At 42.3% G+C, this 57,671-nt stretch carries 40 protein-coding genes and 1 tRNA gene (2 of these 41 cut by a window edge); 35 read left to right on the forward strand and 6 right to left on the reverse strand.

What is annotated here, in order from left to right; all coding sequences use genetic code 11:
• The 7 genes from J4N25_RS19845 to J4N25_RS19875 all read left to right on the forward strand — a co-directional run.
• Nucleotides 1-127 carry the 3' end of a glycoside hydrolase family 2 TIM barrel-domain containing protein gene (locus J4N25_RS19845; RefSeq protein ID WP_242695955.1) on the forward strand. 2,561 nt of this gene lie to the left of the window's left edge, so the window shows 127 of its 2,688 coding nt (coding positions 2,562-2,688); its start codon lies off the left edge, out of view; it ends in the stop codon at nucleotides 125-127.
• A gap of 29 nt (nucleotides 128-156) precedes the next feature.
• A complete protein-coding gene (locus J4N25_RS19850; RefSeq protein WP_439648770.1) occupies nucleotides 157-2,655 on the forward strand; it encodes a glycoside hydrolase family 2 TIM barrel-domain containing protein in 2,499 nt (832 codons plus the stop codon).
• A gap of 60 nt (nucleotides 2,656-2,715) precedes the next feature.
• Nucleotides 2,716-3,882: a glycoside hydrolase family 88 protein gene (locus J4N25_RS19855; RefSeq protein WP_207423551.1), complete on the forward strand. Its 1,167-nt coding sequence runs from the start codon at nucleotides 2,716-2,718 to the stop codon at nucleotides 3,880-3,882.
• 8 nt (nucleotides 3,883-3,890) lie between these two features.
• Nucleotides 3,891-5,006, forward strand: coding sequence for an alginate lyase family protein (locus J4N25_RS19860; protein WP_242695956.1), 1,116 nt, complete (start codon nucleotides 3,891-3,893; stop codon nucleotides 5,004-5,006).
• A gap of 151 nt (nucleotides 5,007-5,157) precedes the next feature.
• On the forward strand, nucleotides 5,158-5,586 hold the full coding sequence (locus tag J4N25_RS19865; protein ID WP_207423552.1) for an HIT family protein: 429 nt from the start codon (nucleotides 5,158-5,160) through the stop codon (nucleotides 5,584-5,586).
• Nucleotides 5,587-5,852: 266 nt separating this feature from the next.
• Nucleotides 5,853-7,469: a glycoside hydrolase family 28 protein gene (locus tag J4N25_RS19870; protein WP_207423553.1), complete on the forward strand. Its 1,617-nt coding sequence runs from the start codon at nucleotides 5,853-5,855 to the stop codon at nucleotides 7,467-7,469.
• A 337-nt stretch (nucleotides 7,470-7,806) separates the two neighbouring features.
• Complete coding sequence (locus tag J4N25_RS19875; protein WP_242695957.1) at nucleotides 7,807-10,722, forward strand: glycoside hydrolase family 2 protein; 2,916 nt, start codon at nucleotides 7,807-7,809, stop codon at nucleotides 10,720-10,722.
• 66 nt (nucleotides 10,723-10,788) lie between these two features.
• Here J4N25_RS19875 and J4N25_RS19880 read toward each other — a convergent pair whose 3' ends face one another.
• Entirely contained in the window at nucleotides 10,789-11,661 is an 873-nt protein-coding gene (locus J4N25_RS19880) for an AraC family transcriptional regulator (protein WP_207423555.1), read from the reverse strand.
• A gap of 141 nt (nucleotides 11,662-11,802) precedes the next feature.
• On the opposite strand from J4N25_RS19880, the gene J4N25_RS19885 reads away from it, so the two are divergent.
• The 6 genes from J4N25_RS19885 (at nucleotide 11,803) to J4N25_RS19910 (ending at nucleotide 20,322) form a co-directional block, all read left to right on the forward strand.
• The gene (locus tag J4N25_RS19885) at nucleotides 11,803-12,645 is read left to right on the forward strand and encodes an SDR family oxidoreductase (protein WP_207423556.1); all 843 of its coding nucleotides are present in this window, start codon (nucleotides 11,803-11,805) and stop codon (nucleotides 12,643-12,645) included.
• Nucleotides 12,646-12,681: 36 nt separating this feature from the next.
• Entirely contained in the window at nucleotides 12,682-13,866 is a 1,185-nt protein-coding gene (uxuA, locus tag J4N25_RS19890) for a mannonate dehydratase (RefSeq protein WP_207423557.1), read from the forward strand.
• A gap of 261 nt (nucleotides 13,867-14,127) precedes the next feature.
• Complete coding sequence (locus tag J4N25_RS19895) at nucleotides 14,128-16,002, forward strand: PAS domain-containing sensor histidine kinase (protein WP_207423558.1); 1,875 nt, start codon at nucleotides 14,128-14,130, stop codon at nucleotides 16,000-16,002.
• Nucleotides 16,003-16,146: 144 nt separating this feature from the next.
• A complete protein-coding gene (locus J4N25_RS19900) occupies nucleotides 16,147-17,619 on the forward strand; it encodes an ankyrin repeat domain-containing protein (protein ID WP_207423559.1) in 1,473 nt (490 codons plus the stop codon).
• Between the two features lie 3 nt (nucleotides 17,620-17,622).
• Nucleotides 17,623-18,117, forward strand: coding sequence for a DUF2271 domain-containing protein (locus J4N25_RS19905; protein WP_242695958.1), 495 nt, complete (start codon nucleotides 17,623-17,625; stop codon nucleotides 18,115-18,117).
• Between the two features lie 12 nt (nucleotides 18,118-18,129).
• Nucleotides 18,130-20,322, forward strand: coding sequence for a PepSY domain-containing protein (locus tag J4N25_RS19910; protein WP_207423560.1), 2,193 nt, complete (start codon nucleotides 18,130-18,132; stop codon nucleotides 20,320-20,322).
• Here J4N25_RS19910 and J4N25_RS19915 read toward each other — a convergent pair.
• The 3 genes from J4N25_RS19915 to J4N25_RS19925 form a co-directional block, all read right to left on the reverse strand.
• Nucleotides 20,319-21,314: an FAD:protein FMN transferase gene (locus J4N25_RS19915; protein WP_207423561.1), complete on the reverse strand. Its 996-nt coding sequence runs from the start codon at nucleotides 21,312-21,314 to the stop codon at nucleotides 20,319-20,321. The genes J4N25_RS19910 and J4N25_RS19915 overlap by 4 nt on opposite strands.
• Nucleotides 21,315-21,459: 145 nt before the next feature.
• The gene (locus J4N25_RS19920; RefSeq protein WP_207423562.1) at nucleotides 21,460-22,428 is read right to left on the reverse strand and encodes a helix-turn-helix domain-containing protein; all 969 of its coding nucleotides are present in this window, start codon (nucleotides 22,426-22,428) and stop codon (nucleotides 21,460-21,462) included.
• A 55-nt stretch (nucleotides 22,429-22,483) separates the two neighbouring features.
• Nucleotides 22,484-22,936 carry a nuclear transport factor 2 family protein gene (locus tag J4N25_RS19925; RefSeq protein ID WP_207423563.1) on the reverse strand — a complete coding sequence of 151 codons (453 nt, stop codon included), beginning with the start codon at nucleotides 22,934-22,936 and terminating at the stop codon, nucleotides 22,484-22,486.
• 354 nt (nucleotides 22,937-23,290) lie between these two features.
• Between J4N25_RS19925 and J4N25_RS19930 the strand changes: the two genes are divergently transcribed.
• From J4N25_RS19930 to J4N25_RS19985, 12 genes are all read left to right on the forward strand, one after another.
• Nucleotides 23,291-24,481, forward strand: coding sequence for a hypothetical protein (locus tag J4N25_RS19930; RefSeq protein ID WP_207423564.1), 1,191 nt, complete (start codon nucleotides 23,291-23,293; stop codon nucleotides 24,479-24,481).
• An 874-nt stretch (nucleotides 24,482-25,355) separates the two neighbouring features.
• A complete protein-coding gene (locus tag J4N25_RS19935) occupies nucleotides 25,356-26,003 on the forward strand; it encodes a hypothetical protein (RefSeq protein WP_207423565.1) in 648 nt (215 codons plus the stop codon).
• Nucleotides 26,004-26,204: 201 nt separating this feature from the next.
• A tRNA-Arg gene (locus J4N25_RS19940) sits at nucleotides 26,205-26,276 on the forward strand.
• A 355-nt stretch (nucleotides 26,277-26,631) separates the two neighbouring features.
• Nucleotides 26,632-28,140 (forward strand): ThuA domain-containing protein, encoded by a 1,509-nt coding sequence (locus J4N25_RS19945; protein ID WP_207423566.1) that lies wholly within the window; start codon nucleotides 26,632-26,634, stop codon nucleotides 28,138-28,140.
• A gap of 120 nt (nucleotides 28,141-28,260) precedes the next feature.
• The gene (locus J4N25_RS19950) at nucleotides 28,261-29,349 is read left to right on the forward strand and encodes a glycoside hydrolase family 5 protein (protein WP_207423567.1); all 1,089 of its coding nucleotides are present in this window, start codon (nucleotides 28,261-28,263) and stop codon (nucleotides 29,347-29,349) included.
• A gap of 283 nt (nucleotides 29,350-29,632) precedes the next feature.
• Nucleotides 29,633-30,499, forward strand: coding sequence for a sugar phosphate isomerase/epimerase family protein (locus tag J4N25_RS19955; protein WP_207423568.1), 867 nt, complete (start codon nucleotides 29,633-29,635; stop codon nucleotides 30,497-30,499).
• The gene (locus J4N25_RS19960) at nucleotides 30,492-31,670 is read left to right on the forward strand and encodes a Gfo/Idh/MocA family protein (protein ID WP_207423569.1); all 1,179 of its coding nucleotides are present in this window, start codon (nucleotides 30,492-30,494) and stop codon (nucleotides 31,668-31,670) included. The genes J4N25_RS19955 and J4N25_RS19960 overlap by 8 nt, the downstream gene beginning before the upstream one ends.
• A complete protein-coding gene (locus J4N25_RS19965; protein WP_207423570.1) occupies nucleotides 31,660-32,550 on the forward strand; it encodes a phytanoyl-CoA dioxygenase family protein in 891 nt (296 codons plus the stop codon). Before J4N25_RS19960 ends, J4N25_RS19965 begins: the two co-directional genes overlap by 11 nt.
• A gap of 152 nt (nucleotides 32,551-32,702) precedes the next feature.
• Nucleotides 32,703-33,995 (forward strand): MFS transporter, encoded by a 1,293-nt coding sequence (locus J4N25_RS19970; protein ID WP_207423571.1) that lies wholly within the window; start codon nucleotides 32,703-32,705, stop codon nucleotides 33,993-33,995.
• 145 nt (nucleotides 33,996-34,140) lie between these two features.
• Nucleotides 34,141-36,273, forward strand: a complete 2,133-nt coding sequence (locus J4N25_RS19975; protein WP_207423572.1) for an outer membrane protein assembly factor BamB family protein — start codon at nucleotides 34,141-34,143, stop codon at nucleotides 36,271-36,273.
• Nucleotides 36,274-36,299: 26 nt separating this feature from the next.
• Nucleotides 36,300-37,211, forward strand: a complete 912-nt coding sequence (locus tag J4N25_RS19980) for a sugar phosphate isomerase/epimerase family protein (RefSeq protein ID WP_207423573.1) — start codon at nucleotides 36,300-36,302, stop codon at nucleotides 37,209-37,211.
• A 91-nt stretch (nucleotides 37,212-37,302) separates the two neighbouring features.
• Nucleotides 37,303-38,628, forward strand: coding sequence for a DUF3863 domain-containing protein (locus J4N25_RS19985; RefSeq protein WP_207423574.1), 1,326 nt, complete (start codon nucleotides 37,303-37,305; stop codon nucleotides 38,626-38,628).
• Between the two features lie 9 nt (nucleotides 38,629-38,637).
• Here J4N25_RS19985 and J4N25_RS19990 read toward each other — a convergent pair whose 3' ends face one another.
• The gene (locus J4N25_RS19990) at nucleotides 38,638-40,041 is read right to left on the reverse strand and encodes a glycoside hydrolase family 140 protein (RefSeq protein ID WP_207423575.1); all 1,404 of its coding nucleotides are present in this window, start codon (nucleotides 40,039-40,041) and stop codon (nucleotides 38,638-38,640) included.
• A gap of 197 nt (nucleotides 40,042-40,238) precedes the next feature.
• Between J4N25_RS19990 and J4N25_RS19995 the strand changes: the two genes are divergently transcribed.
• The 9 genes from J4N25_RS19995 (at nucleotide 40,239) to J4N25_RS20035 (ending at nucleotide 56,389) form a co-directional block, all read left to right on the forward strand.
• A complete protein-coding gene (locus J4N25_RS19995; RefSeq protein ID WP_207423576.1) occupies nucleotides 40,239-41,255 on the forward strand; it encodes a glycoside hydrolase family 5 protein in 1,017 nt (338 codons plus the stop codon).
• Nucleotides 41,256-41,289: 34 nt separating this feature from the next.
• A complete protein-coding gene (dctA, locus tag J4N25_RS20000; RefSeq protein ID WP_207423577.1) occupies nucleotides 41,290-42,615 on the forward strand; it encodes a C4-dicarboxylate transporter DctA in 1,326 nt (441 codons plus the stop codon).
• Between the two features lie 767 nt (nucleotides 42,616-43,382).
• Complete coding sequence (locus J4N25_RS20005) at nucleotides 43,383-46,688, forward strand: SusC/RagA family TonB-linked outer membrane protein (protein WP_255537134.1); 3,306 nt, start codon at nucleotides 43,383-43,385, stop codon at nucleotides 46,686-46,688.
• Between the two features lie 17 nt (nucleotides 46,689-46,705).
• Nucleotides 46,706-48,394, forward strand: coding sequence for a RagB/SusD family nutrient uptake outer membrane protein (locus J4N25_RS20010; protein WP_207423579.1), 1,689 nt, complete (start codon nucleotides 46,706-46,708; stop codon nucleotides 48,392-48,394).
• Nucleotides 48,395-48,417: 23 nt separating this feature from the next.
• Nucleotides 48,418-49,545, forward strand: a complete 1,128-nt coding sequence (locus J4N25_RS20015; RefSeq protein ID WP_207423580.1) for a glycan-binding surface protein — start codon at nucleotides 48,418-48,420, stop codon at nucleotides 49,543-49,545.
• A gap of 83 nt (nucleotides 49,546-49,628) precedes the next feature.
• On the forward strand, nucleotides 49,629-50,318 hold the full coding sequence (locus tag J4N25_RS20020) for a GDSL-type esterase/lipase family protein (protein WP_207423581.1): 690 nt from the start codon (nucleotides 49,629-49,631) through the stop codon (nucleotides 50,316-50,318).
• A gap of 205 nt (nucleotides 50,319-50,523) precedes the next feature.
• A complete protein-coding gene (locus J4N25_RS20025; RefSeq protein WP_207423582.1) occupies nucleotides 50,524-51,600 on the forward strand; it encodes a glycoside hydrolase family 5 protein in 1,077 nt (358 codons plus the stop codon).
• Nucleotides 51,601-51,641: 41 nt separating this feature from the next.
• The gene (locus J4N25_RS20030) at nucleotides 51,642-53,684 is read left to right on the forward strand and encodes a sialate O-acetylesterase (RefSeq protein WP_207423583.1); all 2,043 of its coding nucleotides are present in this window, start codon (nucleotides 51,642-51,644) and stop codon (nucleotides 53,682-53,684) included.
• Nucleotides 53,685-53,695: 11 nt separating this feature from the next.
• The gene (locus tag J4N25_RS20035; protein ID WP_242695959.1) at nucleotides 53,696-56,389 is read left to right on the forward strand and encodes an alpha-L-rhamnosidase; all 2,694 of its coding nucleotides are present in this window, start codon (nucleotides 53,696-53,698) and stop codon (nucleotides 56,387-56,389) included.
• Between the two features lie 3 nt (nucleotides 56,390-56,392).
• Here the strand turns inward: J4N25_RS20035 and J4N25_RS20040 are convergent, their stop codons facing one another.
• Nucleotides 56,393-57,268, reverse strand: a complete 876-nt coding sequence (locus tag J4N25_RS20040; protein ID WP_207423584.1) for an AraC family transcriptional regulator — start codon at nucleotides 57,266-57,268, stop codon at nucleotides 56,393-56,395.
• A 198-nt stretch (nucleotides 57,269-57,466) separates the two neighbouring features.
• Between J4N25_RS20040 and J4N25_RS20045 the strand changes: the two genes are divergently transcribed.
• Nucleotides 57,467-57,671 carry the 5' end (the start) of a sodium:solute symporter family protein gene (locus J4N25_RS20045; protein ID WP_207423585.1) on the forward strand. Its footprint extends 1,622 nt past the window's final position, so the window shows 205 of its 1,827 coding nt (coding positions 1-205); it begins with the start codon at nucleotides 57,467-57,469; its stop codon lies off the right edge, out of view.

The following is a 57,671-nucleotide window of genomic DNA, read 5'->3' on the forward strand; positions in this document are numbered from 1 at the left end:
TCCTCTTACAGCGGGTTTTGAAACGATAAAAGTGACAGCAGAAAACGGGAAGGGAATAGAGATCTCTTTCGACGCCTTAGTGGGCCAGCCGGTATTAAATGCTTTGCAGTTAACTAAAATTAATTAGAAGAAGCAGACCTTAAAAATCAAAGATCAATCGTGAGAAAAGTTTATACTTTAATTCTTAGCCTTCTGGTAATCACTCTCAACTGTTTTAGTCAAAAAACGAAGCGTTTGAACGAGGGATGGCAATACCTTCGACAGGATTTAGGAAGCGTATGGCAAGCTGTCAGGCCAGTAGCAAAGGGAAGTTCAGAAAGTGTACCCTTATGGCAAAGTGTTAGCTTGCCCCATTGCTTTAACGCTCAGGACGGGGTAGATCCAGATGTTAACTATTACCAGGGGCCGGGCTGGTATAGAACAAACATTCAAGTCGATAATCCATACAAACAAGGCCGTACCTTATTGCAATTCGAAGGGGCTGGTCAGAAAACTTCTGTTTATATATATACTACAAAAGTTGCCGAACATGTGGGTGGCTATGATGAATGGACAGCCGACATAACGGAAGCGGTTGAGGCCTTTAAGAAAACCGAAGTATTTCAAAAGCAGTTTAAAGGGTTTGTTCCTGTATCAATTCGTTGCGATAATTCGCGTGATACGGAAATGATTCCCTCTAGCCTAAGTGACTTTAATATCTATGGAGGTATTTACCGTTACCTTAATCTTGTTTATGTCCCTTCTCTAAGTTTTGATAAGATCTTTGCTGAAGCTGTTTTGAATGAAGATATGAAGACCGGTACTATCCAGGTAAGAGGACGTTTTTATAACCCTCATAATCTTGCCGGTGGAAATGTTGTTCTTAAACTTAAAGATTCCAAAGGCAAGGAGATCCGGACAATAACAAGCACTTTAAGATCCCTTAGTGGAGATTCTAAACTGGGAACTTTTGAAGTCAAAGGCCCTAAGCAATGGCATCCGGAGAACGCCGTGTTGTACACAATTGAAGCATCCGTAGTTACCCCTGAAGGAATATTTCGCCAGGCAGAAAAAGTTGGCTTTCGCAGATTTGAATTTCAGGAGAAGGGTCCTTTTATTCTTAACGGAAAAAGGTTGCTTCTTAGGGGAACACACCGGCATGAAGATCATGCAGGTGTGGCGGCGGCAATGACTGAAGATCAAATAAGGAAGGAAATGCAGCTTATCAAAGATATGGGTGCAAACTTTATTCGTCTGGGACACTACCAACAATCCCGCATAGTACTCAATCTTTGTGATAGCCTCGGTATTCTGGTATGGGAAGAGATCCCTTGGTGCCGTGGAGGCCTCGGTGGTGTAATATATCAGAACCAGGCAAAAGGAATGCTGACTAATATGATTGAGCAGCATTATAACCATCCATCAGTTATCATTTGGGGATTGGGGAATGAAAACGACTGGCCTGGAGATTTTCCTACTTTCGATCAGCAGCAGATCCGTGCTTTTATGAAAGAGCTCAACGATCTGTCTCACCGTCTTGATCCAGTACGAAAAACAGCTATACGCCGCTGTGATTTTTGCAAAGATATTGTTGATGTTTATTCACCTTCAATTTGGGCGGGCTGGTATCGTGGAATTTACACAGAATACAAAAAGGTGTCTGAAGAAGAGAATCAGAGGGTAAAACATTTTTTCCATGCGGAGTGGGGAGGGGATAGTCATGCCCGTCGTCATTCGGAAAGCCCCGACAATGCCTTGATCCAGGTGAAGGAAGGTGAGGGTGCAGACGAGCGAGCAGGAGATGCATCACTTTTCGGTGGACCTGCACGGGTCTCTAAGGACGGCGATTGGAGCGAATCGTATATCTGTAATTTGATGGATTGGCATCTTAAAGAACAGGAAACGATGCCCTGGTTAAGCGGCTCCGCATTCTGGACGTTTAAAGATTTTTCTACACCGGTCAGACCAGATAATCCAGTACCTTATGTGAATCAGAAGGGAGTTGTTGAACGCGACCTTACTAAAAAAGAGGCCTATTATGTATTTCAGTCTTACTGGACAACAAAGCCAATGGTGCACATCTACGGCCATAGCTGGCCTGTAAGATGGGGGGATGCCGGTCAATCAAAAATGGTGAAGGTCTATTCAAATTGTGATAAAGCCGAACTTTTCCTGAACAACAAGAGCTATGGTGTTAAAACAAGAAACAGCCAAGACTTTCCTGCAGCTGGCCTGCGTTGGAGTCTACCTTTTGAGGGCGGAAAAAATACAATCAGGGTGGTTGCCACCAAAGGGCGAAGGGTTATCTCAGATACCCTGAGCTTTGACTATGAAACGCGAAAATGGACCAAGCCTGCTAAACTTGAAATTCGAAAGCTGGGAGAGCAGGATGGCGTCACGACAGTAGAAGCTAAATTGTTTGATGCAGCAGGGGTACAGTGTCTGGATGCGGCAAATGTCGTAAAGTTTAGTCTCACAGGAGATGGCAAATTGATTGATAACCAGGGAACGTCAACAGGGTCAAGAGTTGTTCAGTTATATAACGGAAGAGCTATTATCAAAGTGAATACTCAGCAAGGCAGCAGCGTTATAGGCGCATCTGTAGACGGAATCAAAACAGCTTTTTTAAATTTAGGAGAGGCTGGCCCTATTCTTAGAACTAGTCTTGAAAGGTAGAGGAGGTGAATTACCTTGCTTAAAAAATCAGAACACATACTTTAAAAAAAACACCAATATATGAAACGGACATTAGTTCTAATTACGCTTGTTGCTAGCTTAAGTACCCTTTATGCCCAAAAAGTTAATGTAAAGAAGGAGTTTAAATTTGCTCAGAGTCAGACAGACTACATGCTTCAGGAAATACCAAAAGCTGAGTCAAAGCCAGAGCAGGTTTCGCCAAGAACTTTTGAGAATGGCAAGCTTAAATTAGTAGTTTCAAAAGACTGGACCAGCGGCTTCTTCCCCGGGATCTTGTGGTATTTGTATGATTATACAAAAAGTCCGAAGTGGCTGGAAGAAGCAAAGAAATTCACCGCTAAGATTGAGAAAGAGCAGTTCAATAAAGGTACCCACGATTTGGGTTTCATGATCTACTGCAGCGTAGGAAATGCCTATCGTTTAACCAAAGACGAGAGATATAAACCAATAATTATTCAGGCAGCTAAATCCCTTTCCTCTCGTTTTAACCCTCAAACTGGAGTTATCCGGTCATGGGATCACCATCAGGACATTTGGCAGTACCCGGTAATTATTGATAACATGATGAATCTGGAACTGCTGTTCGATGCTACTAAATTCTCAGGAGATTCAACGTTTTACAAACTTGCTGTAACACATGCTAATACCACAATGAAGAACCATTTTCGTCCTGATTACAGTTCCTACCATGTGGTGGATTATAACCCTCAAACTGGAGCTGTGAACAAGAAGATGACCCATCAGGGCTATGCTGATGAATCAGCATGGGCAAGAGGACAAGCATGGGGGCTTTATGGATTTACTCTTTGCTACCGCGAAACGAAGGACCAAAGATATCTTGATCAGGCAAATCATATTGCTGCCTTCATTCTAAATCATCCATCAATGCCGAAAGATCTTGTTCCATACTGGGACTATAACGATCCGGCAATACCTAATACCAGTCGCGACGCCAGTGCTGCAGCAATTACAGCTTCTGCCTTATATGAGCTCGCGGGCTATGCAAATAATAAAACATACAGGGAAAAGGCCGATGCTATTCTTTCCTCTTTAAGCAAAGGCTATCATTCTCCTAAAAATCAGAATGGGGGCTTCATTCTTATCCACAGTACAGGCCACCGTCCTGCAAAAAGTGAAATTGATGTTCCTTTGACTTATGCAGATTACTACTACCTGGAAGCATTATTAAGGAGTAAAAAGAACTAAGGTTAAGCATGAAAGTCCTAAGGATCGTTGTCTTACAGCTATTCATCGCAGCCCAGTGTTTTGCCAACTTTGAAAAAAGGGCCATTAAAGTGTTAAGGGAGCAAATTTTGGAAGAAGCTACCTGGGCTTTACAGCAACAACCTATAACTGTGACCGCTGCTTCCTCCCCAAGAAGTGCTGGCGGCAAGCATGACTTTTATTCAGAAGGTGATTATTGGTGGCCCGATCCTAACAATCCTTCCGGTCCTTATATTCAAAAAGACGGGCTAACTAATCCTGAAAACTTTGTTGCACATCGCCAGGCTATGATCCGCTTCAGCCGCATTATTGGAGCATTGGCTTCTGCCTATAAAATAACAGGGGATGAAAAATTCGTGCGTCAGGCAATGATACATCTAAAAGCTTGGTTTGTTGACGATAGTACATTAATGAATCCTAACCTCCTATACGCCCAGGCAATACAAGGCCGTTTCACTGGTCGCGGTATCGGAATTATTGATACTATCCATCTTATTGAAGTGGTACAGGGAATCATGGTAATGGAACAGGCAAAGGAAATGGAAAAGGAGGGGATTGTTAAGATAAGGAAGTGGTTTTCCGACTATCTGACCTGGCTGACAAGTCACCCTTACGGAAAGGACGAGATGAATGCCGAGAACAACCATGGAACTTGCTGGGTGATGCAGGTCTCTGCTTTTGCAAAATTTACGAAAAACACAGCTTTACTTGCATTTTGCAAAGACCGCTTCAAAAACGTTCTGCTACCAAGGCAAATGGCTGCCAACGGCAGCTTCCCTCTGGAACTTAAACGTACCAAACCCTATGGCTACTCTATCTTTAACCTCGACGCAATGGTTGCTACTTGCACCATACTTTCCGATGCTAATGATAATCTTTTCCACTTCCGGCTGGCGGATGGCAGAGGCATAAAGAAAGGTATTGAATTCCTTTTTCCTTACATAAAAAAAAAAACTTGTGGCCCTATGCAAAAGACGTTATGTATTGGGAAAACTGGCCCGTGGCACAACCTTTCCTGCTACTCGGAGCAGAGGCTTATAAGCAGAAAGCCTGGTTCAATACCTGGAGAGGCTTGGACCATAACCCGCAGGTCGAGGAGGTATTGAGAAACCTTCCCCTACGTCATCCTATACTTTGGCTAAATCAAAGCGCTTATTAATATCGCTAACTAATTTTTAGAAATATGACTGGAGACATAGTGAGTGTAAATTAAAACTCAGATATTGCTGGCAATAACCAATAAAATTCAAATTTAGTATGTCGACAAATACCGAGTGCATGTACTGCGCAAAAGATCAGCGTCTCACTGATCTGATGATAGAGGTTGCTGAATTAGATGCTTCCATTCTGTATCTTTTTAAAGAGCAGACCTATAAAGGCCGTTGTTTGGTGGCTTATAAAAAAGAACATAAGAACGAGATCTTCGAATTGAATGAGGAAGAGTTGGCATTGTTCACCAAAGATGTTGCTAGAGTAGCTAAGGCTGTAAAAACAGCTTTTGGTCCCGGAAAGATTAACTATGGTGCCTATGGTGATAAGATGCCGCATATCCACTTCCATATTGTACCAAAGTATGAGAATGCTCCTAAGTGGGGAAGCACATTTGATATGCAGCCCGACGAAAAGGTATACCTTTCAGAAAGTGAGTATACCGAGGTGATTAACAAGATCAAGGAAAATCTATAAAAGGTCGTTTTCGATCAGTAGAATACAGTATTGTTTAGGCAGCTTCTTATTATTGAGGCTGCTTTTTTAATTTTATATACCCTCGTCATAACTTCCTGTAATCCCTTTGTAACTGCTTTGTGATACATATTTCATGTTATTTATCTTTTATAAGCTGTAGGTTTGCCGGGCCTATCCAGTCGTGCTTTTGCGGTACAGCCTTCGTAACACGGGCTTGCTAGAATAGGGTTTGTACAATTTTTTAATAGAATAAAAATTCGTTTACTATGCTTAATAAACGTAGGGTTAAGCTTTTTTCTGTCAGGAAAGCTTTCGTATTGATCCTTTCTGCTGCGATTTTTATTTCCTGTTCATCCAGGAAAAACAATCCGTCTAATAAATCTACTTCTGCGATTCCGACGATCGACCAGGTTGGAGCTCTGAATTTGCCGGAAAAAATTGAACCAATAAAGGCCCCGTTTAACATGCCTCAGCTGAAAAGACCAACGTTTCCTGCCTTGTCTTTAATTATCACCGAGAGAGGAGCAAAGCAAGGAGCAAAAGTAACCAAAGAGATACAGGCAAGCATTGATGAGGTAAATAACCGCGGCGGTGGAACCGTTACTATTCCTAAAGGAAAGTGGAACACCGGAAGGATTAGTTTAAAAAGTAATGTTAACCTACATTTTGAGGAGGGTGCAGAGTTATACTTCAGTGGTGAGGTAGAGGACTACCGTCCAGCTGTTTTTACCAGAAATGAAGGGGTTGAAGTGATGTCACTTGGAGCCTGCATTTATGCTAATAATCAAGAAAACATAGCTATTACAGGTAAGGGTCGCTTAATTGGGCCTGCTAAGGATGGTTCTGTACGAAAGCAGATCATGAAGAGCGATGTGATCGAGAAGTTCATTGATGCGGAAACACCAGTATCCAAAAGAGTATTTGAAGGGTATAATGGCGGCGAAATTTTGCCGCCGATGTTCATTTCCCCTACAAATTGTAGGAATGTCTTAATTGAAGGAATTTCCCTTGAGAATACAGCTTTTTGGAATATCGTGCCTGTCTACTGTGATGGAGTAATTATTCGCGGAATTACGGTAAATTCGGTAGGAGTTCCCCGTGGAGATGGAATAGATATCGAATCTTCCAAAAATGTTTTGATTGAATACAGTACGCTAGCCTGTGGCGACGATTGTTTTACCATTAAAGCAGGCAGAGGAGAAGATGGTATTCGTGTTAACAAACCTTCTGAAAATATTGTAGTGCGATATTGCTTAGCAAGAGAGGGACACGGAGGCATAACCGTTGGAAGTGAAACTGCCGGAATGATACGCAACTTATACATGCACGATTGTGTGTTCGAGAATACGGGTATCGGGGTTCGTTTCAAAACACGCCGGCCGCGCGGAGGGGGTGGTGAAAATCTTTATTACGAAAGATTAAGGATGAATTTAACTGGTGCAGCATTCAGATGGGACATGTTAGGCGGAACGTTATACGTTGGGGAGCTGGCAAACAGACTGCCGGTAAGAGCTGTCAATCCGCTAACTCCAGTCTTCAGAAATATTGTTGCGCGGGATATTCTGATAGAGAAGTCGACTCAATTCGTTTCCGTTACCAGCATCCCGGAAAGCCCTTTGAAAAATGTACTTATTGAAAATGCGAATGTAAAGGCAGATGATCTGTTTAAAGCAGCAGACGTAGATGGATTTACAGTGAGAAATGCGACTATTGCTACCAAGAACCCGGTTATTTCCCTTCTCGATACAAAGAATATACTCTTTGAAAATGTGAAGTTTGATGGCTTGGGCAAAGAGCTGGAAGTTAAAATGTCGGGCATTACTGCTGATGATGTGATCTTTAAGAACTGTACTCCTGCAAAACCGAAGGGTTGGAAGGAGTAGATCTCAATCATCCGGATTATTCAGCTTGTCCCGAATTTAGTTCGGGACAACTAACTGCTCTGCAACATACTGGTGACAAACACTAAAAATGGAACGTTTTGAATGGTTTTTTGAACCTGTATCACTTATTGAATGCTCTATTCATAACCTAATTTTATCCCAGCAATAATAAACCACATTGCATTATCCGAGCCAGGATCTTTTTTGCAATGACCAACAATATGCTAACCAAACAGAGGATTTAATAATAAGATACTTTCTAATCAAAATGCAGAAATACATTTTCCGATCCAGGATTTTTAAAAAAGCAATTTGCCTTCTGATAAACACACTTGTCTTGGCAGGAGCATTTGCGCAAACGGCCCGACTAAAATACAATTTCAATCCATCCTGGAAATTGATGGCAGGGGATATACAGGGAGCCGAAGCACCAGACTTTAATGATGAGAATTGGAAGTCCATTACTCTTCCCCATGCATGGAATGAAGATTCGGCGTTTAAAGTAGCAATTGATCAGCATCCCACCGGCATTGCCTGGTACAGAAAGCATTTTGTTATTCCTAAAGCTGCCGAGGGAAAGAAGGTCTTTATCGAATTTGAAGGTGTACGTCAGGCAGGCGAATTTTATTTGAATGGCAAGGCAATTGGTCTTCATGAAAACGGGATAACAGCCTTTGGATTTGATATAACCAGCTTGATCAAGTTTGGCGAGGAGAATGTAATAGCTGCAAGGACCGACAACTCCTGGGATTACAGGGAAAAAGCAACTAACACGAAGTTTCAATGGAGCGATAAGAACTTCAACGCCAACTATGGAGGGATTTCGAAGAACGTCTGGTTGCATGTAACGAACAAATTGCATCAAACGCTTCCTCTTTACTCATTCCTTGAAAGTACTGGCACATATATCTATGCAAAGGATTTTGACATTAAGGGAAGAAAAGCAACCGTTGTAGCAGAGGCACAGGTTAAAAATGAAAATGCTGAAGATCAAAAGTTTAAATATGAGGTCGAGGTCAAAGATGCGAATGATAAAGTAGTAAAGGTTTTCGAAGGTGGAGAAACGCTGATTAAAGCCGGGGAAGTAAAAACTGTCTCTGCAAGTGCCCGCCTTTCTGATCTCAATTTCTGGAGCTGGGGGTATGGCTATTTGTATACTGTTACCACGAGGCTAAAAGTAAAGGGAACTACGGTGGATGAAGTTCCTGTAAAAACAGGTTTCCGCAAGGTTGAGTATAAAAACGGGATGGTTTATTTGAACGACAGGGTGTTGATGATGAAAGGCTATGCCCAGCGTACCAGTAATGAGTGGCCTGCTATCGGGTTGTCCGTTTCTCCCTGGTTAAGCGATTACAGTAACGGCCTGATGGTAGAAAGTAATGCAAACCTGGTTAGGTGGATGCATATTACACCATGGAAACAGGATATCGAATCCTGCGATCGTGTAGGTTTGATACAGGCTATGCCTGCAGGAGATGCTGAAGCAGACGTTCAGGGAACCCGCTGGGAACAACGTGTTAAGGTAATGCATGATGCGATCATCTATAATAGGAACTCGCCAAGTATCTTCTTTTACGAATGCGGTAACGAAGCGATCAGCGAGGCTCACATGGCTGAAATGAAAGCTATAAAGTATAAGTTCGATCCTAATGGAGGAAGGGCTATTGGGTCGCGTGAAATGCTGGATAGTAAAGTTGCGGAGTACGGCGGCGAGATGTTGTATATCAATAAGAGTGCAAATATCCCAATGTGGGCCACGGAATATTCAAGGGATGAAGGCTTAAGGAAATACTGGGATGAATTCTCTCCTCCCTACCACAAGGATGGTGATGGGCCTTTTTACCGGAATGCCCCAGCTAGAGAATACAACCGTAATCAGGACTCCCATGCCATTGAAAATGTTATCCGCTGGTACGATTACTGGAAGGAAAGACCTGGGACTGGCGAAAGGGTAAGTTCCGGAGGTGTGAACATTATTTTCTCCGATTCCAATACACATTTCCGCGGAGCTGAGAATTACCGCCGAAGCGGCGAAGTGGACGCCCTGAGAATTGCGAAGGACGGCTTTTATGCCCACCAGGTAATGTGGGATGGTTGGGTTGATCCGGAAAACTACCGGGTTCATATCATTGGTCATTGGAATTATAAACCTGGAACTGTAAAGGATATTCATGTAATTGCATCAGGAGAGAAAACCGAATTGTTTGTGAATGGAAGATCAAAAGGATTTGGCATCCGCAGCAATAACTTTCTGTTCAGATTTAAAAATATAGAATGGCAGCCAGGGGTGATTAAAGCGGTTACTTACGATGCTAAAGGAAAAGTATTGGCCGAAAAAGAGATCAAAACGGCAGGAGAGCCGGCGGCATTGCGGTTAACCACACAAATGAATCCCGCAGGACTTAAAGCCGATGCTGCAGATCTCGTACTGGCTCAAGTCGAGGTTGTAGACAAAGACGGAAACCGTTGTCCTACCGCTTTAAATATGATCAATTTTAAGCTTGAGGGAGAAGCTGAATGGCGTGGAGGTCTGGCTCAAGGTCCCGACAATTATATCCTTTCCAAAAGCCTTCCTGTGGAATGTGGTGTTAACAGAGTGCTGCTTCGTTCCACAACCAAAGCGGGACAGATAAGTTTAACAGCAGAGTCAGAAGGTCTTAAAAGTGCCTCTGTTGCATTTAAATCAGAACCGGTAATAGTAGAGGGCGGTTTGTCTCTAACCATGCCTGCAGATGGTTTGAACCCAGTATTTAGAAGAGGTCCTACTCCGGCAACTCCTTCTTTTATCCCGTCTCGTAAAACCCTTAAAATAGCAACAGTAACTGCAGGGGCAAACGCAGAAAAAGCAGAAGCAAGTTATGACGATAATGAATTGAGCGATTGGGTAAACGATGGTAAGCTGGAAACCGCATGGATCAAGTACACCCTCAAAGAGGCATCAACTGTAAGCGCGGTGAACCTAAAATTAAATAATTTCCGCACGCGTGTTTACCCACTTCAGATCCTGGTGGACGGTAAAGTGGTGTTCGATGGCAAATCAGAGAGAGGATTAGGATACTTTCTGGCGAACTGCAAGCCAACCAAAGGGAAAACAGTAACCATACAGCTTAAGGCAGAAAATTCTGGTAAAGACGATTCTAATATCGGAACTGAAGTGGCCGGTAAGAAACTGGATGATGGCGTAGCTAGAACCGATGTTAACTCGAAGGGTTCTTTAAGCATAATAGAAGCAGAAATACTGCAAAAGAATTAATATAGGTTGTAGTGGGGTGCCGACGGGAGCAATACGATCTGATCGTTTGCTCCTGTTTTTAATTGCTTACTTCAGTTTATCCAGACCAAACTCCTTCTGATACTGGGCCGGAGACAGGCCAGTATATCTTTTGAAGTACCTATGAAAGGTAACGCCGTTGTTGAATCCACTCTCATAGCATATTTGCTTTAGGTTTAGATTGTCTTCTATAAGCAACTTGCAGGCATGTCCTACTCTTATTTCCAACACAAAGTCTGAAAAGGTTTTCTTCATCCGCGACTTGAAATACCGACAAAAAGATTCGGGTGTAAGCTTTGCTACTTCGGCAATCTCTTCCAGGTAAATTTTCCTGTGAAAATTATTAAGCGTGTAGTTATAAATGGCTGAGATACGGTCCTGCTCGCTTTCACTATATTCGGTAGTGAAACCAATAGAAGACAGGATCTGCTCTTCCGGTTTGGAGTCAGCAATCAGATAGAGGATCTGAAGCAGAATAATTAAGCGCTCCTGCACCCCCACTTCAAGCATTTTCTCCATCAGCGCTGCTACTTTCTTTTTTGCTTCGCCGTTGATCAGGATTCCCCGGTGACTGCGTTCCAACATTGATTTAATCGGAGCGTTTTCAGGGATGTTTAAAAAGGTTCTACCCCAAAAGTCTTCCTTGAAATGAACAACCAGGATATCTGGCCTGGAAGTAAGGAAGTACTCGGGGTCGAACTTGGTAAAATGGGGTAGGTTAGAGCCTATAAGTACTACATCCTTATCATTAAACCGTCTTACATTGTCTCCGATAAAATGAGTCCCGCTACCTTCCTTAAAGCAAATTAACTCAACTACATTATGATAATGCCACCGGTTGTTAATATCTGGAACCAGGTCTCTCCGTACACTAAAAGATTCTGTCGCGCCCGAAGCAACCTTTCTTAATTCAGCCCTCATTTACTTTTAAACTATCATGCTAAAATAGTTTATAACCATGTTAAAATTCGCATCTATTATCAGATTTCAACCCGTTTTCTTTGTATTTATATTCAATTCCGTAGGGGAGTTATAAACTTAACTTACATTAAATCATTATTTATGTCATCAAATCTAAACGGCAAAGTAGCTGTTATCACCGGAGGTGGTGGAATACTTTGCAGCACCATGGCAAAAGCGCTTGCTAAAGAAGGGGCAAAAGTTGCAGTATTGGACCTGAAAGCAGAAAATGCTGAACTGGTAGCTCAAGAAATTTCCGCAGCCGGAGGAGTTGCAATAGGTGTATCGTGTAACGTACTTGATGTAAATAGTATTAAGGATGCCCATGCAGTGGTACTTGAACAACTTGGTGCATGTGATATATTGATCAATGGGGCAGGCGGAAATCATCCTAAAGGAACTACCTCTGGTACTCATCTAATCGCAGAAGAAGTCGATTCGCAAACTGAAGGGCTCAGGACCTTTTTTGACCTCGACCCTGAAGGTATTAAATTTGTTTTCGATCTGAATTTTATAGGAAGCTTATTACCCACACAGGTGTTTGCTAAAGATATGGTAAGTAAGCCTGGTTCGGTTATCATCAATATTTCTTCGATGAACGCCTTCCGTCCACTTACCAAGATCCCGGCATATAGCGGAGCAAAAGCAGCTATTTCAAACTTCACTCAATGGCTCGCAACACATTTTAGTAAGGTTGGTATCCGCGTAAATGCTCTGGCGCCAGGTTTTTTCCTTACTGAACAAAACCGTACCTTGCTCACCAATCCTGATGGTAGCTTAACCGCACGCGGTAATACGATCATTGAGCATACACCTATGGGAAGGTTTGGCACGCCGGATGACCTAACTGGTACATTGTTGTGGCTGTGTGGTGAGGGTTCGCAATTCGTAACCGGTGTAGTAGTACCTGTAGATGGTGGATTCAGTGCATTTAGCGGAGTTTAATTTAATAGAAACACAAAATAAAAAATATAGATTACAATGAGCTTAGAGCAAACCTGGCGTTGGTATGGCCCGAAAGATCCTGTTTCCCTTTGGGATGTTAAACAGGCTGGTGCAACAGGAGTGGTAACTGCTTTACACCACGTTCCAAATGGTGAAGTGTGGACAAAAGAAGAGATCTTAAAGCGTAAGGCTGAGGTGGAAGCAGTTGGCTTAACCTGGTCTGTTGTAGAGAGCGTACCTGTACATGAGGATATCAAAAAGAGAACAGGGAATTTTCAAACCTATATTGAAAATTACAAACAGAGCCTTAAGAACCTTGGGGCTTGTGGCATCGATATCGTATGTTACAACTTCATGCCGGTACTTGACTGGACACGTACGGATCTTGATTTCCGTATGGAAGATGGCTCTACAGCCCTTCGCTTTGAAGCGGCTGCTTTTGCAGCCTTCGAATTATATATCTTAAAGCGTCCCGGTGCAGAAAACGACTATAATGATGAGCAAAAGGCCAAGGCACAAGCTTATCTTGAAGCACTTTCTGACGAGAATAAAAAGCTTTTGGTAAGGAATATTATTGCAGGCTTACCCGGATCTGAAGAAGGTTACACCCTGGAAGAGTTCTTAAAAGTTTTAGAGAGCTATAACGGAATTGGGCCAAAAGAATTAAAAGCTAACTTATACAGCTTCTTGTCAGAAGTGGTTCCGGCTGCGGAACAAGCTGGTGTTCTAATGTGTATCCATCCCGACGATCCACCGTATCCAATCCTTGGCTTGCCTAGAGTTGTGAGTACAGAAGCTGATATTCACGAACTTTATGCTGCTGTACCATCTCCGAATAACGGACTAACCTATTGTACCGGTTCTTTCGGAGTTAGAGGGGATAATGATCTTCCCGGAATGATCGAGCGTCTTGGCGATCGCATTCATTTCATTCACCTTCGTGCAACTAAACGCGATGAAGAAGGAAATTTCCACGAGGCAGATCACCTTACCGGCGATGTAGATATGTACGCTGTAATGAAAGCTTTATTAACAGAGCAAAGGAAACGTCAGGAAGCGGGCCGTAAGGATCTTCGTATGCCGTTCCGTCCTGATCATGGTCACAAAATGCTTGATGACCTAAACAAGAAAACCAATCCTGGTTATTCAGCTATCGGTCGATTGAGAGGACTTGCAGAGTTGCGTGGTCTGGAGTTAGGTATCGAGCGGTCGGGAATATAAAAACCAGGACCTATAACTGTATACAGCCTGAATAGAAACCTCAATTGGGATACAAAAAGCCTGATTCCTTCTGGAATCGGGCTTTTTTATATTCCAGGTATTCTATCTTAGAAATTCTTTTATGAATATGAACTTTTTTACAACAATTGCGTAGAACCAAAACTTATAAACTTATACAAAAAAAGTTTCCCATCTTCTAATCATTCTGGATAATTTATATCAGAAGATAGGGTATCCAATACTTTAGGTTGAATTTTTCGCATGGACAATAAGCACATATCGCAGTTAAAAAATCACGAGTTGTCTAACTGGCAAATGGCCGAATTACTAGATAGCATTAACATTGGTTTTTTTTCCCGCGACCTTATTGCTGAAAAATATCTTAGTCTATCAGATGGCCTTTCTAAGATATACGGGTACACTTTAGAAGAGTTTTACAATAATAATAGGCTGTGGTACGATGTCATTCTGGAAGAAGACAGGTATGTTGCCGAGGAGGAACTGCAAGATCTTAAGAAGGGTAAGAAAAGCATTGCTGAATACCGTATTCAACACCCCGAGGGCAGCATAAGATGGCTGGAAGTAAGAACTCTTCCCGTATTTGATGGGGAAATTCTGGTGAGGGTAGAAGGTGTGGTATCTGATATTACCAAGCGCAAACTTGCAGAGTTACAAACTGTAAAAGCAAAAGAGCTTTCCGAGAGTATCATCAATAGCCTCCCAGGCATTTTCTACCTGTTTGACGAGCAAGGTAAGTATTTAAGCTGGAATAAGAATTTTGAAAAGATTACCGGATATGATGCTAAGGAAATTATAAACTTATCTCCACTTGATTTGGTTGTTGACAATGATCGAACTTCTGTTAGAGATGTTGTGCTCCGTGTTTTTCGGGACGGCCAGGGGGATGTAGAAGCCGGCTTGAAGGTAAAGGACGGAAACATCTATAAGTATTACTTCAATGGTCAAAAGCTTGTTATAGACGGCAAGAATTACCTGGCTGGAATGGGCATAGACATCTCTAAAAGGAAAGCTGCTGAGGAGACTTTGCAGAAAAATGAACAGATGTTGTCTTATATCCTTGATTTAATTCCCCAGGCGATTTTCTGGAAGGACACTAAGAGTAACTTTATGGGGGGGAACAGCATTTTTGCAAAAATGTTGGGAGTAGATGATGTAAGAACGGTGATTGGTAAGAATGACTTTGATTTTTCACCTACACCGGAGGAAGCCCGAATGTATCAGCAGGACGACCAGGAGGTGATGAAAGCCAAAAGTCCAAGAATGCATTACATCGAAAGCTTTAGGCAAAGTAATGGAGAAGTAACTTGGCTCGATACCACTAAAATTCCTCTTAAGGACCAGAATGATGAGGTGTATGGTATATTGGTGGTTATCGAGGATATCACGGAGAAGAAATTAAAGGAAGATAAACAGAAAAAAGTCAATGAAGATCTGATCCGGAAGAATATTGAGCTTACTGATTTTTCGTATATAGTTTCCCACCATCTACGTGCGCCTATATGTAAAGTACTTGGACTCGCATCTCTTTTCGATAGACAGAATCCTGATACAGACTTGAATGGAGAAGTAATTGGGTATATAGCGAATGAAGTTGCCAATCTCGACACGGTAGTTAAGGATCTAAATACAATACTGGCAAATCAAAGTCCTGCTGGAAAGTTATTTGAGACCATTTCTCTTGCCGATCTGTTTAATGATGTCAAAAAACCTCATGAAAATGAATTACATGAAACAGGAGGAATGATAAGACAAAGCTTCGAAGTGGCAACCGTGAAAACAGTCAGAAGTTATCTCTTCAGCATATTTTCAAACCTTATTAGCAATGCAATTAAATATAAGCATCCTGAAAGAGCTCCGGAGATAGTGGTGAGGTCGTATTCGAGTGAAGGAGGGACATACGTCTCTTTTCAGGACAACGGCCTCGGGCTTGATCTGAAGAAGGTCGGGGGAAAGATCTTTGAGTTCTATAACAACTTTCAATACGGTTTAGGAACGGGGAGAGGTATTGGGTTGAAATTGGTAAAAACACAGGTAGAGGCAGTTGGTGGGAGTATTGAAGTGGAAAGTGCGCCTGGTGAAGGCACGTGTTTTAAGATTTACCTTCCGAACGAATAGCAAAAAGCAAATGCTCCCGTAGCAAAGCATAAAAAAGAAAAAACTGTTTACTGCTTCCTTATTTAGACTAATTCTTACTAACTTAGTCCCCCAGTTAAAGCCGTATAAACCGGCATTAAAAGTCAGTAAACATTGTCTTTAAAAATGAAGAAACTACTTATTGTTATCTCAACATTAGTCTCACTTTCCTCTCAGGCGCAAAAAAACGTTTTCCTTGATCAGGCTTTTTGGCAAAATAAGCCGGATGTGAACCAGGTTAAGTCTGAAATAGAAAAAGGAAACAGTCCCTCTCAGCTAAATTTCATGAGCATGGATCCTGTGGTTTTAGCAATTAATTCACAGGCCTCTAATGAAACGATCAAGTTCCTTTTGGATCAGAAAGGGAATGACGTTCATAAGCTAACCCATGATGGTCGTACTTATATATTTTGGGCTGCAAGTAAAGGCAATATAGAACTGATGGACTATTTATTGCAAAAAGGATCGGATGTTAAGGTGCAGGATAGTCATGGCTATACACCTCTGACTTTTGCTGCTACAACCGGTCAGCAGGATACAAAACTCTATGATCTGTTGCAAAAACATGGTGCAGATTTTAAGAAAGATCTAAATCACGATGGGGCAAATGCTTTATTGATAGGGGTAGGTAATGATAAAGGATTGGCACTTACCGACTATTTTATATCAAAAGGAGTTGATATAAAAAGTACTGATGCCGCTGGGAATACAGCATTCAACTATGCTGCCCGTTCTGGGAATATCGAAAATATGAAAGCTTTGCTAAAAAGAGGTGTCGGGTATAACGATAATGCAATGCTAATGGCTAGCCAGGGATCCCGGAGAGATGCAACAAAACTGGAGGTTTATCAATACCTGGAAAGTCTTAAAATAAAACCGAATGCAATCGGAAAAGGAGGCGAAAATGTTCTTCATAACATTGCTCGTAAACCTAACCAGAAAGAGATTATTCAATACTTCATTTCAAAAGGAGTTGATGTAAATAAGGCAGATGCAGAAGGTAATACACCATTGATGAACGCTGCGGCAGTTAACAGGGATACTGCCACCCTGGCTCTATTGGTAGCCAAAACAAAGAACATCAATCAGGCGAACAATAAAGGCGCAACTGCATTAGCTTTAGCAGTGAGCAGTAACTCTGAACCTGTGGTAAGATATTTAATTGATAAGGGAGCTTCATTAAATGTAATTGACAAGAACGGAGATAACCTGGCGGCTTACCTGCTGCAAGCTTACCAGCCTCGTACTTCAGAGGATTTTGCTGCTAAGTGGAAATTGCTTGAAGAAAAGGGAGTGAATCTGGCTACTGCTCAGAAAAATGGAAATACTCTATATCACCTTGCAGTGTTAAAAAATGATCTATCCCTGCTTAAACGTTTCGAGAATTTAAAGGTCGATATTAATACAAAAAATAGCGAGGGCCTCACTGCTCTTCACAAAGCAGCTATGGTTTCTAAAGACGACGCTATTCTAAAATACCTGGTATCATTGGGCGCAAAGAAAGATGTTCAAACCAGCTTTAATGAAACGGCATTCGATTTGGCAACCGAGAATGAGTACCTGGCAAAAAATAAAGTTTCTGTAGATTTTTTAAAATAATTGATGAATAGGATTTTTAGTGCGGCTGCTGCCGCTTTATTGCTGTTGTTAACTATTTCAACGTCTTCCTTTGCTCAAAAGGGCGGATCATCTAAATACAAGTGCATGATCCAGATGACTAACTATATGGGAGAGGGAGCCTACATTGTTGTTTCACTGATAGATAGCAAGGGAGCTTACGATAAAACCTTATATGTGATGGGCTCTGATAAAAAGTGGTATCCTGATTTGAAAGAATGGCATAAGGCCTTTGCCAAAAAGAAACAAGACATCAGTGCAATCACAGGAGCATCCGTAGCTGGTGGAGACCGCAGTGTACATGTTTTAGAGATTGAAAACGCAAAGATCAATACAGGCTATAAACTGCGATTTGAAAGTGCATTAGAGGATAACAAATATCATATCAAAGACGTGGAAGTTCCATTAACAACCGAAACGCTGTCTGGAAAAAGTGAAGGTACGGGCTATATCCGCTACGTGCGTTTCATGCCTAATTAATACCTTTCTTGTATGACGATATCTATTTGGAGATACAGCCATTTAGCCCTGGCTGTATCTTCTTTTATTTTGTTGACCCTGGCATCAGTAACAGGCATCATTCTCGCCTTTGAGCCTATCACGCAAAAAGTTCAACCTTATCGATCGTCAAATTTCGAGCAGTTAACCCTGGCTCAGACTCTACCTGTTCTTAAGAAGAAATATGCAGACATCAGCGAAATGAGTGTTGATGCAAACGGATTCGTACTAATAAAGGCTTCGGATGAAGAAGGTGAGCCATTGGAAGTATACGTAGATGCCGCCAATGGAAATATCCTCGGAAAGCCGGCTAAGAAAAGTAGTTTCTTCGAATGGGTAACCGGGCTACACCGCTCTCTTTTCTTACATGAAACCGGCCGTTTCATTATTGGTCTCACCGCTTTTCTTCTAAGCTTAATCACGATATCGGGTCTCATTCTTGTTATTCAGCGGCAGCGTGGAATAAAACGTTTTTTTGCTAAGATTGCAAAAGATAGCTTTGCGCAGTACTACCACGTAGTTTTAGGGCGACTAAGCCTGATCCCCATCCTTGTGATCGCTATTAGCGGAACGTACTTGTCTTTTCTGAGGTTCAAGCTGATTGAAGAAAAAAAAGTATCAAAGGAAGTAGATTTCGATGCGATCCGCTCCAAACCAGAAAAAACGCTGCAGGATATTGAGTTATTCAAACGAACCCTGCTGTCAGAAGTAGAGTCTGTTGAATTTCCTTTTTCAGAGGATGTGGAGGATTATTACACCTTGAAGCTTGAGGATAAAGAGCTAACAGTTAACCAAATCACAGGGGATATTCTTACGGAGGTACCTTATTCAACAGCAACGATAGCAGGTAAATTAAGCCTGGATGTTCATACCGGCCGCACAAATGCTATCTGGGCTATTGTGCTTATGATTGCCTCCGGAAATATTTTATTCTTCATTTATTCTGGTTTTGCCATTACACTTAAACGCAGGAAGAACATTGGCAAAAACAAGTTTAAGCCAGAGGAGGCACGTTTTGTTATTTTGGTAGGGTCTGAAAATGGCACAACCTTTAAATTTGCAAAGGCAGTTCAGGAACAATTACTGGCAAAGGGTGAGAAATCGGTCGTTGCAGAATTAAACAATTATAAAGAGTTTCCGAAGGCAGAACATTTGCTGATCATGACTTCCACTTACGGATTAGGTGAAGCTCCGAGCAATGCAAGTCGGTTCCTCTCCCTTCTCGAGAAATATCCACAGAAACAGAAGGTCACCTTTTCCATACTCGGCTTTGGTTCTCATGCCTATCCTGATTTCTGTCGTTATGCTTATGATGTCAATAACAAATTAGCTGTGAAGGACTGGGCCTCGGCCTTGTTAGAAGTCCATACGGTAAATGACAAGTCTATAGAGGAGTTTAATCTTTGGATGGAAGCCTGGTCGAGCCAGGCAGATATCAGGCTTGAAGGGAATGAGGTCATTAACCTGACCGCACCTCCAGACCTGGAACCATTCCAGGTAATTGCTAACTCGGAAGCACAAACAGATGAAACCTTTTTATTGCGTTTAAAAGGAAAGGCTACAGCAAACTTTACTTCCGGAGATTTGCTTGCAATTTATCCAGCTAATGATCATAGAGAACGGTTATACTCCATTGGTAAAATAGGCGATGAGCTTCAATTAAGCGTGAAGTTGCACGAGAATGGCTTGGGATCAGGCTATTTACATAAACTGAATGGTGGAGAGGAAATTAAAGCTCGTCTTGTTTCCAATCCTCATTTTCATTTTCCGGAAAAGGCTTCTTCTGTTTTCCTTATATCTAACGGTACAGGAATAGCACCCTTCCTGGGGATGATCGCCCAAAATAGAGATAAATTACCCGTGGTTTTATATTGTGGATTCAGGCAAAGGAGCTCATTTAACATCTTTGGAAATTTTCTTCAACAGCAGCAATCGGAGGGACGACTTCAAAAGATTGAGCTTGCGCTTTCCCGCGAGGAAGAGAAACTCTATGTTAGCAATATGATAGAACGCGACGCTTCTGGTATTGCAAAAAGTCTTGCCGAAGGGGGTGTAATCATGCTTTGCGGGTCTTTATCCATGCAGAAAGACGTTATCACCGTACTGGACAAAATTTGCCTGGATCAAAACAGCAAAAGTGTAAGTTATTATCAATCGCATGGGCAGATCCTGATGGATTGCTATTAATGCTTCAATCGCTTCTTTTTCAAACGCAGGTCTTTCGAGGAGTATATCTTTCCTTCATCAGTGATTAGGATATAGCTGAATTCTGGGAAAGACTTGATCAGGTCAATGCCCGACTTTTTACCAAGTACCATCATTGAAGTACTGAATCCGTTAGCTTTCTCAGTACTTGGCCCAAATATAGTTACACTACAAACACCTGTAGCCGGGTAACCGGTTGCGGGATTGATAATATGCGCGTATCGCTTGCCGTCGAAAACAACAAATTTTTCATAACTTCCTGAGGTAACCACAGCGTTCTTTGTTAAAGCCATCACCTGGAATATTTCATCGTTTTTTAGCGGATTAGTGATCCCTATTTTCCAGTTCGTGCCATTAGGATGTTTTCCCCAAACTGCCATATCTCCTGATCCATTTACAATTCCGGCCTCAATACCTTTTGCCTGCATCATTTCACGACACCGATCGGCTGCATAACCTTCGCCCAAGGCTCCGAACCCAATCTTCATCCCGGCTCTTTTCAAAAAGATAGTGCTTTTTTCCTTATCCAGGATAATATCCTTATACCCTACCTTTTCAACTGATTTCTTAACCGCTTCAGGAGAGGGCATCTCTGTCATAGACCCATCGAATTTCCATATCCTGTCCATAGCAGCAAAGCTGATGTCGAAGGCTCCATGAGTTAGCTCCGAAAGCTGAAGAGCGCGTTCTGTGAGTTCAAAGACCTCTTTGTCAACTTTCACAGGCGCGATCCCTGCATTACGGTTTACCTGCGATATCTGCGTCTCAGGCTTCCAGTCGGATATTAAAAATTCAATTCTGCTAACCTCTGCAATAACCTGATCTATTTCCCGCTGCGCAGTTACTGAGTCCTTAGCCACGATAGTGATGTCCCAGCGGCTGCCCATAAGTTTAGCTGTCCTCTTGCCTAATGTCTGGGAAAGACCGTGAAGCGTAAGTACTGACAGGAAAAGTAATAGAAAGATTTTTTTCATCCTATGAACTGCCTGAAGCAATAGTAATTGATCTAATATAGATGGTATCAAGATTGCAAAGGTAGCAATCTTTTGTTGTCCGGAGATTTGCGATGCTGGCGCAAAGAAGAAGTCAGGATAGCCCTTTCTGCTTGTTACATATCTCTTAAGAAGCTTTTCTAAACTGAGAAGGAGTTAGCTCCAGGTGCTTCTTGAAAAAGTTATTGAAGTGTGTACTTTCTTCAAAACCTAAAGCGTATGCAATCTCCGAAATATTCCAGGTACTGTGCTTTAATAGAATTTTGGCTTCCTTTAGGAGCCTCTGCAGGATCAATTCAGATGTTGTTTTGCTTGTTGTTTCTTTAACAGATTTATTCAAATGGTTTACGTGCACAGCAAGCTGGGCTGCAAAGTCGGATGCAGAACGAAAAGCCAAACGCTGTCCCACATTAGTTATCGGAAATTGTTTCTCCAATAAGTCAAGGAACAATGAAGAAATCCTTGATGAAGCATTAGAGGCATCAGTGCTTATAGTCGTTGCCGACCGGATCTTAAGCGTTTTATGAATAAGCTGAAACACGAGGTTTCTCAGCACGTCATTTTTAAAGTTAAAATCTGCATTGATCTCTTCAAGCATTTGCTGGTAAACAGAAGCAATACCTTCTACCTCATTTTCTTCAAGCTCGTATACCGGAAAACCACCAGGTTGAAAAACCGGGTATCGCCTCAGATCTCCGAAGCCGTCGAAATAATCCTCGGAAAAGATACAGCTAAAGCCCCTCTGCTCTGGCTCAAGTGGAACCCAGTTGTAGGGAATCATTGGATTTGCAAACAGAAGAGCGTAGTTTGAAATCTCGAAGCTTTTATCTGCATAGTGGATCCTGCTTTTTCCTTTTACCAAACAGATCTTGAAATAGTTCTTTTTATCGAAGGAGATAGGAGGTGCATCTGTAGCTGCAAGCTCATTAATTTGAAAAACATTAAAATGAGCACGTCCGTTGTTAAAATCAAGAGGTTTCTTGAGAAATCTTTCTGTGTAATATTGTTCCAGTGTTTGCAGTTTCATCGGTAAATACTCCCTGTAATGCCGGGTATGCTTATCAACGACCGCTATAAAATTATGCAAAAATTTCATTTGTTGGATTTGAAACAGGGACAAGGCCTTTCTAGTTCTTGTCCCTGTAATGGATTTAGGCAACGCTTTCCTTTATAAAAGTTTCTAAGGGGGCCTCAATAGCTTCCAGGGCAACCAATGGGTTCCAGAAGTCTACATACTTCGTTATTTTTCCATCAATAGTATTATGTACAACGGATATGTACTTCTGGTTGTAGGGCTTGCCTGTAGAAATGGCATGGCCTTTACTTGTAAATTCAGCGATCACTAAAGCTGGATCTTCCGTGGCATGGAAGTGTAAATTCTCGAACTCAACCTTGAAGTGCTCAGGGAAGTTTTTCATATACTCAAACAACTCCTGTTTACCTTTTACGCTTTCGGGAAAGCCTTTGGGGCCATAGGGAAACTCAAGAACGCCGTCTTCGGTGAAAAGATCTACCCATTCAGCAATTCTTCCTGCTGAAAGGTACTCTAAGTGATTTTTAAATGCTTGTTGTGCTAACTCTCTTGTGTTTTCTTGTGATTTCATGATTGTATCTCCTTTTAATTTTCTTTTTGTTAATTGTTGATACAAAGGTAGATCTGTAAGCAGGGGTAGGGATAACAGTATTCAAATCGAAAATTATAAAAATCAAATATTAGACTTAAAAAGGCGATTTTTTCATGCTTTAGGTGTCTGGATTAAGCTTGTTAGAGCGCCAGTAATAGATGTTAGATAGCACTCCAATATTTTGTTGAACTTATCTCCGACTTATTGCTTGCTTTTCTATGAATTACCTGAATAAGCATCATTATTTTTTTAGACGAATTGCTATAACATGACCTTAATCATTTCCACAATAAGGCTCTTCTATATTTTCGCGACTGTAAATCTTACTTTATCATGGGAAAAAGGAAAACAGCCAAATCTTCCTGCCAGTATTCCGAAAAGGAATTACGGAACAATGCACTGAAACACTATGAGCAAGCCTGCGATTTATTAATCGGGCCAGGATATTTTCATCTTTTTTCACCTGAACTTCGAAACGAGCTGGTTAACCAGCGGCCTCCGGCTCTAAAGTTGAAAGAAATTACTCCGAGAAGTGCTCCAGATTCTAGACTGGAATTTTTTAGTTTCGCCTTCAAAATAGGAATTCGTCAGAAGTCTATTTTTACCCTGAACGGGCAAGAAATACCGCTTTATCTGTTTTTTCGCGAAGGTGTAACTCTGATTTATCAAGTATACCTGATGGATGAACTATCCGATTTTAAGAGTGCCACCTTAAAAAGAATGTTCAAGCCTTATTTTGATCTTGGCACAACAGCAAGTGCGCTAGATACAATGCTTCAATTATTACACGGCTTCAACTATGTTTTCTTAGACTGGGGTGCTGAAATGTATTGCTTCAATATCAGCTCAATGGCTGCTTTTCATCATAAGCAAGATTGTAACGAGGTGGAGCTCCAAATTATTCGTCCGTTTCACAAAAAGATATGTATTGAGGGTCATACCAGAGAGATTATCTGGGTGGGATGGCCTGACTATTACGGAGGTGTTAATTATGTTAGTATTGAACCATCAAAACTAGGCTTACAAGGTAATGAACCTCTTCCAATATTTATTCAAAAACATGCTCTGCAGCGGTTGCAGGAGAGACTATCCCTATTGCCAGGACCAGTACATTTTTCTTTATTCAACTTATTTATGGATGTTGAATTCGATTGTCTCACTAAAGAGAATTATTGCTTGCTTGCTTTGAAAGTTATGGACCAGAAACTAGGTTACTTGCTGTGTAGCTTACACGGAGACGTCATTGTTATACGTACATTTTTGTTTCTGACAAATGATGGAACTCCCGAAGGTCAAAAATTACAAGAGCTAACGAAGGTTAATCGCCTGGACAAACAATACCTGGGAATCGATACACTTAAGGCATTTTTGGAAATGAACATTGAAAGTAATGCAGTGTTATCGGGGCTTTTCAATGAAGCGGGCTGCAGTGGTCTTCTAAATACGGAACCGCTAATAGCCTTAAGGCAAATTGATCTCGCTGCTAAAGATCCTGCACTGCTTCTTAAATATCTGAATCTATAATCATCGAGGATAATGGCAGAAGGCTCATTCAGGCCAGTATGAATGGTGGATTTTGTATATTTGATCTCTCGCCAGTTACTGCCAACCACACTTCCAACTTTTCCGCTAACTGAGCCATTCGCTCCATTGTTAAATTTTACCATTTCAAATAAATTTTAATTTTAACTATTTGTGAATTATTCCTGAAAACCTCTTGATACCGGTATTATCTGTTTTGATGATGCAATGGTAAGGGCAGAATTTCTCCTGGAAAAATGAGTGAAAGGACTTGAAATGATTTGAAAGAAATTGAAAGGATTTGAAAAGCAAACGCTGGTAAAACACGGCTTTCTTCGCCGTTTGTTCACCTTTTCTTTTACTGCTGGCTAAGACTGCTTCGGGGCAGCTTCGGGACGGGCTTTCCTATTCTTTTACTTGTCTTTTACTTCTCTTATGCTTTTCTTTTAAAAAAGTCGTCCTAGACTCGGAGGAGAGTCGGAGGATTAGCGAACCGGTCTCGAACCGGTCCCGAACAGGAGTAGGAGGCGAGACGGTGCCAAGTACGTGAATTTTCATTTTCAAAAGATACCTCATTGGCTTTTACAGCTTTCTATTAGTTAATTCTTCCTTCAAAGGTTTTCGTATCTCCCTAGCTTCCCCCGCTCTTTGAGATATGGCAACTCAAAGGAAATCATAGGTTCGGCAAATCCGGCTAATCCGAACGTATAAAGCATCTGCAAGTTAGACCCTTTGGGCTGGCAGTAATAACATAAAAGGCTGTTTTCGCAAGCCTATTCTGAAGTTAAAGCTTATGGTTGGGGAAAAGTAAGGCTCCCCTTATTTTAATAGTAAAATGTATTATACTATTTTACGATCTAACAAGCGGAAAATAAATATGGGAAGGCTGATTTTAGCTTTATTTTTTATGATACTCTTTACCTCATGCGCCCTCAAAAAAAAGAGCGCTACGGACATTGAATTTAGGATAGTTGATAGGACTATTAAAGAAGATTTGCCTGTAACTTTAAAAATTAGTAATAAAACACGTACTAATTATTATTTTCCTGTAATAACTTCACTCAATAGTGAGAAATGGAGATATATGTTATCTGCAGACGAAAATCGTTTTTTTTTCTTACATCCAATTTGTTTCGACTTTAAGGAGAATGAAAGGTATTGGAGTTCGGATAACTGTTTTGCCGAACATAAGGTAGATTCGGAACTAGTGCTGCTCAATCAACTATGGGAAGAGAAGAAACAAAAGATAGAACCGAAGGATCTGATCTTAATAAAATCCGGTCAGAGTGTTAATATTAGTGTTCCGATATCCGCGGCTTTAAAAATCACAGAAAATTGTTCCTGGGAATTACAAAAGGATAGAGGAGAGAAATGCCTCAAACTAGCGATAAATTACTTTGCTAAGAATGAGGAAGTAGTTAACAAATTCCTAAATATGGAAGTTATAGAAGCACTGAAAAAAATGGGATTTGAATTGTACAGTAAGGAAATTAATTCTAATAGAAGACGATTATTATTAAAGTAGATTTAACGAATCTTATGTTGACCGTTATTTATCGGCTACGGACAACTAAGCAATTGAACTGAGGATTTGATAATGAAATGGCAAAACCGCTTCGCCATTCTGATCCTGATGCTCCTGCAGGGCAAGAGTAGTTTCAGTGTTCGTCTTAATTCTAAATCATTTATTTTTTTTAATAACTCATAATCCTATCTTTGCCCTGCCGCATCCGTAGTTCAATGGATAGAATGTGAGATTCCGGTTCTCATGATATAGGTTCGATTCCTATCGGGTGCACAAAGAAGGTCTTCTTAAATTAAGAAGGCCTTTTTCTTTTTTAAATTTACAACACTTATGAGTTTAAACCAGGCTGCCTAGTAAGGAAGAACAATAACGCCCCTCTAACCTCAAAGCTCTTATTACCGCAAACATTCCAGAAATACTTGCTCGGAAATTAAGGCTTCAGAAATGCTCGAGCACAAGCAATCAGTCTGCAAGTTATTGGATTTAAAAAGATAAATTGGCAAGTCCTTGCTAAAAAAGTATTAGTTTATGATATACTTATTTAGGTAATTAGGGGAGCATGTTTAGATTTTTGAGTAATATCCCTAAGATCGAATCGCGTCGGATCGTGCCATTGCTTTTTTTGATAATGGCAGCTGTTCTGATTACCAGTTTTAAAGCAAGCTTGGCTTCTTATCCTCAAAAGGGAAAGAAAAAAGTTGTTTTAATTGCCGGAGAAAAATCTCATCCCGCCGGCACCCACGAATACATCAAAACAGTGCGACTCATTAAAACAATGCTTGATAATTCCAATGTATCTGGAGAAGTAAAAACTGAAGTGCATCTGCATGGATGGCCTTCCAATGAAAATACCTTAAATGATGCTGATCTTATCCTATTTGTCTCCGATGGTAATGACGGCTATAATTTCGGCGATGTTCCCTTCATGACTCCCTCCAGGATGGAGGTGATGGAAAAGCAAATGAAAAGGGGCTGTAGTTTATCTCTTATTCATTTTTCCACTTTTGCTACCTATAATCACGGGCAATCCATCTTGAAATGGGCCGGAGGATATTTCGACTGGCAGGATTCGAAAGGCAACAGGCACAATTACTCGTCATTAAAGGAAATGGAAGCAGAGCTTAAACCTGCCAATACAGTCCACCCGATCTTAAATGGCATTAAGCCTTTCCAGCTTAAAGAGGAGTTTTATTATAACATGCGCTTCCTGGAAAGCAAAGAAGGACTCACTCCATTATTGGAAGCGCCAGCTCTAAAAGGAAATCCGGGTACAGGAAATATAGTGTCATGGGCCTTGCAAAGACCAGATGGCGGCAGAGCTTTCAGCTCGACCATGAATCATTACTATTCCAATTGGGGAAATAAGGACTACCGGAAATTCATGCTAAATGGAATTGCCTGGGCAGCCGGAATTGACATTCCGGAAAATGGGGTAGAGGCAAGGTATTATAGAGACGCAGAGGTAACCAGCCATATTTATAAAAGGTATGTAAAGGCACTGCTGATCACGACAGGCCATAGTCAAGCATGGGCCGCCAATACTATTCCCTTACAGGATGCAATAGATGGGGATAAAAGGATAATGGTTGACGTTACAAGCAATATTAATGATATCTGGCAGTATGATCTTAATGACTATAAGCTTCTTATCCTCAACAGGAAGGATACTGTTGGTATAAATAGATACTCAGAAGAGGTGCTCGAAGGATATCTAAAGAATGGGGGATCAATGTTAGCCCTCACCTTCAAATATCATGATGCCGGTCGTAAATCAACTATTGCTACTGCCGGCTGGGCAGAATATGCTTCAATCTTCCGGCGGGAGCTGGTTGGAGACAATGATAATACACAACCGACTTCTATGCGGGTAACAGCTGTAAATCCTCAATACCCTACAAAAGGTATAAAGGTAGAGGTTCCTGTAACATTCAGACTGGAAGGAGAACGTGAGATCGATACACTACTCCTAGCCAGGGATAGGGCTTCCGGAATAAGTATGCCCCTTGTTTGGACATATACTTACGGCCGCGGCCGTATTTTTCAAAGCTCAATAGGATCCAATCCCGCTGATTTTAAGCAAAAAAATGTTTCCCGCTTATTCCGCAAAATGGCCTCTGAAATCATCGTCAAAGAGTAACTTATTCTTTTACCTGTTTTTTTAACTTTCCAGGGGATAAAATAGTATCGTGAAAAATCAATTAAGTACTGTTGATTCTTCACGTATTTCTATTCTTTTGAAGATCAAAAATCGCCAAATATGATAAACCAAATTCGAAAGCTGATTTCGCTAGTATTATTATTTCTTGTGATAGACGCCACTGCCCAACCGGGACTGCAAAGTAACGCGGTGAAGAAGGACTGGTGGCATATCGATGTACTCCAGCCTTATAAATTACCACAGGGTGTTAAAAAGATGAGCTTTATCAAAGTAAAGGGAAATACTTTCGTTGATGAAAGCGGAAAAGTTATTGTGTTTAAAGGCCTATCCATCTCTGATCCTGACAAGCTCGTAAAAGACGGACGCTGGAACAGAAAGCATTTTGAAGTGATCAAAAGCTGGGGTGCAAATGTTATCCGTATCCCCGTTCATCCCGTTGCCTTCCATCAACGCGGTGTGGTGGAATATATGAAGCTGCTTGACGAAGCGGTTAACTGGTGCTCAGAATTAGGTATTTATGTTATTATCGACTGGCATGCCATCGGTAATCTACCCATGGAGATCCTTTCGCAGGATATGCATAATACTACCAAAAAGGAAACCTTCAACTTCTGGAGGATGATAGCAGAGCATTATAAAGATATTCCTACTGTTGCCTTTTATGAGTTATTTAATGAACCCACTACCTATGAAGGGCAATATGGAACAGCTAGCTGGGAAGAATGGAAACAATTGATGGAGAAGCTTATCGACCTTGTTTATGTTTATAATAAAAATGTAGTTCCCCTTGTGGCCGGATTCAACTGGGCCTATGATCTTACTCCAGTCAGGGAAAATCCAATAGCCCGTGAAGGTATTGCCTACGTTACCCATCCATATCCAGGAAAGAGGTCAATTCCCCGCGAGCCAAAGTGGGAGCTTGATTTTGGATTTGTTGCTGATAAATATCCGGTTGTGGCAACAGAACTGGGTTTTATGAAAGGAGATGAAGATCTTAATCTGAAAGACGATGGAGTTTACGGTCGTTCTATTGTAAACTACTTTAACAAAAAAGGGATTTCATGGGTGGTATGGGTTTTCGATCCCGACTGGATCCCTCAGATGATCGAAAACTGGAACTACGAGCCGACAGGTCAGGGTAAGTTTTTCCGGGATGTATTCCAGGGCAAATACAAGTACGATAAGTAAAGTTTTTAAGTGTATGCATTTAAGCCGCAGGTTCGCCTCTGCGGCTTTTTTTTATGATATACCCTTCTGTTACGCAGGAAAAGAGGTTGGAATTTAAATAGTTATGGCTAAAAAAGTATTGGTTAAATGAGGCTAATACACTGAAATTTACAAGAGTAAACCTGATGACCCCTGGTGACAAAAAATGAGAAATATGGCCATCGGTTTAATACTTACTAAAGATTGGCTTGCGAGCTGGTAAGCCTCAATCTGCCTCTTAACCAATAAAACTTATTAAGCCATTATGAAAGTAGGAATTGACAGCTACTGTTTTCATCGACTCTTCGGTGAAGTGTACCCCGGTCAGAAGAAGCCGGAAAAGGAACTTTCTTTTGAAGATTTCTTATTAAAAGCTGACGAATTAAATATCGAGGGTGTATCTCTCGAATCGTGTTTCATCCCCCGTTTCGATAAAGATTACCTGGCGGGCATTAAGCAGCATTTGGACCTGTCAGGGATGGACAGGGTGTATGCCTGGGGGCATCCCGACGGTCTGGAAGGCGGCAGGAATGAACGGGCCTTTGAAGAGATGGTGCAGCACATTGAATATGCAGACCAGATAGGAGCAAAGGTAATGCGGGTAGTAGGCAGCAGCTTACAATTCCGCTTCGAGGATCATCAGCCACAGCTGGAAAAGCTCAGCAAGATGTTTTCAGAAGCTACCAAAGTAGCAGAGAAGTACGACATCAAACTTGCTGTAGAAAATCATATCGACTACAATTCTGACGAGATCCTCCAACTGGTCACCAATGTGAACTCTTCCCATTTCGGCGTGAATTTCGATAGCGGCAATTTCCTGCGCGTCCTTGATGATCCTATTCAGGCAATGGAAAAACTGGCACCATACGTTTTTGCTACGCATATAAAGGACCTACGGCCGGTAAAAGGGGTACCTGTTAATGAATGGTATTTCTTCTCCTGCGTTCCAACTGGCGACGGACTGATCGATAATGCCCGTCTTGCTCAGATCCTTAAGCGGCATAGTTACGAAGGCTTTTTGGCCGTGGAGATCGATTTTCTCCATCCTGAGTACAGTAATCAGGAGGAGCTGGTAGTTAAACGCAGCCTTGAAGTTTTGTGGGGAATCGCTGACAGATTAACCTATGCATAAGAACTTGAACATAGGCATTGTCGGCTATAAGTTTATGGGCAGGGCTCATAGCAATGCATGGATTAAAGCTCCCCTTTTTTTTGATGTTCCGGCTCGTCCTGTTCTCAAGGCGGCCTGCGGAAGGCATAAGGAATCATTACAGGAATTTGCCGATAAGTGGGGCTGGCAGGAAATTGAGACGGATTGGAGAAAAATGATCACGCGGCAGGATATCGATATCATCGACATCGCCTTGCCTCAGCATCTACATTATGAAATTGCCATTGCGGCAGCCCGGGAAGGTAAGCATATTTTCTGCGAGAAGCCCCTGGCAATGAACAGCAGGCAGGCAGAGGAGATGCTGCAGGTATGTGAAGATAATGGGGTAGTTCACTACCTCAATCATAATTACCGCCGGACGCCTGCTATTTCCCTCGCAAAAAGGATGATAGATGAAGGACGCCTCGGCAGGATCTTTCATTGGCGCTGCGCTTATCAGCAGGATTGGATCGTCGACCCTGAGTTCCCGCTTACCTGGCAATTACAGAAAGAAACAGCTCAGGCAGGACCGCAGTGGGACCTCAACTCTCATTGCGTTGATCTGGCTCGTTTCCTTGTAGGGGAAATTATTTCCGTTACCTCCATGCAAACCAATTTTATCAAAGAAAGGCCTTTGGCAGATGAATCTACCACAGGTAATCTTCAGGCAGAAAGCAAGGGAGATGAAATGGGGGAAGTTACAGTGGAAGATGCAGCATTGATGCTGGTTCAATTTGAAAATGGAGCGATAGGATCTTTCGAAGCTACAAGGTTCGCCACCGGAAGAAAAAATAAACTATCCTTTGAAATATACGGAAGTAAGGGCAGTATCACTTTCGATCTGGAGAAGATGAATGAACTGCAGTACTTTTCCAACCAGGATACGGACGACTTGAAAGGCTTTCGCACCATTCTCGCTACCGAACCTACTCATCCCTATATAAAGAGCTGGTGGCCTCCCGGACACATTATCGGGTATGAGCATTCTTTTATCCATGCTGCTGTAGATTTCCTTTATGCGGTAGATGGAAAAGGTACGATCAGTCCCAACTTTCACGACGGACTAAAAACAATCGAAATACTGGAAGCAGGGGTAGCTTCCGCACAATCAAAGCAACAAATAACATTTAACGAAGAATATTATGGAATCTAACAAAGAGAAGTTCCTGAGGGACGGCTATGTAATTATTGATGTCCTCACTCAGCAGGAGATCAACGAGTTCAGAGAGATAATGGACGAATTGATCAGTCCGAAGATTAAAGCCGAGAGCACCGAAAAGCGCAGCTCATCTTTCCAGCATTTAGGAGATGATCTGTCTGATTTTGGAAAGGAAGCACGGCAGTATTATTTCCACTTGTTAACCAAACCCGGAACAGAGCCTATTCTGCATGCTTTTCATCACCCGGTGATCTTACAGGCCGTAGAAGAACTGATCGGTCCTAATCTGATCGTTAACAATGCCTCTATCCTAGCGGCAAATGTAGGTACCGAGTATTCTTTGGGCTGGCATAGGGACGTGATCCAGATCCCTCAGGATGAAATTGAGGACTGGCTTTTCTCTCCGGAACGTTTTCATAATAGTGTGCAGATAAACCTTCCTCTGGTTGAAGAAAACTCACTTTGGATTGTTCCTGGTAGCCATAACCGCCCTAATACCGAAGCAGAAAATGCAGCCTTTGGAGGTTCTAAGCATTATGCACCGGTTGGAGTTGAAATGCCTGGGGGTGTTCCTGTGAAATTGAAAGCAGGACAGGCAGTATTATACAACAATAACCTGATTCATCGCGGTTTTACTGAAAAAATGAAAGTGCCGCGTCGTACCCTTCACATGGGCTACCATAGCGCCGCATATCCTCCAACATGGCATTTCTATCTGCTTAATTCAGAACTGCTAACTCCTGAATATCTTGAGCGTTTAAGTCCGACCATGAGAAGAATGATGGAAGAATACCTTGAATGCCGCAGGCAATATCCCGACATGGCTGAAACATGGAAAAGGGAATACAATTTCCCGGAGGAATTTACAGTATAAAATTCTTTCTATGTAAACAGAGCTTCCTGTAATCGCTTCACGAAACGCCCTACTTCTGTTGCGATTACAGGATATTACATTTCCGGTGCTGATTACTTTCAGCGCCATTTTCCTTTCTTTCTTCAAACTAACCATCTCTACTCTAAATCAAAATGAAAGAAATAAACAAGAAAAGACTTTTTGCAGCCAGCAGTATGGCTTTAGTTGTCACAGCCCTTACTTTTGCTATCCGGGCAAATCTATTAGGTACCCTTGCAGCAGAATTCGGTCTTAGTCCCAAAGAAATAGGAGAAATTTCTTCCGCTGCATTTTGGGGATTCACCATTGCTATGTTTGTAGGGGGCCCAATTTGCGATAAAATAGGAATGGGAAGAATGTTTGCTATTGCATTCTTTAGTCACCTTGCCGGTATCGTCCTGACCATCTATTCAACAAATTATTTTACCCTTTTCTCATCCACCTTGCTTGTTGGTATTGGAAACGGCTTTGTAGAATCAGCAAGTTATGCCATGGTCAGCAGCATGTACACTCAGGAAAAAACAAAGAAGATCAACGACTGGCATATTTGGTTTCCTGGTGGCATTGTAATCGGAGGAGTAATAGCCTACCTCTTAACCCTGATCGATGCAGGATGGAAGATCCAAATGTTAGTAATGGTCATGCCAACACTGATCTATGGCGCAATGTTCTTCGGGCAGAAATTCCCTGTATCAGAGCGGGTTAGCAAGGGTGTTTCTGATAGGGAAATGATAAGGGAATGTTTTAGTCCTCTTTTTATTTTTATGATAGGTTGCATGCTTCTCACTGCAGCTACAGAATTGGGCACCAACCAATGGATCGCTGAATTACTGTCAACCGTAGGAGTTCCCTCCATACTTCTATTGGTGTTCATCAATGGAATTATGACTATCGGTAGGGCTAACGCAGGGTTTATTTTAAACAGGGTGTCAACCACGGGATTACTCCTGTTCTCTGCAATATTCTCATCTGCCGGACTGATCTGGTTGAGCTATGCCCAGGGTTATATGGCTTTTGCTGCCGCGGGGATCTTTGCAATGGGAGTATGCTTTTTTTGGCCAACAATGATCGGTTTTGTATCAGAACGATTGCCGAAAACAGGTCCTTTAGGGATGTCTTTGATGGGAGGTGTGGGATTACTATCAACATCTGTTGTCCTGCCGCTTTTTGGAATAGTATATGAACAGGAAATAGCCAGGGCAGGTGCGGGGCAGCTAGACCTGGAAAGTCTAAAAAATGCAGCTCAGGGAACAGAACTAGCCATTAAGTGGGCTGAAATAAAATTGATAGCAGGAGCTGGAACCTTGCGGTATGTTGCCATTTTACCAGCAATTCTGGTGGCTGCATTCGCATTTCTTTACTTCAAGCTACGAGGAAAAGCTTCAGCCAAAGTATTATCCGAAGATGTAAGTCTCGCATTAGAGTAAGTAAAAAGATTGTTTCCTACAATTCTTGGCTAAAAAAGTATTGCCGAAGGGTTAAAAAGAAAGCTAGTTTTGAATACTGACCATCGAATGAACGCAAAGGATGAATAGTAATCCTCCTTGCGATAAACCGGCAGAAATAGCTTTTATGAGAATTTGTTCTAATCCTGATCTTCAAAACCGGCGCAGGTTTTCCAGCATTATTGCAGCTGGGCTTATTTTCACGGCCATAAGTGCTTGTGTAAAGGGAAGGCTTTATGATAAGACGATAGATTGGGATCATGCAGGAGGAAATGCCGGTCAGACCAAGTATTCAGAACTCGATGAAATCAATACTGGTAACGTTAAAAATCTAAAGGTGGCCTGGGTGTATAACTCGGGCAATATGGCTGGTAACGTACAATGCAATCCACTGATCATAGGAGGAACAATGTACGTTACAACACCGGCCCATGAAGTGGTAGCACTTGATGCCACTACTGGAAAAGAATTATGGAAGTTCAATCCCTCACGTGAAGGAGAGAGTCTTGGAGGCATAAATCGCGGTTTGGGCTATTGGAAATCCGGTGGGCGCGGAAGCATCCTCTTTACCGCAAACAACTACCTGTATCAGATCGATATGTACACCGGAGAACCCGTGGAGTCATTTGGCTACAATGGCAGGATCGACTTAAATGAAGACCTTGTGAGGCCCGAATCAGAAATGGCAATTACTTCGCCGGGCTCGCCTACCGTATTTGGAAACCTGGTTATTACCGGAGCATTAAGCTGGGGGGCGCCCTCTAACGTCAGCGCTTTCGATATTAAAACCGGCAAAAGGGTATGGATCTTCAATACTATTCCGCGGCCGGATGAATTCGGTTATGATACCTGGGGTAACAAAGACTTTTGGAAGAAGGGAGCCGGAGTTAACTCCTGGTCGGGCATCACCCTAGATAAGGAAAACAAAATGGTTTTCTTCTGCACCGGTCAGCCAAAAGACGACTTTTACCGCTCGGATAATCAGGGTGCACAGCTCTATGGCAATTGCGTAGTGGCACTCGATGCAGAATCGGGGCAAAGGAAGTGGCACTATCAGGCTATCCATCATGATCTCTGGGATCTTGATCTGCCTGCAGCTCCCATCCTGGTGGAAGTAAAGCACCGGGGGAAGAAAGTAAAAGCGGTGATGCAGCTTACGAAAACAGGTAATACCCTGCTATTTGACAGGATCACGGGAGAGGTCTTGTCGAAGGTTGAAGAGGTACCTGTGCCGGCTTCAACATTACCCGGGGAGTATGCTTATCCTACACAACCCCGGGTAACCTGGCCGGAACCATTTGCAAGGCAAGTGGTAAAGGAAACCGAGCTGACCAATCGTACGCCTGAGGCCCGTGCTTACGCTCAGAAAGTATTTGCTTCGGCAGATGCGGGTTGGTTTATCCCACCCAGTAAAAAAGGCATACTCTATTACGGAATTCACGGAGGTGCCGAATGGGGAGGAGGCTCTTACGATGAGAAAGAAAATGTTCTGTATGTCAACTCCAATGAATTGGCCTGGTATATCCGGATGAAGGATATTAACGAGGTCCCTAGCGGTGAAACAGGCTCAAAATTAAGTCCCGGAAAGGCAGTGTTCCTTAAAATGGGATGCCCGAGCTGTCATGGTGCAAACAGGGAAGGTCAGGGAAGCATCCCCAACCTTACTAAAGTCGACCAGAAATATAAGCAGGAAGACTTAATGAAGATCGTAAAGAAGGGCAAAAATGCTATGCCTGCTTTTCCTCAGATCGAAGAGAAAGATCTGCTCGATCTCACTAACTTCCTTTTGAATAAAGAAAATGCCAATGCCGTTGTAGCTAAAAATAAGCCGGAGTACCGCTCGCTTGGATATGAGAAGTTTTTGGATCCCGAAGGATATCCTGCAACAGCTCCACCCTGGGGAACGCTTAATGCCCTCGATCTGAATACTGGCAAAATAAAATGGAAAGTGCCTTTGGGTGAATATGAAGAGTTGAAGAAGAAAGGGGTACCCACCACCGGGACGGAGAACTTCGGCGGTAGTATTGTAACAAAAGGAGGGCTGGTTTTTATTGCTGCAACACGCGACGAAAAATTCAGGGCCTTTGATAAGAGAACAGGTAAGATACTATGGGAAACAAAGCTTCCTTATGGAGGATATGCGACACCAGCCACCTATTCTGTAAACGGTAAGCAATATGTAGTGATTGCAGCAACAGGTGGTGGAAAGCTAGGCGGAAAAACAGGCGATGCTTATGTAGCCTTCGCCTTACCTTATTAATCAAATTAGAATAAATCAATCAAGAGATGTCAAGATATCAACTATACAAGTTCTTCTTCCTGCTTTTGGCAGCAGGGGTAATTACGGCTTGCAGCACCAGTAAAAGATCCTCATTCCGCCCGGCGAGTATCTATTCAAAAGATAACCTCATCGCCTGGTGTATCGTTCCTTTTGATGTGAAGGAAAGGAATGCGGAGCAAAGGGCGCAGATGCTTAACAAGCTCGGCATAACGATGGAGGCCTACGATTGGAGGGATAAGCATATACCTTTATTTGATGAAGAAATTCAAACCCTGCGGAAACATAACATAAAACTTCAGGCCTGGTGGCTCTATTCAGGTCCCGACCCTGAGAAAGAAGGGAACCTTAAGCTAATCCTCGATGCCTTGAAAAGGAATGATGCAAAGACTGAGATCTGGTTTATGGTAGGAGGCATTGATCTCACTAACATGAGCCAGGAAGAAAAGATAAAGGCAATAGCGAAACCTGTTAAATACATAGCAACGGAAGCTGCCAAAATAGGATGCAATGTAGCCCTATACAATCACGGTGGTTGGTATGGGGAACCGGAGAATCAGCTGGCTGTTATCGAGTACCTCAAAATGCCAAATATCGGAATCGTATATAACTTCCACCATGCAGAAGAGCAGGTTGAACGCTTTCCTGAATTCTTTCCAAAGATCAAGCCCTATCTCTATGCCGTTAACCTGATGGGACTGAAAGGAACCCGTCCTGCCAAAGTACTTACCGTGGGTGAAGGTGATCAGGAAGCTAAGATGATGAAACTGGTAAAAGATAGTGGATACAAAGGCCCGATCGGCATTATTAACGAAGAAACCCATCCGGATGCAGAAGTGGGCTTAAAGATGAATATGGATGGTGTAGCAAAAGTAGCAGAAGCTATAGGCGACAAGGAAGCAGCGAAAAGCTACAAATAGTATTAGCAATTGGTTTATTGGTCTATATAATTGGTATAGTCAGGGCCTTCTCCCATAGAAGGCTCATTTTTTACATTCAACATTCCTAACCATGAAAAATAATCTTCTTTTATTACTCCTGTGCGTTCTTGTATTAACCAATAAAGCGCAGGCCCAATTCTCGATTGCAAACAACCGTTTTCTCACTTTCAATGCAATTATCAGGGTTAATCAGATTGAAGCCGGCCGCAACCTGAATATTGGAGAAGATGAGCGGGCACTGCATACGCCAGAACGGGTAAGAGCATTCCGGGATGCAATTGAAAAGGGATTTCCAGGTGCAAGGATCACATGGGCTCTCAGCTGGTTGGCTTTACATGATACTACGGCAAACTATCGCGAAATAAGAAGGCAACTGGTAGATTATTACAAAAGGTTTGGCGATGAGATAACTTTTATCCCTGGCGCCTATTTTTCTAATGCATATAATACCAGGGAGCAGATCAATAAAGACCTTCATGAGGGGCTGGCAAGAGTGACAGAAATTGTGGGTAAAGGTTATCGTCCGAAATGTGTAGTGGCGGGTTTCCTCGCTGCTGCAAATTTGAAGTACCTGGCAGAGAAGGAAGATATACATGTTTGCCAGGGAAACATCTGGAGCCAGTATTCTATTGACAATCAGGATGGAGAAGGCTCTGTTGTTTATCCCTATTACCCTTCTACCGAGCATTTTTGTAAACCTGCCCAGACCAAGGCTGATTTTATCGATTGTGTCAATTTCGACGGCTGGACCATGGATTTCCTGGCAGCCAGGAGGGAAGGATTTGCCGGGGGCTTCAACAGCCGGCTAGGAGTAGGTCCCATAGAAACCCTGGGAAAGTTCGGAGAAGAAACAGGTTTGAAAGAAATGATGCATACTACGGCAATCCATTTCGACGAGGGCTATAAATTGAACAAGTTCGCTTGGGTAACAGTAAACTGGGAAGTTTCTTTAGATATACCCGTAAGTGGTTTAACCGCCTGGGTACAACAGGTAAAGGCACGTTGGCCGGGGACCAAATTCATTACCATGGGTGATTTCGGCTTGCAATGGAGAAAGGAGCATAAAACGAACGATTTCAATTACAGGTTCGTGCAGAGAGGAAGCGGCATAGGTGGGTCTGACGCGAACATGGAAATAAAATGGTTTATGAATAAGAACTTCAGATTGGCCTTGCTGCGCGACTGGCAAAAGAAGGAAGACTTCAAAGTGATTGATTTTACAAGATACGACCTCCCAGTAAAGGAACCTCAAACCCTAACCCGCAACTGGAGCCTGCTGGGACAGATCAATCAGAAGCAAACCAGGCCGCAGGACAAACCCCTTAGCTTTTCTGAGCTGAGTGCTGAGGACAAACAGCTGATAGAGAAAAACTACCCGGGCTTGTTAACGAGGTAAATCCCCGTTTTATTTTTTCTCCAGCACCAGCAACCAGTCTTTCCCTTCTACAGAACTTGGAGGTGTAAACGTACCTCCAAGTTCTCCGATCCTGATCTTTGTCCCCCTTGAAGGATTAAACCACCATGCTTTTTGCCAGGTCCTCATTGTATCCTCCTTCAATGTTACCTGTTGTCCCAGGGCCAGATAGATCAAAGCGAAAGTATTATCTGATGCCCTTGCTGCGGCGATATACGTGCTGTCCTGTTGGAACCTAGAGGAAAGCAAGTCCTGATCAGGAACGAGTATCGAGAAGTCGTACTCAGAAAATACTTTCTTTAAATGCCTCATTTGTTCAGCGCCTGGCCTGCTTAAAGCCGCTTTCCAGTCCATTAATACTGGTATAATAGGGGTATCGCCCTTCCTGAACATTTGCCAGATGGAGTTATGTCCGTAGGTGTAACCACACGCTCCGGAAAGCAAATTCCAATAAGCATGCACACGTACATCATAATCAGTGAAGAACCCTTTTTTAAAATGCTCTTTCTTTAGCAGGAGGCCATCAGCATTGAGTATAGAATCGGGAACAGATTTTTCTTTTGTAAAGTCCATAAAGGCCCAAAATTCAACCGGTATGTCCTCATAAGCTGGTTCAGCATCTAAAGTAGGTTTTATTGGAGTCTTAATATAATCCGAACCCGCAAACCGGTAAACAGGCATAAAGCGATGTGCATGCCCGGATTGATAAACATTAAAATTCAGCCAGTCTTCGTTTTGAAACCATTTTGAAGACGACTGTTCTCCGGCTGGATGATAGGTTATCAACTGTTTTGAACCATTCCCGTTCTTTAAGGCCAGTCCCATTGCCTTCCAGATTGCAAATGCTTCCTGGTTCTGCACGTTACGGTCGCCGCCCAGCATCCAGATCACATTCTTCTGCTGGTATCTCCGGGCTAAAAAATTACCATAAACGGCAGCGTTTTTTGCATTGAATATTACGGGACCTTTTCCGGGTCTGTCATTCGGAACTTTATCTCCCCAGGTAGGTAATATCGCAAGGTATAGTCCAAGCCTTTCAGCTTTGCTAACTATATCATCAATAAGTTCAAAATAGCGAGTGTTAGGCTTCGTTGGGTCCAATCCTATGAAAGGAAGTTCCCCATAAGCATTTGCTGTCCTAAAGCCATCCGTTTCTGATAATATTACAGCTTGGATCACTGTAAAGCCTTGTTTCTTCCGTTTTTCAAGGTAGTAAAAAGCTTCTTTTTTGTTCAGCTTGTGAAAAAGTTCCCAGGCAGTGTCGCCAATCCATAAAAAAGGTTGGTTCTGCTTTGTCTCAAGGTATCTTCCATTATTGCTTACGCGTAACGACTGGGCAAAAACGACTATTTGTGTTACAAGGAGCCAACTAAGTATCAGGTATTCTTTTTTCATCTTTTAGCAATGGTTAGCTTAGCTAAAGTACTAAAGGTGCTATTTAATTAAATAAGCTTGCTCAAAACAGATAAGATTCGGATAAAAAAGTATTATACAAAGCACTTGGCAGTAGGTATTTTTGAATAACTAATCATCCGGATTCTATAGCTGGTATAGATCCGTTTACCTTTTAAATTACATACACACATTCTAAGATGAAAAGAATTGCTTGTTCTCTGCTGATCTTACTTTCCCTTGCCGTAACCAAGGCGCAGGTAAAATCACCCGCAAAACCATTTGGAGTAAACCTTGCCGGGGCTGATTTTGGTTCTAATATCCCAGGTGTATTCAATAAAGATTATACCTACCCAGGTGAAGCGGATCTGGACTACTTTCAAAAGAAGGGCTTGAAACTGATAAGGGTACCTTTTCTATGGGAGCGGTTACAGCCGGTTATGGGGGCCGACCTGGATAAGCAGGAGCTGGGAAGATTTATGGCTGTGGTGGATGCAGCAGCGAAAAAAGGATTACTGGTATTGCCAGATATGCACAACTATTGCCGCCGTAAGGTGGGTGACGATTGGAAGTTAATTGGAACTCCCGAAGTTCCAGTGGAAGCGGTGGCAGATGCCTGGGCTAAAATTGCTAAAGAGCTCAGAAGTAAAAGTAATATCTGGGGTTATGGACTTATGAACGAGCCGCACGACATGCCTGCCGCAGACTCCTGGTTTAAAATAGCTCAGGCAATTATTACTAAAGTAAGGGCTGTTGATCCTAAAACTGCAATTGTAGTTGGAGGAGACAGCTGGAGTTCTGCAGAGCGTTGGCCATCCTACAGTAGCAATCTGAAAAACCTGAACGACCCTGCCAATAACCTTATTTTCGAGGCGCATATCTATTTTGATGAAAATTCCTCAGGTGCTTATAAATTTCCTTATACTAAAGAAATGGCAACCGCAGAGACAGGCATTGTACGGGCTATGCCTTTTGTGGAGTGGTTAAAAAGTAATAAGCTTAGAGGATTTATAGGCGAATATGGAGTGCCTGATAATGACCCGAAATGGCTGGTGACCTTAGATAAACTACTAAACTATTTGCAAGAAAATGGTGTTAATGGTACCTATTGGGCAGCAGGACCATGGTGGGGAGATTATCATTTGGCAGTTCAACCACGCAATGGTGCAGATCGTCCCCAAATGCAGATATTAGGGAAATACTTACAGGCAAAGTAATAGTTTTGCCCTTCACCAATTACGATCTAAATTAATGAAAAGGTTATTCGGTAACTTAACCTTTCAGGTAATTATTGCAATTATCCTGGGAGTCATTGCGGGTGTTGTATCGCCAGAATTTGCGACTACGGCAAAATTGATCAGCGGAACATTCATTAAGCTGATCAATATGCTTATCGCTCCGATCGTTTTTCTAACTATTGTGTTGGGTATTGCCCGGATGGGTGATATGAAAAAAGTAGGGCGGGTAGGCGGCAAGGCTTTACTATATTTTGAAATAATTACTACAATCGCAATCGTGATTGGTCTTTTGGTTGCGAACATCCTGCAACCAGGAAAGGGAGTAAAACCTCTTGTTAGTCATGATGCGGCAGCAAAAGCCGGATCACTACCGAGCAATGAAATTAACTGGGCAGAGTTCCTCACCCACATTGTTCCTCAAAATATCTTCGAGGCCTTTGCAAAAGGCGACATTCTGCAGATACTCTTTTTTGCAATTCTTTTTGCCATCGGAATTAGCAGAATGGGGCAATCTGGCCAGTCCCTTTTGAATACCTTTGATAAAATATCCCACGCATTATTCAATGTAATGAAGATGGTCATGAAACTGGCCCCTCTGGGAGCATTTGGAGGTATGGCATATACTGTGGGAACATATGGCCTTCAAACCCTCCTTCCAATGGCCAAGATCATGGGATCGATCTACCTTACCTGCTTCCTTTTTATCTTCGTTGTACTAAATGGGGTTTGCAGGTACTATAAGATTAGTCTTCTAGCTTATCTTAAATACATTCGTCGCGAATTATTGATTGTATTTGGCACCTCCTCATCCGAGTCTGTTTTACCCAGCATGATGCAGCGAATGGAAAAGTTCGGTTGTTCGAAGTCGGTAGTTGGATTGGTTATCCCCACGGGTTATAGCTTTAATCTGGATGGTACTTCCATTTACCTGTCTATGGCATTCATCTTCCTGGCCCAAGTATTCAATATTGAATTGTCCCTGGGTCAGCAAATAACGGCAATAGGAATATTAATGGTCACTTCAAAAGGAGCAGCAGGGGTAACAGGAAGTGGTTTTATAGTACTTAGTTCTACACTTGCGGCTATGAAAATTATGCCGGTAGAGAACGTAGCAATACTCTTGGGAGTAGACCGCTTCATGTCTGAAGCCCGTGCCCTTACAAATTTGATAGGTAATGGTATCGCGACCATTGTGGTGGCAAAAAGCGAAGGGGAATTTGATGAAGCCCGTTACAGGGAAGCAATTCAGGCAGGACCGGCTGGCGAAGTAATAGCTGAGGATGAAGAACCAAACATCAAAATCCTTCCTGAATTGGTGGTTCCTCCAGCTAGCAAATAGGTAGTTCACGGGATATGAAGTTTATACCCATCATCCTTTTTCTTTGTTACTGATGATTAGAGGCCTGCAGGTTTGCTTATAAGCCCTCATTCATCACTGAAACTGTAGGAAAAGTTCTAAAGGAAGCTGAAGAATTCGTACTTTCTACAGTTGAACAGTAAATAATGGGGTAAAAATTGATCATAGATTTTACATGTTTTGCTCGCAACTTTTAAAAAATTAAAAGGCGACAAAAAAGAAAAGTATCAGTCTTTAATAAGCCATTTTTTATGGCTTTTTTTTGTGTTTTTATCCTTTAAGTGTCTATTCTACAGTTGTTCCCTGTCTGCTATGGAAGAAATTAGTACTAAATTCCAATTACACCTTATATTCCTGGTCGTACCAAAGATTCGTTTTCTTCTGGCAGTATTATATAAGCTTTAGCTAAAAAAGTATTAGTAAAGGATGTGTTAAAAAGGGAATTTTATCAATGTCAACAGGATGCAGACAATCGTCATGAATTGATGCTGTAGACATACAAATCAAACAGATAAAGCTAACCAATAAGATATGAAAAATTTAGACTATGTAATTATTCAACCGCTCGTTTTGTCCTATCAACTAACAAGTCCCGGTTAACAATATTTTAATTTGCGCGCTAACCATCAAAAAACTAATTCATCCATCGGAATTCTTCGTAAAATTTAAAAGGTGTTGTAAAATTAATCGGGATTAGCTAAACCGAGACTCGACATGCCGCTTAAATTAAAAATAACCAATACAGACATATGAAACATCCAGGAAATCTATCTAGCACTAGTCGCTGCTGTAGTAGGCAGAAGCCTAGAAATAGGGAAGGGAGGAGAACAAATTTCCTTTTGACTTCCACCAGGGGGATTTTAACAGGCTTCCTAGGCCTGCTTCTAAGTTTTCTAATAACAACTAACAGTATTGCTCAAAACAATGCTAATGTAATCACAGGAAGAGTAATGGACTCTCAGGGAGAGCCATTACCGGGGGTAACTATTAAAATAAAGGGTTCATCAACAGGAACCAGCAGCGACGGAAAAGGAAATTACAGGATCAAAGTGGATAGCCCATCTGACGTACTTGTATTCTCTTTTTTAGGGTTCAATACAGTAGAGAAAACGATAGGCTCTTCCAATACCCTGAATGTTCAAATGAAAGAATCGGCCACAAGGTTGGAAGATGTTGTCGTGAACATTGGATATGGAACAGTGAATAAGAGAGATATAACGGGGGCTGTGGCAACTATAAAAGGTGAAGATCTTAACCGAAATCTTCCCATTAGCGTAAATGAGGGTTTACAGGGAATGGTTGCCGGGGTTCAGGTTAATCGTAATGATGGAGCTCCCGGTGCGGGTATAAGTTTGACTATTCGTGGTGCAAACTCCTTTACGGGAAGTGAGCCTCTTTACGTCGTAGATGATATCCCTATGGTCTCTGCCGGGACTCCTGGTGGCGCTGAGGATAACTTTCAAACGATTAACGGTCTCGCTTCAATTAACCCCAACGATATCGAGAGTATTGAGGTCCTGAAGGATGCTTCAGCAACCGCTATTTATGGTTCCCGCGGTGCAAATGGAGTTGTTTTGATCACAACTAAAAAAGGAAAAGCTGGAAGGGATAAGGTTGATTTCATTGCAAATAACAGCTTTGCTACCATATCTAAAAAGGTGGAAATGCTTGGTGCATATGAATATGCTCTGTTGCAGAACGAAGCCGCCGCAAATCTTGCAACTTATTATGGCTCTCCGTTGTCAGTTCCTTTTTCTGGAACGTATGGAAGAGATGCGGTAACGTTACAAGACAACGTTTATCGTCCAACACCAGAAGATTATATCAGCGGGTTGCCTGCTGGTACTGTATATCCTCAAGGTTTTACGGGTACAAACTGGCAGGACCAGATCTTCAGAACCGCTCTTACCCAGGATTATACCTTGCAGGTTTCAGGCGGTAGCGATAAAGGCAGTCACCTTATCTCTGGAAACTACCTCAACCAGGAAGGAATTATTAAGAGAACAGGTTTTAAGCGCTACGGTGCCCAGTTAAATATGAACCGAAACGTAAGCAAATTCTTCCAAATTGGAACAAACACAAATGTTACTTACACAAATTACCTGCTTGGTAAGACCAACACTTCCGGTGCTCAACCTAGTTTGATCAGCTCTGCCTTATTTTTTCCGCCTACCTGGCCGTTAGAAGATCCTTATGCTGATATCAGACAGCAATATGTTAATGCATCGGGCTTAAGTAATCCTGTATTGTCAATTAACAATTCAAACGACAGAACATCATCTGCCAGAATTTATACAACGGGATATGGCCAATTAAACTTCACTCCCTGGTTAAATTTCAGACAGAGATTTGGTTATAATTATAATACCAACTCACGCGAGACCTATTACTCACGCAATATTCCTGAAGGAAGGGTTCCCGGAGGGATAGCAAGCGAAGCTCAGAACAATTACTCGCAGTTAACTCTCGAGTCTTTGCTGAACTTTAAGAGGACCATCAATAAAAAACATAATTTCAATGCAGTTACCGCCTTTTCTTATGAGAAAGCCAGGAACTACTGGAATGAACAGCGAGCAAGTAATTTCTCCACAGATTTAACTCAAAATTACAACCTCGCAGCTGGACTTAATCCATCTCCTTTATATAACTACAGGGCAGATAATGCATTAATGTCTTTTCTTGGGCGTATTAACTATTCTTACAACGGTAAGTATTCATTTACTGCAAATTTCCGTAGAGACGGATCCAGCAAATTTGCTGAAGGAAATAAATGGGCAAACTTTGGTTCTGCGGCATTTGCATGGAATGCTTCTGACGAAACGTTTATCAGAAAACTGAACCTGTTTTCCACGCTTAAGTTCCGTACCAGTATAGGTTCTACAGGAAATCAGGGAATCGGTCCCTACGGTACACTTTACCAGATGTACGTTTCTAACGCTCCAATCGATGGAAATGGAACTGTGGGACCTGGATATATTGTGAACGATGGACTTGGCTTGGTAGATCCAAACTTAAGATGGGAAACCACACTTCAGGCCGATGCAGGTCTAGATCTCGGATTCTTCAATAATAGGCTTTCCCTCACAGCCGATGTGTACTTTAAAAGAACCAAAGATCTGCTTCAAAGCGTAAGTATCGCACCAAGTACAGGTTTTGGCACCATGCTTACGAATATGGGAACAGTTGAAAACAGAGGACTTGAAGTTACTTTGATAGGGAACGTGATTCAAAAGCGCGACCTGAAATGGAACCTGAATGGGAATATCTCTTTTAACAGGAACAAGCTTCAGGACCTTCCAAATGATCAGTACGCCCAACGCCTATACCACGGGGTAGACCAGGTGTTAATTCAACGAAACGGGCAGCCTATAGGTGCTATTTATGGTCTTACCGAAGACGGTTTTTACGATAACCTGGCAGAGGTAAGGGGCGATCAGCGCTGGTCAGGGCTTTCTGATGCTCAATTAATTCAGAAAATCGGTACAATCAAATACAAGAACATGGATAATGATCCGGCCGTAATCAGCCAGGCTACAGATCGTACTATCATTGGCAGTACCCTTCCTGATTACAGCTTTGGACTAACCAACACCTTCAATTACAAAAAATTTGATTTTAGCGTCTATGTTCACGGTGTTATAGGAGGGGATATTATCAATACCAACCTTCTTAAAGTTCGCTTAAGCCAGACTGGAAACTCAACGAAAGCTGCATTTGACGGAAGATGGACCCCTGAAACAGCAGCTACTGCAACATGGCCGCGGGCAGATGCTTCATCAACAATGGAGTATCTTTTCTCTGATCGTTATATTGAAGACGGGTCTTTTGTTCGCCTCAAAACACTGAGATTAGGATACACCTTCACCTCTCCCGCAAAATTTGTAGGCAATTTAAACGTGTTTGTTAATGCAAATAACCTAGCAACATTCACCAAATACAGCTGGTTTGATCCCGATGTGAATTCCTTCGGTGCCGATGCTTCCCGTCGTGGTGTGGATATGAATTCATACCCTAACACCAGAACGTTTACAATTGGTTTCAGGGCCTCATTATAATCCTTAAAACTTGAACGATGAAATTAAGAACTATCAATATAAAAGCAGCCATTATATCTTTTTGTATTGCTGCATCATTTGCATCCTGTAAAGATGCACTGGAAGAAACGCCTTACTCTTTTATTTCTCCTGATAAGCTGGGAGATTCTCCAGAGGCAGCCCAACTTTGGGTAAATGGAGTAAAAAGTACCTTTAACTCTGGTCACTTCTTCGCCTATGCCATCTTCAACCGTGTTTACGACGTGGATAGCGACGACGCCACCGGGCCAAACTGGGCATTTGCAGCTACCGGTGCTGGTAATTTTCAGGAGAACACTGATATCAGAGCCTATTGGAATGACCTCTTTACACTGGTTTCCAGAGCGAATTTTGCAATCAGTAAGGTAAGCGAGATGACGGCTATCGATGAGGCCGCTAAAAATAATGCTTTAGGTGAATTGAATTTTTATCGCGGTTGGGCTTATTTTACCCTTGTTCGTGCTTTCGGTCCAGTGCCTTTGTATAAAAGATCTGTTTCAGAGGGGGAAGATACCAATCCCCCAAGAGCTTCCGTACCTGAAGTTTACGCGTTTATTATCGACTGCCTGAAGCAGTCGGAAACCCAACTTTACAGTCGCACCAACCCCGCTTACAATGCAGGGACCTTAAGTCAGGAGGCTGCAAAGACAATGCTGGCTAAGGTTTATCTCAATATTGCTTCAGGAGCGCTTTCTGGTGCAAGAGTTATCGTTAACGGCGGCCAGCAGGGTAGCTGGAATGCAAGAAAAGCTCCGCAGACCCTCACATTTACGAAATCAGTAGTTGCTGGCCACGAGGCCTTTAACGCCAATGAATATTTCACTTTGGCTCGTGATAAGGCAAAAGAGGTGATGAACGTTGCTGCTTCAAGTGGCGCCGTAGGGCTCTTCCCAACCTGGTCGGAAGTATGGCAAAAAGCTAACCGTGGAGGAAAAGAACACTTGTGGATGATGTATGCCGTAAGTGGTTCAGAAAACTTTGGGAACTTTTTAACTTACCACTACTCGGGTATTGAAGGTACTGGCGGGGTGAGAGTTCAAAGTGGAGGTGGTTTCTATGGCTTATCTGACCACTGGTATGACCTGTTCGAAACTTACGACCAGAGGATAAGAAATGGAGTAGCCCATAAATGGTTAAACTACAGAGGGGAACCTCAATGGTATCCTCGGAAAGAAGTCGGAAGCACAGACCCTGCCATCGGGTACGACGCCAGCCATACTTACAACGATGATGATGGTCATATAGCATTAGTCAACAAATTTTATGATGTTTCTGACCGAACTGTTTTCCGCACAGATGCAGCTTACCCTTGGCTAAGATATGCTGAAACGCTTTTAATCTATGCGGAAGCAGAGAATGAAGTAAGCAGCCCAACTCAAACGGCGGTGGACGCTCTTAACCTGGTTCGCCAAAGAAGTAATGCAAGTGCAGTATCAGTGGGTGATTTCAATAAAGAAACGTTAAGGTCTTTTATCTTGGAAGAAAGGAGAAGAGAACTTGCTGCTGAAGGGAGTCGCGCTTGGGATTTGAGAAGATGGGGGATTTATTTACAGGTGATGAATTCTATTGGAACTGTAGATGCAAACGGAATTGTTAAATCCCGCCAGGAACGCCACCTGCTGTTTCCTCTTCCAATCACCGAAATAAATGGAAACACCAATATCAATGAAAACAATCCAGGCTGGTAAGATCAATTCTAAGAACTAACATTATGAAAGCGATTACATCATTTAATTATATACTAGGTGCAGGTTTGGCACTAGCCGGTATTTTCTTCTCCGGCTGTGATAAAGATGCCGGAAATGTCGGTTGTTCAGGAGCTCCAACTATTACAAAGGTAGTTAAGCCTACAAGCAGAACCACTACGCTTGATTCGGCTGCATTCAGGGAGTTTGTAACTATCGAGGGACAAAATTTATGCAGTGTAGAGGAAATCAGGTTTAACGATATTAAGGTAAGCAGTGAGGATTATTTTGCGACTCCTACAGAAATTACAGTCAGGGTACCATCTGACGTACCACAGGAAATAATGGACAAGGTGTTTGTGGCAACAAAAGGTGGCGAAGCAACAGCTAGCTTTGTGGTAAAAATACCTCCTCTTACAATTGCCTCCGTTGATAACGAGTATGCTCCTGCAGGTACTACAATGACCCTTGTTGGCCCTAGCTTTAAAATATACGGCTTCACGGAAGGAAAAGGTAAAGTCTTCTTTGGTGATGCAGAGGCAACAATAACTAAAGCGAGTGCAGATACCCTTTTGGTTATTGTACCAGCAAATGCGACCCAAGGTGCAGCAATCAAGGCTGTTGCCTCAAATGGTGCTACGGGAACCTTTGCTTACCCATACAAAGACAATACTAACCTTGTGTTTGACTTTGATACAAAACCAGGCACATCCACTAGTTTTATAACTAACAGTGCCACCCCTGGGCCAATTAGTGGTAATTATGTAAGAGTGAATAGGAATGTTCCTGTTTGGTCTGCTCAAGAATTTATTAGAGGTACTGGCAGACTAACAGCTGATATAGTAGCTCATCCTGAAAACTACCTTTACAAGTTTGAAGTAAATACGCAGCGACCATTCAACAAGCAGGGGATTAGAATGTGGGCCGACTACGGCATAAGCGGAACTTATTACTTATGGAATCCATCTGTATCACCCTTTGATACTCAAGGTAAATGGGTTACCTATTCGATCCCTCTTTTTGATATCGTTAAAACAGCTCCTATTACAGCCAGAGCAAATAACGACTACACTTTCAGAGCAATCGTTTATGGTCCCGAAGCCTTTGATATGGATTTTTCAATGGATAATGTTCGTATTGTTCCTAAGAAATAGGTGTAGTATTTAAAGAACTCATTTGACTCTCGCCACTTAAGAGTCAAATGAGTAATATAATTAGTAAAATAAGAATACATTAAATGAGATTTTTAAAAGCATTTTCCTTACTGACCTTGTCCTGGCTTTTGGCATTTCTGTTTAGCATGGGTATTGTTTCCACCGCGCAGGCCCAGGAAACCAGATCTCACTATTGGAGCACAATCCAGAAATTTAAAGAACAAGACCGTCTACAAACTCCTCCAAAAAAGGCCATCTTATTTGTTGGAAGTTCTTCTTTCACAAATTGGCATTTTGCTCAGGAGATGTTCCCTGATCACAAGATCTTGAACAGAGGATTCGGGGGTTCTCAATTACCGGATGTTAAACAGTATTTCGAGCAAGTGAACTATCCACCCAAATTAAAGCAAATTGTGGTGTATGCGGGGGATAATGATATCGCAAGCGGCCAAAGTGCACAGGAGGTGTTGAATAGGTTCAAGGATGTCTATTATCTAATCCGGAAAGACCTGCCTAAAGTAGAGATCTCCTATTTGTCTATCAAAGGTTGTCCCGGAAGGGCGCGTTCAATTCCAGTTGTAAAAGAAGCGAACCAATTAATTAAAAGCTTCCTTGCAGGACAAAAAAATACATCTTTCATTGATATTTATCATGCTACAATGATTGCTGAAGATAAACCAATGGATGATATTTATGTGGAAGACGGGGTACATATGAACCGTAAAGGATATGAGATCTGGGCTGCAACTTTGAAACCCTATCTAAAAAAATAATCTTTAAGTTTCGAAAATAGAGCCAGCACCTGGATAACTCTTTCCAGGTGCGGCTTTCCAGATGCGGCACTTAAGTACGTCATTTCACCGTATCCAGATTTACTTCGGTAAATCCCTTTATGATAAGAACACGAGCAGTCCTTCAAATCGATCGCCTTTCCCAAATGCAATTTCTCACAAACTAACCACGTAAAATTTACCAATAATGAAAGCTTTTATTCCATTACTATTAATAAGTGCCCTTCTTTTTTCCTGTTCCGGGAAAAAAGAGGCTGTAGGACAAGAGCCCGCCCCTGCTCGTGAAAACAAAGTGAATACAACAGCGGAGCCTTTCGGTGTCAATCTTGCTGGAGCCGAGTTTGGAAGAATTCCAGGGGTTTTAAACACCCATTATGGATATCCAACAGCTGCTGATCTCGATTATTTCAAGTCAAAAGGATTAATGCTTATTCGTTTTCCATTCAGGTGGGAACGAGTACAGCGTACCTTAAACGGTCCACTCGATGCAGCGGAAGTCGGTAGGATGAAAACCTTTGTTGAACACGCTAAGGCTCGCAATATGAAGATCGTTTTGGATATGCATAATTACTGCCGCCGCAATCTTACTGTTGATACTATTTTTTTTGAAATCGGAAGTGCAGAGGTCCCTCTTGCAACGGTCGGTGATGTTTGGAAGAAGCTTGCGGTCGAATTCAAGGGTTATGATAATATATGGGGTTACGGAATAATGAACGAGCCATATGGCCTCACTAAGCTTACCTGGTTTAATATAGCCCAGCACATTATTACCCAGATCCGTGCAGTGGATACAAAAACGACTATTGTAGTCGGCGGCGATTTTTTCAGTTCAGCATCTCAATGGAAGGCAGTCAGTGACAATTTGAAAAATCTTGTTGATCCTTCTGAAAACCTGATCTACGAGGCGCACACATATTGGGACAAAACGTCGAGCGGCACCTATACCGGCACTTACGATCAGGAAGGCGCTACCCCAAACACTGGTGTACAACGCATCACTCCCTTTGTTGAATGGTTAAAAGCTAATAAAAAGAAGGGCTTTATTGGAGAATACGGGGTTCCGAGGAATGATCCTCGATGGCTCGTAGTGCTGGACAATGCATTGAAATACATGAGAGATAATTGCGTGAATGGTTGCTACTGGGCAGCCGGACCCCGGTGGCCAGAGGATGAACATTTGTCTATTCAACCATGGCATGGAGATTTGCCGCAAACGAGTATATTGCAAAAGTATCTGGTTACAGACCCAAAGAATTGCAATTAATAAACCACACAAAACACACTAAAAATTAAAAGAATAATAGTATGAACACTCCATTCATCTATCAGGCTGGCCGGGAAAGGCGGCCCGGACTTCAACTCCGCTTACCACTTAAAAAAGGAATAATCCTCCTGTCAGCACTCTTGTTAAACGCCTTTTATGCAGATGCAAATGTTCGTTTGCCAAAGCTCTTTGGGGATGGAATGGTGCTTCAGCGCAATCAGAATATACCAGTTTGGGGCTGGGCTGATAAGGGTGAAAAGGTAACGGTAACATTCAGAGGGCAATCTAAAACAGTTAAAGCAGATAATTCAGGAAAATGGAAAGTTGAACTTTCGCCAGAAGCTGCAGGAGGTCCTTTTAAACTGCATGTAAAGGGAAAGAACGCTATCTCCCTGAATGATGTCCTGGTAGGAGAGGTCTGGCTCTGTTCCGGGCAATCGAACATGGAATGGTCGGTTAGGGGCAGTAAAGATGCGGAGAAAGAAATACGTGAGGGTAAGTATCCCCTCATCCGCCATTTCAAAGTTCCCAATACTACAGCAAAAGATCCTCAGAATGATATAAGAGGCGGCTCATGGGTTGCGGCTTCCCCTAATACAGTTGGGGATTTTACAGCCGTAGGCTATTTCTTTGCCCGTGAGCTGTATAAAGAACTGCAGGTGCCCATCGGGCTGATCAACTCTTCCTGGGGGGGGACCGATATAGAAACCTGGATAAGCAGGTCTGCACTTCAAAACAGCGATATCTTCAAGGCAATGATGAGAACAATGCCTGCTTCAGCGGATCTGGAATATGTGATAAAGGAACGCAAAAATCAACTTAACAAAAGGATAGTCGAATTACAGGGCAGCTTCCCTAAAGACTCGGCAGCGGCTGCGATATTTCGCCTGGCAGATTTTGACGACAGTAAGTGGCCTAAAGTTAAAGTGCCAGGCTTTTGGGAGCAATCGGTAGAGAACCTTGACGGTATTGCCTGGCTCCGTACCTCCTTCAATATAAAGCCTGAGAACGCAGGTAAACCGGCGGAGTTGCATTTGGCGATGATTGACGATTCGGACGAAACCTATGTAAACGGAACTAAGGTTGGGTCTGTAAAAAATGGTTATAATACTAACAGGGTCTACAATGTTCCGGCAGGAGTGCTGAAAGCCGGCAAGAATGTTATCTCTGTAAGAGTTGAAGACACGGGTGGTGGCGGAGGTATTTATGGGAGTGCCAACGACGTGAAAATTCAGATGGATAATGAAACAATTCCTCTGGAGGGGCAATGGAAATTTCAGCTCGAATCCCTGCTTTCGGTAGCAAACTCCAACAGCATGAGTGATCCTAATAGCTTTCCAACCCTGCTTTATAATGGAATGATCCATCCTCTTATTCCCTATGCCATCAAGGGCGCTTTATGGTACCAGGGAGAGAACAACGCCGGACGCGCTGTTCAATACCGGGATGCTTTCCCTCTAATGATTAATGATTGGCGCAGCAAATGGAACCAGGGTAACTTCCCATTCTACTTTGTGCAGCTCTCCAGTTGGATCGCTTCCAGTGGCGACAGTAACCATGGCAGTTCCTGGGCTGAACTACGTGAAGCGCAAACACAGACATTAAAGCTTCCTAATACCGGAATGGCAGTGACGATCGACATTGGTGAAACAAACGATATTCACCCTAAGAACAAGCAGGATGTAGGAAAACGCCTGGCTGCGGTGGCCTTAAACCAATCGTACAAAAAGGGGGGGACCTTTAAAGGACCAGCATTCGAAAAGCTCGAAATATCCGGTAATAAAGCTGTGCTTAACTTTACTGAAACGGGCTCTGGCCTCATGGCAAAAGACAAATATGGTTATCTCCGTGGTTTTGAAATTGCCGGTGCCGATCAGAAGTTTTATTACGCAAAAGGATATGTAGAAGGCAATAAAGTAATTTTAAGCAGCGACCAAGTTTCAGCACCAGTAGCTGTAAGATATGCCTGGGCTGATGATGCGGGAGATGCGAACCTCTTTAATAAAGAAGGTTTCCCTGCGGTTCCTTTCCGTACCGATAATTGGAAACCCATCACAGAAAACGTTAAATACACATTAAGATAAGCGGAGGACCTTTGAAAGGAATTATTTTGAAAGCTTCAGGCACAGTCGTTTTTGCTGTGCTTGCGGCTGTTTCAGCTGTAAATGCACAATGCAGGCCCTCGAACCTGCAATGCGAATACCTGGAGAATCCCCTCGGCATTGATGCCGCTTCTCCTCGTTTAACCTGGAACCTGGAAACCTGTAGTGATATAAAATCTCAAAGATCTTATAAAGTTATAGTAGGAATCGATTCGCTTGCGGTGGTGTCAGGCAAAGGAAATATTTGGGAGTCAGGGAAAGTGGATTCCGATAAAATGAGAGTGCTTATTCCTGCCAATACCCTTAGACCCTTTACACATTATTATTGGGCAGTGCAGGTATGGGATGATCAAAACAGGCCACCAGGTAATAGTAGCGCTTCTTTTGAAACCGGCCTGTTGAAATCAAACTGGCAGGGTTCCTGGATCACCGATGCGAACGATATAAATATTAAACAAGCTCCTTATTTTCGAAAAACCTTTAACAGCTCGAAAAAGATAAAATCTGCAAGAGCTTATGTTGCAGCTGCAGGCCTGTACGAGTTGTACCTGAACGGGCAAAAAGTAGGTAATCATCGTCTTGATCCTATGTACACCCGCTATGATCGTCGTACCTTATATCTAACCCATGATGTTACTTCCTTAATAAAAGCCGGGCAAAATGCTATTGGAGTCCTTCTGGGCAACGGCTGGTACAATCACCAGTCAACCGCCGTCTGGTTCTTCGATCAGGCTCCCTGGCGTGCCCGTCCGAAGTTCTGTATGGACCTTCGCATTACTTATGAAGACGGATCAGTAGAAACCATCACTTCCGATAATTCCTGGAAAACCTCTTTCGGTCCCCTGGTGTTCAACAGCATTTACACTGCCGAGCATTATGATGCCCGGTTGGATAATCAGGGATGGAACACACCTTCCTTCGACGATTCTAAGTGGAAGAACGTGATCTATACCTCTGCACCTTCAAACAATATTGTGTCCCAGCAAGTGCGGCCTATTCGCGACCTGCAGGAAATTAAGGCTGTAAGTATTAGGAAGATCAGTGCCACGAATTATGTTATAGACTTTGGCCGCAACTTCTCCGGAGTAAGCGAGATCAAGCTGAAAGGGGCCGAAGGCACAACACTCAGACTAATTCATGGCGAGCGACTGAAAAAAGATGGTAAAGTTGATCTAAGCAACATCGATTACCATTACCGCCCTACCGATGATAAAGATCCTTTTCAGACAGATATTTTTATCCTGTCGGGTAAGGGAGAGGAGAGCTTCCGGGCACGGTTTAACTATAAAGGTTTTCAGTATGTAGAAATTGTTAGTGATAAACCAGTCGAGCTAAATAAAGAAAGTCTTAAGGCTTATTTTATGCACAGCGATGTTCCTGCTTTAGGCAAAGTAAATTCATCTAGCCAACTTCTAAATAAAATTTGGCAGGCCACGAATAACTCCTATTTATCCAACTTGTTCGGATACCCGACCGATTGCCCGCAAAGGGAAAAGAATGGATGGACTGGCGATGCGCATATAGCCGTAGAAACAGGCCTTTATAATTTCGACGGTATTACCATTTATGAAAAATGGCTGGCAGACCATCGCGATGAGCAGCAGCCTAATGGTGTGCTTCCGGCAATAATTCCTACTGGTATGTGGGGTTACGATTGGGCAAATGGACCTGACTGGACCAGTACGATTGCCATCATTCCCTGGAACGTTTACCTGTTCTATGGCGATGATCAGATCCTGGAGAAGAATTACGATAACATCAAAAAGTATGTGGATTATATAGATGGAAAAAGTCCTTCTGGCCTAACCGACTGGGGCTTGGGCGATTGGATACCGATCAAGTCGGAGTCGAACAAGGAGCTCACTTCCTCCATATACTTTTTCGTAGATGCTTCTATCCTTGCCAAAGCAGCAAAAGTTTTAGGAAAGCTTGAGGATCACCAGAAGTACATAGCACTTTCAGAAAAGATAAAGAATGCTATTAATGCAAAGTTCCTGAACCGCGAAACTGGAATATATGCCAGTGGAATGCAAACAGAGTTAAGCGCCCCTCTATTCTGGGGTATCGTACCTGAGGATCTGCAACTTTTGGTAGCTAAAAATTTGGCACAAAAGGTGGAAGCTGCGGGCAGCATGGACGTAGGATTACTCGGTTCCAAAACAATCCTCAATGCTTTAAGCGAAAATGGATATGCAGACCTGGCCTACAAATTGGCCTCAAGGGAATCTTACCCTTCATGGGGATGGTGGATAAAAAATGGAGCGACCACTTTATACGAAAACTGGAAGATCGAGGGCAGTTCTGACATTTCCTTGAACCATATCATGTTTGGCGAGATCGGTGCCTGGTATTATAAGGCGCTGGGAGGGATCTATCCCGATCCTTCTGCTCCAGGTTTCAAGAATACCATCATCAGACCAAATTTTGTCAGTGGTCTCGATGCTTTTGAAGCCAGTCATAAAAGTCCTTTTGGCACAGTCTCCTCTGCCTGGAAGAAAAAGGGGAATATGATAACATACCATCTTTCCATCCCGGCTAACAGTACGGCTACCGTTTTTCTGAAAGCAAAAAATATCAAGGCGGAGAGCGGTAAAGGCTTCAACAATAAAGCGATCTTCCTTAACACTAATGGAGTGCAAAAAGCAGAACTCCCTTCGGGAAAATATAAGCTTAGCATTGAACTGTAAGGATTAAACAAATACCCGTACACCGGAAAAGTTCTCTCTGAATTCTTTCGGTGTACATCCTTTTTTCTTTTTAAACAGTCTGTTGAAGTTTGAGATATTATTAAAACCGCAAAGATAGCAGATCTCGGTGATGGAATGAGTGGTGTCAATTAACATTCTCGAGGCGTGGCCCAGTCTTATTTCGTTCAAACTGCTGATGAAAGTATTCCCTGTTCTTTTTTTGATAAAGCGACTGAAAGACTCTTCGGTCATATTCACCAGCTTAGCAATATCGATCAGGGAAATTTCCTTTTGATAATTCTCATTCATATACTGGAATGCTTTATCCAGGCGCCGGCTGTTATAATTATAGCTCTGGCTGTTTAAAAATGAAGTATCTGAAAGGGCTATAATGTTACGGGAGGTAGAGAGATCATGTAATAAACTGATCAGGTCGAGTACCGAATCAAAACCGCTCCGCTGACTCAATTGCTGTAACCTAGGCAGTACCAGTTGAATAGCTTCCGGTGGAAAACTTACCCCTCTGGCACTCATTTCGAGTAATTTCTTTATAAAACTAAGCTGGTTTCTGGATAAAAATCTATCATCAAACAAGTCCTTATGCCATTGTATAGTGATCTCGGTAATTTCTGTAGTACATTCATGAGTGAACCAGGCATGCGGAATATTCGGACCAACCAATACCAACTCATAATCTCCGATCACATCGATATGTCCTCCAATGATCCTTTTGGCCCCTTTCGCGTTCAGGATCAAGTTTAATTCATATTCATCATGAAAGTGAAGGGGGAAATTGAACTCTTTCTTAACCCTTGAAAAAATGGTAAAACAGTCATTCGGGGTTAAAGGAGTAATTTCCTTGATAATACTCTTGTTCATGCTTGGCGATTTATAACAGGTTAATTAAGTACTATATTTTTATTAGGATAAATTTATTTTAATTGGAATCTACGAGCAAATTTTGCGGGAAATTATATAGGGTTTGGATAAAAAAGTATTAGTACTAAATCCGCTCTTTGCAGACCTTTACGATTGTAAACCTATAAGGAATTTAATACAAACCACGCAGCACACACGATGAAGTTACAAGTCTTAGACATTGCTATTATTTTGTTCTACCTGGTCATGATGGTCATGATCGGATGGTTTTATAAGAATAAAGCCAAACAGAATAAGGAGAGTTACTTGATGGGGGGCAAGAAGCTTCCCTGGTATATGCTTGGTCTGAGCGATGCATCTGATATGTTTGATATCAGCGGAACCATGTGGATGATCTCCCTGT

The organism is Desertivirga brevis (assembly GCF_017355835.1).

What these genes read in the sequence shown, in the direction of transcription:
- J4N25_RS20015 (WP_207423580.1), top strand. Translation starts at nt 48,418, where the DNA reads ATGAAAGCGATTACATCATTTAATTATATACTAGGTGCAGGTTTGGCA.
- J4N25_RS20010 (WP_207423579.1), top strand. Translation starts at nt 46,706, where the DNA reads ATGAAATTAAGAACTATCAATATAAAAGCAGCCATTATATCTTTTTGT.
- J4N25_RS19960 (WP_207423569.1), top strand. Translation starts at nt 30,492, where the DNA reads ATGCATAAGAACTTGAACATAGGCATTGTCGGCTATAAGTTTATGGGC.
- J4N25_RS19905 (WP_242695958.1), top strand. Translation starts at nt 17,623, where the DNA reads ATGAATAGGATTTTTAGTGCGGCTGCTGCCGCTTTATTGCTGTTGTTA.
- J4N25_RS19935 (WP_207423565.1), top strand. Translation starts at nt 25,356, where the DNA reads ATGGGAAGGCTGATTTTAGCTTTATTTTTTATGATACTCTTTACCTCA.
- J4N25_RS19920 (WP_207423562.1), bottom strand. Translation starts at nt 22,428, where the DNA reads ATGAAATTTTTGCATAATTTTATAGCGGTCGTTGATAAGCATACCCGG.
- J4N25_RS19895 (WP_207423558.1), top strand. Translation starts at nt 14,128, where the DNA reads ATGGACAATAAGCACATATCGCAGTTAAAAAATCACGAGTTGTCTAAC.
- J4N25_RS20030 (WP_207423583.1), top strand. Translation starts at nt 51,642, where the DNA reads ATGAACACTCCATTCATCTATCAGGCTGGCCGGGAAAGGCGGCCCGGA.
- J4N25_RS19995 (WP_207423576.1), top strand. Translation starts at nt 40,239, where the DNA reads ATGAAAAGAATTGCTTGTTCTCTGCTGATCTTACTTTCCCTTGCCGTA.
- J4N25_RS20040 (WP_207423584.1), bottom strand. Translation starts at nt 57,268, where the DNA reads ATGAACAAGAGTATTATCAAGGAAATTACTCCTTTAACCCCGAATGAC.
- J4N25_RS20020 (WP_207423581.1), top strand. Translation starts at nt 49,629, where the DNA reads ATGAGATTTTTAAAAGCATTTTCCTTACTGACCTTGTCCTGGCTTTTG.
- uxuA (WP_207423557.1), top strand. Translation starts at nt 12,682, where the DNA reads ATGAGCTTAGAGCAAACCTGGCGTTGGTATGGCCCGAAAGATCCTGTT.
- J4N25_RS19865 (WP_207423552.1), top strand. Translation starts at nt 5,158, where the DNA reads ATGTCGACAAATACCGAGTGCATGTACTGCGCAAAAGATCAGCGTCTC.
- J4N25_RS19945 (WP_207423566.1), top strand. Translation starts at nt 26,632, where the DNA reads ATGGCAGCTGTTCTGATTACCAGTTTTAAAGCAAGCTTGGCTTCTTAT.
- J4N25_RS19925 (WP_207423563.1), bottom strand. Translation starts at nt 22,936, where the DNA reads ATGAAATCACAAGAAAACACAAGAGAGTTAGCACAACAAGCATTTAAA.
- J4N25_RS19860 (WP_242695956.1), top strand. Translation starts at nt 3,891, where the DNA reads ATGAAAGTCCTAAGGATCGTTGTCTTACAGCTATTCATCGCAGCCCAG.
- J4N25_RS19965 (WP_207423570.1), top strand. Translation starts at nt 31,660, where the DNA reads ATGGAATCTAACAAAGAGAAGTTCCTGAGGGACGGCTATGTAATTATT.
- J4N25_RS19900 (WP_207423559.1), top strand. Translation starts at nt 16,147, where the DNA reads ATGAAGAAACTACTTATTGTTATCTCAACATTAGTCTCACTTTCCTCT.
- J4N25_RS19855 (WP_207423551.1), top strand. Translation starts at nt 2,716, where the DNA reads ATGAAACGGACATTAGTTCTAATTACGCTTGTTGCTAGCTTAAGTACC.
- J4N25_RS19990 (WP_207423575.1), bottom strand. Translation starts at nt 40,041, where the DNA reads ATGAAAAAAGAATACCTGATACTTAGTTGGCTCCTTGTAACACAAATA.
- J4N25_RS20005 (WP_255537134.1), top strand. Translation starts at nt 43,383, where the DNA reads ATGAAACATCCAGGAAATCTATCTAGCACTAGTCGCTGCTGTAGTAGG.
- J4N25_RS19980 (WP_207423573.1), top strand. Translation starts at nt 36,300, where the DNA reads ATGTCAAGATATCAACTATACAAGTTCTTCTTCCTGCTTTTGGCAGCA.
- J4N25_RS19870 (WP_207423553.1), top strand. Translation starts at nt 5,853, where the DNA reads ATGCTTAATAAACGTAGGGTTAAGCTTTTTTCTGTCAGGAAAGCTTTC.
- J4N25_RS19975 (WP_207423572.1), top strand. Translation starts at nt 34,141, where the DNA reads ATGAGAATTTGTTCTAATCCTGATCTTCAAAACCGGCGCAGGTTTTCC.
- J4N25_RS19915 (WP_207423561.1), bottom strand. Translation starts at nt 21,314, where the DNA reads ATGAAAAAAATCTTTCTATTACTTTTCCTGTCAGTACTTACGCTTCAC.
- J4N25_RS19970 (WP_207423571.1), top strand. Translation starts at nt 32,703, where the DNA reads ATGAAAGAAATAAACAAGAAAAGACTTTTTGCAGCCAGCAGTATGGCT.
- J4N25_RS19950 (WP_207423567.1), top strand. Translation starts at nt 28,261, where the DNA reads ATGATAAACCAAATTCGAAAGCTGATTTCGCTAGTATTATTATTTCTT.
- J4N25_RS19910 (WP_207423560.1), top strand. Translation starts at nt 18,130, where the DNA reads ATGACGATATCTATTTGGAGATACAGCCATTTAGCCCTGGCTGTATCT.
- dctA (WP_207423577.1), top strand. Translation starts at nt 41,290, where the DNA reads ATGAAAAGGTTATTCGGTAACTTAACCTTTCAGGTAATTATTGCAATT.
- J4N25_RS19955 (WP_207423568.1), top strand. Translation starts at nt 29,633, where the DNA reads ATGAAAGTAGGAATTGACAGCTACTGTTTTCATCGACTCTTCGGTGAA.
- J4N25_RS19885 (WP_207423556.1), top strand. Translation starts at nt 11,803, where the DNA reads ATGTCATCAAATCTAAACGGCAAAGTAGCTGTTATCACCGGAGGTGGT.
- J4N25_RS20025 (WP_207423582.1), top strand. Translation starts at nt 50,524, where the DNA reads ATGAAAGCTTTTATTCCATTACTATTAATAAGTGCCCTTCTTTTTTCC.
- J4N25_RS19985 (WP_207423574.1), top strand. Translation starts at nt 37,303, where the DNA reads ATGAAAAATAATCTTCTTTTATTACTCCTGTGCGTTCTTGTATTAACC.
- J4N25_RS19930 (WP_207423564.1), top strand. Translation starts at nt 23,291, where the DNA reads ATGGGAAAAAGGAAAACAGCCAAATCTTCCTGCCAGTATTCCGAAAAG.
- J4N25_RS19880 (WP_207423555.1), bottom strand. Translation starts at nt 11,661, where the DNA reads ATGAGGGCTGAATTAAGAAAGGTTGCTTCGGGCGCGACAGAATCTTTT.